A 44,851-nucleotide genomic window follows, 5' to 3' on the forward strand; every position below is an offset into this window, starting at 1 on the left:
ACGCATCTCTGCCGAATGTACGATTTTTCGCGAATGAATTCGCTCCCACAGAGGTTGTGGCGTACTGGGGCTTTGCGAATGCTATAAACCCTGTTGCAGTCCGGCTTGCTGGCGGTGGCGGCTTTGAAATCGCCACCGCCGGCAAGCCGGACGCTGTGCAACCTATGGGAGCCAATTCATTCGCGAGGCATTCGTACATCCGACGCATTTCTGCCGAATGTACGATTTTTCGCGAATGAATTCGCTCCCACAGGGAGTGTGGCGTGCCGTCATTTTGCGGATGGCACTCTCTCGTTTACGCACTCATCGTCGGCGGTAACTCCATCAGCTTGTCCAGGCTGATCGGCAGATCGCGAATGCGCTTGCCGGTCGCATGGGCCACGGCATTGGCCACTGCTGCAGCCAGCCCGGTGATGCCAATCTCGCCAATGCCCCGCGCACCGAACTCATTGAGTTCATAGTCCGGGTAATCCAGCAGGATCACGTCGATGTCCGGCTGATCCGCGTGCACCGGTACCACATATTCGGCGTAGTTGTTGTTCACCGGCATGCCGTTGCGCTCGTCGAAATCGGTGGCCTCGAACAGCGCCATGCCGACCCCCATGACAATCGCGCCCTCGACCTGATTGAGTGCGGTTTTGTGGTTGATCACCTTGCCCACGTCGATCGCACTGACCACCCGCGCCACCCGCAGCCGCGAAATGCCCGGGTCCCAGCGCACCTCGACGAAATGCACGCCGAACGAGCGGAAGGAGTGCTTGCTGGTGTCGTTCATGCCGGTCTTGGCTTCACCAAAGGCGCTGGCCTGCTTCTGCGCCTTGAGCACATCGGCGATGGCAACGCTCTTGTCGCCGCTCTTCAATTGTCCCTGCTCGAAGCTGACCTCATCGGCCTTGCCCCCGGCAAACACGCCCTTGGGCGCTGTGGAGAAGGCCTTTAGTTGCTCGATGGCCTGACGTGTGGCCTCGGCAATCGCCGGCAACACACTGGCCGTAGCCCAGGAACCACCGGACACCGGCGCGGGCGGGAACGATGAATTGCCCAGCTCGACTTCGACCTTGTCCAGCGGGATGCCGGTGATGCTGCTGACCACTTGGGCAACGATGGTGTACGTGCCGGTGCCGATGTCCTGCACGCCGCAGATCGCGTAGGCCGTGCCGTCAGCGCGCAGCGACACTTGCGCCTCGGCAGGGGTGCGATAGGCGTCCCAGTTACAGGCGGCCATGCCGTAACCGATGATCTCGGCGCCGTCTTTCATCGAGCCCGGCTTGGGGTTGCGCTTGCTCCAGCCGAAACGCTCGGCAGCCTGATCAATGCACTCCTGCAAGTGATTGCTCGACCACGGCAGGTTCTGGCTTTCGTCGCGATCGGAGACGTTCAGCTTGCGAAACGCCAGGGGGTCCATGCCGATCTTGTCGGCCATTTCGTCCATCGCCGACTCCAGCGCGAACAGCCCCGGTGCGGCACCCGGCGCACGCATGGAGGTTGGCGTGCCCCGGTTGACCTCGATGATCTTGTGGCTGGTCAGCACATTGGCGCAGCTGTACAGGCTCTTGGTCGAGGTGCCGCAGTTTTCCTTGTAGGGGTCGGTGAACGAGGTGGTGTTGATCGATTCGTGCCGCACCGACACCAGCTTGCCCTTGTCATCGGTGGCCAGACGCATGCGCTGGCGGGTTTCCGGGCGGTGGCCGGTGGTGGTGAACATCTGCTCGCGGGGCACGACCAGTTGCACCGGGCGATTGAGCACTTTGGCCGCGCCGCAGGCGGCCACCGAATGGGGCCAGATCCACAGCTTGCTGCCAAAGCCCGAGCCAATGAACGGCGCGCGCACTTCGACCTTTTCCGGGATCAGGCCGAAGATTTTCGCCAGGGAGTTGCGATGCGCAACGACGCCCTGACTGGCTTCGTAAACGATCAGTCGGCCGTCTTCCCCACTGGCCACGGTGGCGTGCATTTCCATCGGGTTGTGGGTTTCAACCGGCGTGGTGTAGGTCGCATCGATGCTGTGGGCAGCGCTGTCGAACGCGGCCCCCGCGTCACCTCGGCTATGACCGGGGCTGCCGTCCTGCAACTGGCCGGCCTTCATGCCCTGGTCGAGGTTGGCCACGGCGCTGCTCTGGCTGTAGCTGACCTTGACCTTGTAGGCTGCAGCCCGCGCGTGTTCGAAAGTGTCGGCCACCACCAGGGCGACGAATTGCCCGGCGTAGTAAACGGTGTCGTCCTCAAAGGGCAGGCGACTTTCGTCGGATTTGGCGGCCTTGAGAATCTGCGCAAAGGACATCGGCAGCGCCGAGTTGTGATACAGCGCGGGAAAGTTGCCGTGGTGGAAAACCTCCAGCACGCCAGGGGATTTGCGCGCCGCTTCAAGGTCCAACGCGGTGATTTTGCCGCTGGCGATGGTGCTGAACACGCCGTAGCCGTAGGCCATGTTGGGCAGATGGTGGTCCGAGGCGTACATCGCGGAGCCTGTGACTTTGCGCCGGCCGTCGATGCGCCGAGGGGCTGAACCGATCATGCTTGAATCCGTCATTTCATTGTCTCCCGGTCAAGCCGTCAGGGTGCTCAGATTGCGCACGATCGCCTGCTGCCCGAGGGCAATTTTGTAGGCGTTGTGGCGATAGGGCTTGGCGCCTTGCAGGGCAAGGGTAGCGGCTTTTTCCATGTTTTGTGGGGTCAGCGTTGCACCCTTGAGCGCGCGTTCGGCGTCCAGCGCGCGCCAGGGCTTGGTGCCCACGCCGCCCAAGGCGATGCGCGCCTCCCGCACGGTGTCGCCGTCCATTACCAGAATCACCGCACTGGAAGCCAGCGCGAACTGGTACGAGGCGCGATCACGCAGCTTCAGGTAACCCGATTGGCAGTTTGCCAGCGGCGCATCGAGCACCACGTAGGTGATCAGTTCGTCGTCTTGTAGAGCGTGTTCCTTCCAGGGCGTCGAGCCGGGCAGCAGGTGAAAGTCGAGAAAGTCGATGCTGCGTTTGCCTTTAGGGCCTTGCACCTCGACCCTCGCGCCGATCGCCGCCATGGCCACGCACATGTCCGAAGGGTGAGTGGCGATGCATTGCTCGCTGGTGCCGAGCACCGCGTGAACGCTGCGGTTATGACCGTCAATGGCCGCGCAACCCGAGCCCGGATCGCGCTTGTTGCACGCCGAATGACCGTCGCGGAAGTAGTTGCACCGCACCCGCTGCATGACGTTGCCAGCGGTGGTCGCCTTGTTGCGCAGCTGCGTCGTGGCGCCGGACAGCAATGCCTGGGACAGCACCGGGTAATGCTCGACGATGTGAGGGTGGTGAGCGAGGGCAGAGTTGGTCACCAGCGCACCGATGCGCACGCTGCCATCCTTTTGCACCTCGATTTGGTTGAGGGACAGATGATTGACATCGATCACCTGATCGGCAGGCATCACGTCGAGTTTCACCAGGTCCAGCAGGGTCGTACCACCGGCAAGGAAAAACGCCGTCTGGCTTTTCGAATGGGTGGCGACGGCCTGCTCGACGCTGGCGGCGCGCACGTAATCCAGGGCTCTCATCAGGTCACCTCCTGCAACTTGATCCTCGCGCTCTGAATGGCCGCGAGGATGTTTTTGTAGGCGCCGCAGCGGCAGATGTTGCCGCTCATGGCTTCGCGCACGCTGTGGTCGTCGCTGCCGATGTTCTTGTCCTGCAACATGGCCACGGCGCTCATGATCTGGCCGCTGGTGCAGTAACCGCACTGGTAGGCGTCGTGTTCCCAGAAAGCTTCCTGCACCGGGTGCAGCTTGCCGTTTTTCGCCAAGCCCTCGACGGTAGTGATCTCGTCGCCTTCATGCATCGCCGCAAGTGACAGGCACGAGTTGATCGCCGTGCCGTTGACATGAACCGTGCAGGCGCCGCACTGGCCGTGGTCGCAGCCTTTCTTGGTGCCGGTCAGTTGCAGGCGATCGCGCAGCACATCCAGCAATGCAGCGTTGGCGGGAAGGTTCAGGGTGTGGGTCTGCCCGTTGACCTTGAGGGTCATGCGCCGTTCGTCTTTAGCGGGTGGGTCAGTGTCGTCCGGCACGGCGGCCTGGGCTTGCAGCGCTTGGGTCCACATTGGTGCCGTGGCCGCGGCGAGGCCGGACACGCCGATGGATTTGAGGAAGTTTCGTCGCGAGGGCACGGTAAAGGCCCTGAGGTCTGATGCAGATTCGTTGTTATCAGGCTGATCGGTCATGAGCGGGTTCCTCGTCAGCAGGGAATCAAGCCAGGCCCCGACGGTGGGCGGTGCGCAGGCATTTGCGGCAGTGGATGCGTCAAGCGGTCAACGATAATCAAAGCCCGCGGCGAGCATTGAGTTGAAAAAGTACATGCACTGTTGAGCTGCTCTCTCTAATCCCTGATGCACTGTTGGCGCACTGGATTGGCGTCTGATGCAGAGCGAGGGAATACGCGGGGTGCATAGCGGCAGCCCCTCAGTGAGTGACCTGCCATGCAGCGATTGGTTGCGGATATTTTTGCGGGGTTGAAACACACCCTGTGACGAAAACCCCAAGCTTTCGGGGGACTTCGTCCCGAACGGCCCGGTGGTCGGAAGCATCAAGCGGCCCAGGCCTGTGCCTTCAGCGTCGCCGCAAGGTCAATGCGCGACGATCAGCCAAGGCGCCTTGAGCATTGTCCAGCAGGCTGCAAGAAACCTTCATTTCCAGCGCCCCCAGCCGATAACAAAGCAGATGTCACGTGAAATGTCGTGAAATGCCGATTTTTCGTCGTTTATAGGCAGCAATAGCGAATATGGCGCTTGCAACCAGCCGTCCGACCCCATGAAGATAGCCCAGTCCCGTGCTGGCAATGGAGCGCCTATGAATTCCCACGTGTCGAACCCTTCACAGCGCTCGCCAGTTGCCGACGGACAGGCATCTTTGCTCAGTGGTGAAGGCTTGGAAAACGCGTCATTGATGATCGACGAAACCTCACTCGAAGCACTGCTCAAAGCGGCAAGCCAGGGCGCTGCGCACCTGAGTTGGGCCGCCTACCGCGCCAACCGCCATCTGCACCTGCTGGGACAAGGCAGTGCTTCGACTGAGTGGCCTGCACACATTCCCCGTGAGGATTTCGACGCGTTCTGCCGCGATCATGGCCTGCAACGCTGGGCCACCGGCCATGGCGAGGCGCCGCTGGGCTGGTTGTTGACGCCGGAGCGTGAATCCGCGAACCCCATGCTGCCGGCGCTGGCCAATAAGCTGGGGCTGCGCCTGCAGACCGATGCGCTGGCTCGGGCCCAAGCCACCCAGCGCGTGCTGTACGAAATCACGTATCTGGCCAGTTCGACCCGGGACCGCTCGGCGTTCCTGCAGGGCGTGCACCAACAGCTCTCGACCCTGATCGACGCGGAAAACTTCTACCTGGCGTTGTACGAAAGCCACAGCGGCAAGATCACCTATCCCTATTACATCGACATCACTGACGTCGATGCACTGGAGGCCGAAACCCAGGAGTTTCTCGACCCCGAACGCTTGTCCATGACGGGGTACGTGCTGACGACCGAGCAGCCGTTGTTCGTCGACGCCGCCGGTATCGAGCGCGCCCAGGCGATGGATCGCTTTCATTGCGTGGGCCATCGTCCGGAATTCTGGATGGGCGCGCCATTGAAAAACGCTTCCGACGACGTGTTCGGCATGCTGGCGATGCAGGTCTATGACACTTCAAGGGTGTACAGCGTTGAGGACCAGGAGTTGTTTCTGGTGGTCGCACGCCACGTGGCCATGGCGCTGGACCGCATTCTGCACCGCGCGCACCTGGAAGAAACCGTGGCGCGTCGCACCCTTGAGCTGTCGCGCCTGAACGACGCCCTGCGCAACGAAGTCGCCGACCGCGAGCGCGCCGAGCACCTGCAAAGCGCGCTGTTCCAGATCACCGAGCTGTCCAGTCAGCCCGGCGACATGGTCGACCTGTTCAAGAGCCTGCACGGCATCGTCGGCGAGCTGCTGTTTGCCCTGAACTTCTACATCGCGCTGTACGACGATGCGACGGACGAAGTGACCTTCCCGTACTACGTTGACGAACGCCTTACCCGTCGCCCCGATCCGCGTCGCGGCGAGCGCGGCTTTACCGAATACGTGATTCGCCAGCGCCGCGCCTGCCTGATCGACAGCGCCGAAGCGCAGCGTCTGGAAGGCAGTCGCGAAATCACCATTCAGAACGAGATCAACCGGTCCTGCTCGTGGCTGGGCGTGCCACTGTTCGATGGCGATACCGTACGCGGCGTGCTGGCGGTGCAGAGCTACTCGCCCCATGTCAGCTATTCGTTGCGCGATCAGGACCTGCTCACTTTCGTTTCCCGACACATCGACACCGCGCTGTCGCGCCGTAGCGCCGCCGAGGCCATCCATACCGCTAACCTGCGCCTTGAAGCGCGGGTTCAGGACCGCACCCGCGAGCTGGACTACGCCAACGCCAAGCTGCAGCACGAGAATGCTCACGATTCGCTCACGGGGCTGCCCAATCGCAGCCATCTGCAGCAGTGTTTGCACGTTGCCTGGAAGGATTTCTGCGATAACGGTCGTGAACTGGTGGTGATGTTCATTGACCTTGACCGTTTCAAGATGGTCAACGACAGCCTGGGCCACCACTCCGGGGACCTGTTGCTGATTCAGGCCGCGGACCGTTTGCGCAGTTGCATGCGCGAAAGCGACCTGCTGGCGCGGTTGGGGGGCGATGAGTTCGCGGTGCTGGCTTATGCGGCGCCGCCGGATGTCACGGTGGCCATCGCCGAGCGCATTCTGCTGGCCTTCGATGTGCCGTTTTATATCGACGGCCATGCGGTGTTTTCGTCGTGCAGCATTGGCGTGGTGGCGGCGGACCTGCAGTTCCACAAAGAGCCGGCGGACCTGTTGCGCGATGCCGACACGGCGATGTATCGGGTCAAGAACGCCGGGCGTGACAGCTACGCGGTGTTCAACCAGGAAGTGCGCCGCGAGGTGTCCGACCAGATGGAGCAAGAGGGTGCGTTGCGTAACGCGCTCAAACGCACCGACGAACTGCTGCCTTACTTCCAGCCGATCATCGACGTTGCCACCGGCAAGATCCTCGCTCTGGAGGCGCTGATTCGCTGGCGTCAGGCAGACGGTCGGGTGATCGCCCCAGGGCATTTTCTACCGGCGCTGGAGGGCCTGCGCCTGATCGGCCGGCTGGATTTGTACATGTTGCAGCAGGTGGTGGCGATGCTTGCGCAACCGAGTCACGCCCATTGGCCCACCGTGCACGTGAACTGTTCGAGCTACAGCATCAGCCGGCCGGAGTTTGCCAGCGAAGTCCTTGGCCTGCTGGCCCAGCACGGCGTCGCGCCTTCACGCATCTGCCTGGAGCTGACCGAAGGCGCGCTGGTGGCCGAACCGGAACTGGCCCGTCAGGCCATGAAAGAGCTGGCGGACAATGGCGTGTCCACTGTGCTCGATGACTTCGGCGCCGGGTTTTCGTCGCTCAGCTATGTGCACCAGTACCACTTCAGCGGCTTGAAGATCGACAAGTCCTTCACCCTCGAACTGACCACCAGCTCGCGTAGCCGCGCCATCGTTCGCGCCATTGTGCGCATGGCCGAGTCGCTGGGGCTGAGTGTGGTGGCCGAAGGCGTCGAAGACGCCGACACCCTGCGATTGCTGCGCGAGATGGGGGCAGGGCAGGCCCAAGGGTATTACTTCTCGATGCCTGTGCCGCAGCACAAGCTGGATTTGAGTGCGTTGGTTTGATGAACTCGTAAGGCGGTAACGGCGGCGGGCCGGCTGCAGGCCAGGTGTCTGACCCAACGCCTTCGCGGCCGTCGTGACCTCCGACTGCTCCTACAGATATTGTGGTGTGCCGAACATTTGAGTATGAACGCGGACCTTGTCGGAGCTTCTGGAGGTTACGACAGTGGCGAAAGCGGTGTGACAGTCGCAAATGGGTTACCTGACACTCAGCCCTCCATCAGCCTCTGCTGCAGCCGCTCAATGAACACCGTCTCGGCCCGGCTCATCTTCTGCTCCCGGTTCCACAACAGGTGAATGTCCACGTCAGCCACCCCTTCATGGGGTGGCAATCGCCACAGCAGCCCTTTGCGTTCATCCTCCGCCACCACATGCTCGGGCAGGCAACCCAGACCGTACCCGGCGATCACCAGCCTGCGCACTTCTTCCAGGCTCGGCGATGAGGCAACGATCCGCCCGCTGAACCCCTGCTGATCGCGAAAAATCGTCAGGGGCGAGAGCATCCCGCCAATCTGGTCACTGGTGAAACTGACGAAGTTCTCCGACTGCAGATCGCTCTCACTCAGGCGCTCGCGCCCGAACAACGCGTGATTGCAGCCGCAGTAGAACGCATAGCGCTGGCGCAAAAACAGCCGTTGCTCGAGTCTGGGCTGAGGACGGCGATTCAGGCTCAAGCCCAGGGACGCGGTTTTTTCCACAAGCGCGGCGACGATGTCCGAGCTGCGCATCACGTCGATTTCCAGATCCACCCGCGGATGGTCGCGATGAAAGTCGGCGAGGAAGCCATCAAAGCGTTCCGAGACGATGCGGCTGATCATCAGCAGGCGCACCTTGCCGATCACCTCATCCCCCGGCTGCTGCAGGGCGCTGCTCAGTTGCGACACCTGCCCGTACATTTCTCCCGCGATGGCAAAGATCTGCTCCCCGGCGTCGGTCAAGGCGAAGCGGGGGCCCCGTCTGGCGATGAGCTGACACCCCAATTGCTCTTCGAGTCGCTTGAGGGCCTGGCTGATGGCCGGTTGCGTCAGGTGCAGGCGCGCGGCGGCGCGGCTGATGCTCAACTCCTGGCCGATGACGCGAAAGGTGCGCAGCAGGTTCCAGTCCAGGCGGTCGTTGAGCAGGGGGTGGACGTCGCGGCGAGGTTCGGACACAGGCAAGTCTCGATCATAAGCTGGATTTATAGTTTGAATAATAAATAGAAAATTGACTAATCATAGGCCCGCCGCGAAAAATCACTCCATCCAAAGCGCCCTCAGAGCGCAACCGCGACAGCTTTTCTCCTGCCAAAAAAACAAACCCAAAGGAGCCTGACCCATGAAGCCTTCCGCTTCGCCCCAGCCACGCCGTGCTGCGGCCGCCGCCTTTATCGGCACCATGATCGAGTGGTACGACTTTTACATCTACGCCACGGCAGCGGCGCTGGTGTTCGGTCAGCTGTTCTTCCCCTCCGATGACAAACTGTTCAGCACCATGGCCGCCTTCGGCACCTTCGCCGTGGGCTTTTTCGCGCGGCCGCTGGGTGGCGTGGTGTTCGGTCATATCGGCGACCGGATCGGTCGCAAGAAATCGCTGGTCATCACCTTGGTGATGATGGGCGTGGTCACCGTTTGCATCGGCCTGCTGCCCACCTATGCGCAGATCGGCACCGCCGCGCCGGTGCTGTTGATTCTGCTGCGCGTGGTGCAGGGCATTGCGGTGGGCGGCGAGTGGGGCGGGGCAGTGCTGATGGCGGGCGAACATGCGCCCAAAGGTCGTCGCAATTTCTTCGCCTCGTTCGCCCAACTCGGCAGCCCGGCGGGGCTGATTCTGTCGCTGCTGGCGTTCAGCGCCGTGACACGTTTACCCGAAGCCGACCTGATGAGCTGGGGCTGGCGCCTGCCGTTTCTGGCCAGCGCATTGTTGCTGGTGGTGGGGTTGGTGATTCGCCTGGGGGTGTGCGAATCGCCGGAATTTCTCGCCGAAAAAGAACAACGAGACAAGGCCGTGCGCAAGGAGCAGGCACCGGTACTGGAAGTGCTGAAAACCTCCTGGCGCCCGCTGCTGCTGTGCATCGGCGCCAACACCCTGGGCATCGCCGGGGTGTATTTCACCAACACCTTCATGATCGCCTACAGCACCCAACAGCTGGGCCTGCCGCGTTCGCCGATTCTCGAATGCCTGTTCTTCGTCGCGATCATCCAGTTCTGCATCCAGCCGGTGGCCGCCTGGGTGGCCGAGAAGATCGGCGCCACGCGCTTTCTCTGCATCATGACCGTGCTGGCCATGGCCTCGCCGTACCCGATGTTCGTGCTGGTCAGCACCGCTCAGGCGCCATTGATCATTGCCGGTATCGCGTTGGCGGTGGTGTGCATGGCCTCGTTCTACGCAGTGATCGCCGGTTACGTCAGTGGCATGTTCGAAACCCGCGTGCGCTACACCGCGATTTCCCTGGCCTATCAAGTGTGCGGCGCGATCGCCGGCGGCCTGACGCCGCTGATCGGTACCTGGCTGGCCCATCAATACACCGGGCAGTGGTGGCCGATGGCAGTGTTCTACAGCCTGATCGCGGCGCTTTCGCTGGTCTGCGTGCTGGCCCTGTCGCGCCGTCATGCCACGGCCCATCGCCTGGAAATGGCGTGATCCGCTCTACGATTCAAGGAGTTTTGACATGTTGAAAATCAATGGCGAGCGCCTGTGGGCCAGCCTCATGGCCATGGCCGAAATCGGCGCCACGGCCCGCGGCGGCAGCTGTCGCCTGGCCCTGAGCGAAGAAGACAAGGCCGGCCGCGAGTTGTTCGCCCACTGGTGCCGCGAAGCGGGTCTGACCCTGAGCGTTGACCGCATCGGTAATCTGTTCGCGCGTCGTCCAGGCGCCGACCCTGAAGCTGCCCCGGTGATGATGGGCAGCCATCTGGACACGCAACCCGAGGGCGGTCGTTTCGACGGGGTGTACGGTGTGCTGGCCGGGCTTGAGGTGATCCGCCGCCTCAACGACCTGAATATCCAGACCCGCAAACCGCTGGAAGTCGCAGTCTGGACCAACGAGGAGGGCGCGCGTTTCACCCCGGCCATGCTCGGTTCCGCGGTGTTCACCGGCAGTCTCTCGCTGGAAAAAGGCCTGGCGTCGAAGGATGTCGACGGCATCAGCGTCGCTCAGGCGCTGGCCAGCGCCGGTTATGACGGCGAGCGTCCGTTGGGTGGCGTAGTGGATGGCTACTTCGAGGCGCACATCGAGCAGGGCCCGATTCTCGAAGACAACGGCAAGAGCATCGGCGTGGTCACGGGCGGGCAGGCGATCCGCTGGCTCGACGTGCGCGTCGACGGCACCGCCGCTCATGCCGGCACCACGCCGATGAAACTGCGCAAGGACGCCCTGTACGGCGCTGCGCATATGATTCAGGCGCTCGAAGGGCTGGCCCGTGATTTCGCGCCGGAAGGCCTGACCACCGTGGGCGAGCTGAGCATCGCCAAGTCCTCGCGCAATACCATTCCGGGTCTGGTGAATTTCACGGTCGACCTGCGCCACCATCGCGATGAGGCCATCGAGGCAATGGAGCAGCAGGTGCGTCTACGTTTGCAGGACATCGCCGCCCAGCGTGGCCTGACGGTCAGCGTCGAGCCGCACTGGATCAGCCCCGCGACGCCGTTCGATGCCGAATGCGTGGCGGCTGTGCAGCAGGCGGTTGATGCCTTGGGGTACGCCCAACAACGTATCGTCAGTGGCGCCGGGCACGATGCGATTCACCTCGCGCGCTTCTGCCCGACTGCGATGATCTTCATTCCCTGCGTCGGCGGCCTGAGCCATAACGAAGCCGAAGACGCCTTGCCCGACGACGTTCGTCAGGGCACCGATGTATTGCTCAACGCCGTGCTGGCCCGCGCCGGACGTGTCGATCAAGGAGACCTGTGATGCGCAGCTTTTTTCACCCCGAACAACTGTTGCACCACCCACGCAGCTACTATTCCCGGGGCCAGATGCGCACGCCGCAGGAAGTCCCCGAGCGCGCGCAGAATCTGCTGAAGGCGGCCAAGGCGCTGGGTTTCGAGATACAGCAACCGGCGGATTTCGGCCTCGACCCGTTGCTGGCGGTCCACGGCGCGCCATACTTGGCGTTTCTCGAAGAGGCCTGGTTGCGCTGGAAGGAGGTCCCGGAAGACTGGGGCGATGAGGTCATGTCGAACATTTTCGTTCGCGAACCCAACGCCTTGCGCGGGATTCTCGCTCAGGCCGGGCGTTATCTGGCCGACGGCAGTTGCCCGGTGGGCGAGCTGACCTGGCGTTCGGCGTACTGGTCGGCACAAAGCGCCGTGGCGGCGGCCAAGGCCATCGTCGATGGCGAACCTGCGGCCTACGCGCTGTGCAGGCCGCCCGGGCATCACGCCCGCGCTGAAGCCGCCGGCGGATTCTGCTACGTGAACAACGCCGCCGTCGCCGCACAAGTGCTGCGCGAGCGATTCCAGCGCGTGGCCGTGCTCGACACCGACATGCACCACGGCCAGGGCATGCAGGAAATCTTCTACGCACGCAACGACGTGCTATATGTGTCGATCCATGGCGATCCGACCAACTTCTACCCCGGTGTCGCCGGGTTCGACGATGAGCGGGGCGAAGGTGAGGGGGAGGGCTTCAACCTCAACCTGCCGATGCCCCATGGCGCCAGCGAAGACCTGTTCATGGAAAAACTGGAGCAGTCACTGGACGCCGTGAAGGATTTTCAGGCCGACGTGCTGGTGCTGTCGCTGGGTTTCGACATCTACGAGCTGGACCCGCAGAGCAAGGTCGCCGTAACCCGCGAAGGTTTTGCCCGGCTGGGCGAGCGCATTCGCAGCCTGGGCTTGCCTTGCGTGATCGTGCAGGAAGGCGGCTATCACCTGGAAACCCTGGAGAGCAACGCTCAGGCGTTCTTCGACAGCCCGCAGGTGTGGCAACTGGCGCAGTGATGAAGTGAAGGAGGTGCAGGACCGGAGGCGTTTGCGCCCGCTTTCCAGTCCTGTGGCCCCTTGCTAGACTCGCGCCCATGTCAGACTCCAGACCCGAACGACCTGAACCCTTTCCCGTTTACGCCTTCTGCCCCGTGATCACGGCGCTCGAGGTGATCGGCGAGCGCTGGGTGATCCTTATCCTGCGCGATTTGCTGCGCAATCCCACCCGCCGTTTTCAGGACTTGCAGGATTCCCTCAAGGGCTGCGCGCCGAGTACGTTGTCGACGCGGCTCAAAGCGCTGGAAGCCAATGGCCTGATCGAACGGCGTCTGTACGAGCAGCATCCGCCCCGTCTGGAATACCTGCTCACGGCCAAGGGGCGTGAAGTCGGGCCGGTGGTTGCCTCATTGCGCGACTGGGGTTTGCGTCTGCAGGAACAGGAACCCCCGCACTAAGCGGTTGTGCTGGCTGGTACACCTCTTCATCTGTGGGAGGGAATTCATTCGCGAGACGTCAGTACAGCCGACAGAAATGCGTCGGATGTACCAACCAATCGCGAATGAATTCGCTCCCACAGAAATCCGCAGTCGCTGCGAAGTGCAGGGCCGGACCGAAATCCAACTGTGGGAGCGAATTTATTCGCGAAAAATCGGACAGGCGATGCACATGTGTCATCTGCACGCCCAATCGCGAATGACTTGCCTCCCACAGGTCATCATTCTCACTGCAACACTTATTTCATCTCCTCATTCGATGCCGCTCGGGCAACCCGCTACGCTCAGCAATGCAGCGCGACGGCATGTTCCGTGAGTACATGGTTTTCCTCGGCCGCAGAACTTATGTCTGATCTTCTGGGGGAAGACCATGAAGCTGTTTCGAGGCTCGGGCCAGGCGCTGTGCGCGCTGCTGGCGATGATGAGTGTGTGCGTGGCCACGGCGGCCGAACAACAACTGGTCAGCATTGGCTCACTGAACATGGTGGGCGGCAAGATCAAACAATGCTCTTTGGGCTACCGAACCTACGGCACTCTGGCGGCCGATCAGGGCAACGTGATCCTGGTGCCCACCTGGCTGACCGGACGCACCGCCGATCAGGCCGATCTGATCGGTCCCGGTAAACTGATCGATACCGACCGCTGGTACGTCATTTCGCTGGATGCCGTCGGCAATGGCGTGTCGTGTTCGCCCTCCAACAGCAAGACCCACGCGCGCCTCAAATTCCCTGAGTTCGGCATTCGCGACATGGTCAAGGCTCAGCATCGCTTGCTGGCGCTGACCCTGGGTATCGATCATGCGTATGCCATCGTCGGTATTTCCATGGGTGGCATGCAGGCCCTGCAATGGGCGGTCATGTACCCCGACTATGCGAGCCACATCGTGACCATCGTCGGCACACCGCAAGCCACAGCACGCGACCTCAAGGTGTGGAAGGCCGAGCTGAACGCCATCGAGCGTACGCCCGGCTGGAACGGCGGCAATTACCTGCCGGGTACGCCTTTTAAAAACCTCACCGCGCTGCATACCGAGTCCCTGTGGACCCCGGAGCATCAGGCCGCGAAAACCGTCGCCGGTAAGCGCGCGACCGAAGACCGTCTGCACGGCACCCAGACCAGCCAGAGTTTCAATGCCGTGGATTGGTACCGGCAATTGCAGGCGATGACCACCTTCGATCTGGTCCGCGACGGCGGCATGCCCACGCTGGCGAAAAAAATCAAGGCGCGCATGCTGATCATCGCCTCCGAGCAGGACCGGCTGGTCGACCCCGAGCCTTCCAAGGCGTTGGCCAGGGCCAAGGGCGCGAAATTGTTGTTGCTCGATAATGACTGCGGGCACATGGCGCCGGTGTGTGAAATGGGCAAGGTCGATGCAGCGGTGAAGACCTTTCTCAAATGAGCGAGCCGACGCTTCAAGGCGGCGAGTGCCTGCCGCTGTCGGCAAGGCGGGGCCGGTCTTGCCGCTTCCTATGACGCCGTGGTGATGGTCGGAGCCCTTGTAGGACGGTGCTTACAGACGATGTAACAACTTGTGGCACCACTTTTGCTCTGGTCACGGATGCATCGATAACCTGATAAGGAGGTGAAAGATGATCATTGGTAACAGTGCCATCCAGCACTTTGTGTCCAAAGCCGTGGCCCACACGCAATACGACACGACGGACAAGGATGCGTACACCACTGCAGCTGTGGCCAGCTCGTCTGCGCCTGTCGCGGCAATCTCGGGCAGCACTGACAGCGCCACCGACAGCAGTGCCGGTAAAGGCTACGATGAGTCTTTCGCCAAAATGATGGTGAACCTCAAAGCGGCCATGGCCAACACCACCTCGTCGGTATCGGATGATGACAAGGCGGCTGCCGCTGCTGCGTTTTCCTCCAGCACCGACAAACAGGTCGCAGCGTCGGACAGCGTGACCAAAACCGTCGATGACCAACTCGCTGCCGTTGAGGGCGCCGACTCCAGTGCTTCGGTCAGCGCGTCGGCCAAGGACCAGTTCCTGGCGTACATGAACCAGAGCGATGCCGAGAAGGTGCGTCAGCAACTGACCGGCGTTTCGAAGGACGAGTACGACAACATGACGCCTGAACAGCAGGCCGCTGTGGACAAGAAAGTGGCCGAGTTGCAGAAACAGAAGACTGACCAGCAAATCGCCGAGCAAGAGGTCAAGACCAGGATCGCCATGGCGAAGGCGGAAATGGCCTGAGGTTCGGGCTTGCAGCGTTTTGCGGGTGCTTGATGAGAAAGGGGCAGCGGTGATGACCGGTTGCCCCTTTTTTATGGCGGGACTTTTTCGCTGACGTTTAAAGGCGGGTCAATTTTTCCAGCGCCGCATCGGCCAGGAAAGATGACCGGCTCTTGATGTTGTGGTCCCGCACGTAGCGATCAATGCGCTGAATGACAAAACCGGGGAGGGTGACATTGACCTTTTCCGTCTTGCCCAGATACGGCGCGATGTCGATTTCCAGCATCCCCCAGCCCATCCCTGCGAAGTCGGGATGGGCGTGATGATTCCTGGCAGACGTCGGCATCGGCACCGATTGCCCGCTGGTCACGAGCTCTTCTAGCATGATGTGGGCAATTTCGATAGCGGCGTTGTAAGCGTCCTCGAACGTATCGCCTGCCGTCACCGCACCTGGAATGTCCGGAATCTGGATGCCGATCGCGGTGGAATCGTCACCCCATTCGATGGCGATGGGATATTGCATAGTGTGCTCCTGCGAAAGAATCAGGCCTGCTCGGGTGGGGTTGGCCATGCGCGCCTTCTGATGCTTTTTACGGTTCCCAGTGGTAGGTCCTTCTTGGGATGCGGTACAGGGATCGAGTAAGGGCTCAGCGGGTGCGTGAAGATGTGATGACTTCCTCGAATCCGCTGCAGCGTCCATCGCGCCGCTTCCAGTTCTGCTATCAGTTCTCTGCTCTTCACCACCAACATCCCTTTGATGTGCAAGGGCGCTGATGGTGGGCTGAGCGTGATGGTAGATCAAGCTGGAAGATGTATCTAGAGGTATAAACGGCCTGTCAAACCAGCTGATCCCGATACGGCAAATCCGGCCCCACGCGGGTGCAGGTCACTGCCGCCGCAGCCACCGCGAAATTCAGCATGTCGGTCAGCGTTTCGCGGTTCAGCGTTGGCAGACTCCGCGGGGTGTCGAGTTCGCGTTCGGTGAGAAAGGTGATCAGCGCGGCCTGGAAGGTATCGCCAGCGCCCACGGTATCCGCGGTTTTGACGTCGCGGGCGGGGACGGACCAGTGACCCAGTTCCCGGGTGAAAACGGTCGCGCCCTCGCGGCCACGGGTCATGATCACCAGCTGGCAATTGTGCTGCAGCCAGCTTTTGGCGACGGTTTCGGCGTCGCTGTCGGGGTAGAGCAGGTGCAGGTCTTCGTCGCTGACCTTGATGATGTGGGCGTGTTCGGCGAATTTGCTCACCTGGCTACGCCACAGCTCGATGCTCGGTGCCGGGTTGAGGCGCACGTTGGGGTCGAAGGTGATCAGGCGCTTGCCGCTTTCCCGTCGCACCAGTGCCAGCAGCGCGTCTGCAACGGGCTGCACCACCAGCGAGAACGAGCCCACATGCAGGCCACGTACGCTGGCATCCAGGGTTGGCAGGCGATCGGCGGACAGCAAGCGGTCGGCGCAGCCTTCACCACGAAAGCTGTACTGCGGCGAGCCATCGGCGCCTACCGCCACCATCGACAGGGTGGTGGGGGCGTCAAATTGAGTCAAAAAATCGGCCCGCACGCCTTCTGCCTCCAGCACCGCCGCCAGGCGTTTACCCAGGTAGTCGGTGGAAATCCCGGCGAAGAAACCGGCGTCAACGCCCAGCCTGCGCAGGCCCACGGCGACGTTGAACGGCGAGCCACCGGCTATGGCCTGATAGCCGATTTTGTTGAGTTGTGCGCTGTCCGGCTGACTGAAAAAGTCGAACAGTGCTTCGCCACAGACCAAGTACATAAATGCTCCGTAAGGGCAGTCGTCAGATGCCCTGCAATTGATTGCGATAATGCTGGTAAACCGTGTGATACGCGGCCACATGCTCAGGCACCGGGCGGGTTTCGCTCTGCGCATCCAGGCTCACGCAACGTTCGCTCAGAGCCTGCAAGGTTTCTTTGCCGCCGCTGGCGTGGGCGTAGCACCAGGCCGCCTGAATGGCCGCGCCCAGGGCCGCCGCTTCGGTGCCGGTGGTGCAGATGACGGGCGTGTCCATGATATCGGCGACGATCTGCCGCCAGATCGCGCTTTTCGCGCCACCGCCGATCAGGCGGATGTTGGCGCTCTTGATCCCGCTGTCGCGCAGCAGGTCCAACCCGTAACGCAAGCCGAAGGTGGTGCCCTCGACAACCGCGCGGCACAGGTTGGCCTGATTGAGGTTGGTGCTGTCCAGCCCCAGAATGCTGCCCGTGGCGTGGGGCAGGGCGGGCACCCGTTCGCCATTGAGGAACGGCAACATCAACACGCCTTGTGCACCGATGGGGGACGACGCGATGGCTGCGTTGAACGCGCCGATGTCGAGCGCAAACAGCTCACGAATGGCGCTGGTGGCGTTGGTCAGGTTCATGGTGCAGATCAGCGGCAGCCAGCCGCCGGACGACGAACAGAAGGTCGCCACCGAGGGCTGCGCGCTGACGTTAGCCGCGTCGGCAAAGGCGTAGACCGTGCCCGACGAGCCCAGGCTCATGGTGATAGAGCCCGGCGCGATGTTGCCGGTGCCGATGGCGCCCATCATGTTGTCGCCGCCGCCGCTGGAAACGATGGCGTCAGGGTTGATGCCCAGGCGTTCGGCAATGGCGGGGAGAATCCTGCCCACCGGCTCATGGGCTTCCAGCAGCTCCGGCAATGCCTTGACCAATCGGCCCGTGGGGTCGATGTGGTTGAGAATGTCGACGTCCCATTCACGGGTGCGCACATTGAAATAGCCGGTGCCGGACGAGTCGCCGAATTCACTGCAGCACCGCCCGGTCAGCCAGTAATTGAGGTAGTCATGGGGCAGCAGGACCTTGTCGATCCGCGCGAACAGGTCGGGGAACTGTTCTTTGCTCCACAGCAGCTTGGAAACCGTGTAACCCGGCGCGATGGCGATGCCCAGCCGCTCCAGCGAGCCCGCTTCGCCGCCCAGGTAGTCCAGCAGGCGATCGTTCTCGGGCGCTGATTCGGTGTCGCACCAGAGCTTGGCCGGGCGCAGTACATGGCCCAGCTCGTCGATCATCACCAGCCCGTGTTGCTGGCCGGACACGCCGATGCCCTGTATCTCGGCACCCGATATGCCAGCCTGCGCCAGTGCTGCTGCGGTCGCCTGCTCGAATGCCGTCAGCCAGTCCTGCACATCCTGCTCGCGACGCCCGTTGGCGCCGCTGATCATGTGATGCGCGCCTGAGCCTTCGCCCAGAACCTTGCCGCTGACGGCGTCCAGGACAATCGCCTTGGTGCCCTGGGTGCCGCAATCGATGCCGAGAAACATGTTCACCTCTTTACCTATGAGCTCAGACGGTTTTCGCCAACAGGTTTTCCAGGGTCTTGCTGACGCCCAGTTGCTTGAGGCTGTTGAGGTTGTGTTCGAACGAGGCGACAAATTCAGCGGATTTCGGAATCGCCGCGCCGAAGATTTCCTCGACCTCCAGCAGACGTTGCGTCACCAGCACGTCCTCGGCCACCAGCGCCTTGCAGAAGTCGGCGCGTGGGTCCACGACCTTGTACTCGACGCCGTTCTCGCCTTTGAAGTCGCCGTTTCTATTGCCTTGCAGGTACAGCGCCCAGGCTGCCACCACCAAAGAGGCGCGGTCCATATTGCCTTGATCGACGATCAAACGGTTGATGGTCGGCACGGTGAATTTCGGAAATTTCGACGAGCCGTCCGAGCACACGCGCTCCAGTTGGTCGGCGATGGCCTGGTTGGAGAAACGGTCGATCAACGTCTGCTTGTAGTCAGTCAGATCGATGCCTGGCACCGGCGCCAGTTGCGGAGTCACATCCAGGTCCATGTAAGTGCGGATGTAGTCAACGAACAGCGGGTCGTTCATGGTTTCGTGAACGAAGCGATAGCCCTTCAACGCGCCCAGGTAAGTCAGGGCCAAGTGGCTGCCGTTGAGCAGCTTGATCTTCATTTCTTCGTAAGGGGTCACGTCGTCGGTGAACTGCACACCGACCTTTTCCCACGCCGGGCGGCCGTTGACGAACTTGTCTTCCAGCACCCACTGCACGAAGGGTTCGCAGACCACAGGCCAGGCGTCATCAATCCCTTTTGCGTCGTGCAATTGCAGGCGGTGGGCGGTGCTGGTCATGGGTGTTATGCGGTCGACCATGGCATTGGGGAAGCTGACATGTGCGGCGATCCAGTCATGCAGTTCGGCGTCGCGCAGTTTGGCGAAGGCCAGCAGGGCCTTGCGGGTCACGGCGCCGTTGTGCGGCAGGTTATCGCAGGACATCAGGGTGAACGCTGGCGTGCCCTCGGCGCGGCGTTTGGCCAGCGCGGCGCACAGGTAGCCGAACACGGTTTTCGGCGTGGCCGGGTGCTGCAGGTCGTGCTGGATCTGCGGCAGGTGACTCATGAATTCGCCGGTGCTGTCGTCGATGCAGTAACCGCCTTCGGTGATGGTCAGCGAAACGATCTTGATCTCAGGGCTGGCGAGTTTGTCGATCAGTGCCAAGTCGTTGTCGGTGGACATCAGCATCTGGCTCATGGCGCCGATGATGCGGGTTTCGGTGTCCGGGGTGTCGCCCAGCTCGAACAGGGTGTAAAGGAAATCCTGGCCTTTGAGCGCTTCGAAGTTGTTGCGGTCTTCTTCACGCAGGCTGACGCCGCAGATGGCCCAGTCCAGACCCTCGCCTTTGTTCATGAGTGCGTCGGTGTAAAACGCCTGGTGCGCGCGGTGAAAGCCGCCGACGCCGATGTGGGCGATGCCCTGACGGCGATCTTCGAGGGCGTAGGCGGGCAGCGCGATGCCATCACCCAGGTTCGACAGGTTCTGTTTGTTCAGCTTCATGACTGCATTCCCGATTCTGTGAGGGCCGACTGCTCAGGCAGCGGCCTGCAAGGCTTTACGAATGACCTGGCCCTGTGCGTCGAACAGGTGGCAATGGGTGGCGTCCAGGTGCAGGTTCAGGGTTTCGCCGTACTGGCTGGCCAGGTCGCCGCGAATACGCATGGTCAGCGCTTCGCCGGATTGCGTGCGCACGTGGCAATAGGTGTCGCTGCCCAGACGCTCGCTGACGTCGGCCACCACCTGCAGCTGGCATTCGCCGGGCTTGGCCAGCTCCAGATGCTCAGGGCGAATGCCCAGGGTCACGGCGTCGCCGACACTCTGTTGGCCGTTGCTGAAGGGCAGGCGGATTTGGGTGCCGGCCTCCAGCGATACTTCGCAACCGCTGGCATCGACGCGGCTGACCTTGCCCTTGAGGAAGCCCATTTTCGGCGTGCCGAGGAAGCCTGCGACGAACAGGTTGGCGGGGTGGTGATACAGCTCAAGCGGCGAGCCCACCTGCTCGACGCGCCCGCCGTTCAGCACCACGACCTTGTCGGCCAGGGTCATGGCTTCGACCTGGTCGTGTGTCACGTAGATCATTGTGGCTTGCAACTCTTTGTGCAGGCGCGACAGCTCCAGACGGGTCTGCACTCGCAGCGCTGCGTCGAGGTTGGACAGGGGTTCGTCGAACAGGAAGATTTTCGGGTTGCGCACGATGGCACGACCGATGGCCACGCGCTGACGCTGACCACCCGAAAGCTGCTTGGGTTTGCGCTCCAGCAGCGGCCCGAGCTGCAGAATGCGTGCCGCTTCGGCGACCTTTTTCTCGACCTCGGCTTTTGGCGTGCCAGCCAGGTCCAGCGCGAAGGAGAGGTTCTTGCCCACGGTCATGTGCGGGTAGAGGGCGTAGGTCTGGAACACCATCGCCAGGTCGCGCTTGGCCGGGGTGACTTGGGTGATCTCGCGGCCATCGAGTTCGATGCTGCCGCTGGTGACGTCTTCAAGGCCTGCGATCAGGCGCAGCAGGGTGGATTTGCCGCAGCCGGACGGGCCTACGAAGACCACGAATTCACGGTCTTTGACGTCCAGGTCGATGCCTTTGATGATCTGGTGGCCGTCGAAGCCTTTTTGCAGATTTCTGATTGTCAGGTTAGCCATGTGGGGCTCCAGTTTTATTCTTCAAAAAACATCAGTTGTAGGAGCGCGCTTGCCCGCGATTGCGGTTTTCCAATCACTCTATGCGTTGCTGGACCAACGCAATCGCGGGCAAGCGCGCTTCTACACGGTAGAGTCGCTTCACTCTGCTTATTTCACCGCACCAAACGACAAACCGCGGACCAGCTGTTTCTGGCTGATCCAGCCAAAGATCAGGATCGGCGCACAAGCCAGGGTCGATACCGCCGACAACTTGGCCCAGAACAGTCCTTCGGGGCTTGAGTACGAGGCGATCAAAGCCGTCAGCGGCGCGGCGTTGGACGAGGTCAGGTTCAGCGACCAGAACGCTTCGTTCCAGCACAGGATCAGCGACAGCAACGCCGTTGAGGCCAGGCCGCCTTTGCAGATCGGAATCAGCACCTTGAAGATTTCCTGGCCGGTCGTCGCGCCGTCCAGCCGCGAGGCTTCGAGGATCTCGCCAGGGATGTCCTTGAAGTAGGTGTAAATCATCCAGACCACGATCGGCAGGTTGATCAGCGTGTAGATCACGATCAGCGCGATGCGCGAGTCCAACAGGCCAAAGGTCTTGGCCAGCAGGTAGATCGGCATCAGTACGCCCACCGGCGGCAGCATCTTGGTGGAGAGCATCCACAGCAGCGTGCTCTTGGTGCGTTTGGTCTCGAAGAAGGCCATGGAGTACGCCGCCGGCACCGCGATCAGCAGGCACAGAATCGTCGCGCTGAAGGAAATCAGTACCGAGTTCCAGGCGAAGTGGAAGTAATCACTGCGCTCCTGAATGTGCAGATAGTTTTCCAGGGTCGGCGTGAAGATGAACTGCGGCGGCGTGGCGAACGCGTCGATCTCGGTCTTGAAGCTGGTCAGCACCATCCAGAAGATCGGGAAGAAGATCAGCGCCGCGATCACCCACGACAGGGCGCCGAGCAGCACGCTTTGCAGGCGACGGGATTGTTTGAGCGTCATCATGATCGGGCCCTCAGGACTTGTCGGTGAGGTTTTTGCCGATCATCCGGATCAGGATGATGGCGGCAATGTTGGCAATGACCACGGCAATCAAGCCGCCCGCCGATGCCATGCCCACGTCGAATTGCAGCAGCGCCTGGTTGTAGATCAGGTACGCCAGGTTGGTGGAGGCGAAACCCGGTCCGCCGTTGGTGGTGGTGAAGATTTCCGCGAACACCGACAGCAGGAAGATCGTCTCGATCATCACCACGACCGCGATCGGGCGGGCCAGGTGAGGCAGGGTCAGGTGCCAGAAAATCGCGATGGGGCCCGCGCCGTCCAGACGCGCGGCCTCTTTCTGTTCCTGGTCCAGCGACTGCATGGCGGTCATCAGGATGAGGATCGCGAACGGCAGCCACTGCCAGGACACGATGATGATGATCGACAGCATTGGATAGTTGGCCAGCCAGTCGATGGGCTGGGCGCCAAACAACTTCCAGACCGAGGCCAGAATCCCCGAGACCGGGTGGAATATCAGGTTTTTCCAGATCAGCGCACTGACCGTGGGCATGATGAAAAATGGCGAGATCAGCAGCACACGGACGATGCCGCGACCGAGAAACTCGCTGGCTTCCAGCAGCGCGGAAATCAACACGCCGAGGATGACACTGATGGCCAGCACGCTACCGACCAGCAGCAGGGTGTTCATGGCGCCGGGGAAGAAACCCGAATCGGTGACGAAGAACTCGAAGTTCTCAAGGCCGACGAACTCGTTCTCGCCCGGATTGAGCAGGTTGTAGCGAATCAGCGAGAAGTAGATGGTCATGCCCAGCGGGACGATCATCCAGACCAGCAGCAACAGCACCGAAGGGCTGACCAGAAACCAGCCCGGTTTGGTGACGCTGCCTTTGTGTTGGTCTTTATCGCCAGCCGTGGCTGTGCGAGGGGGAAGGGTTGAGGTGTTCATGATGACTCCGAACCGGGGCAGTAGCGTAAGCGGGGCAGTGGCCGCCATGAGGCGACCACTGCCTGAAGACGAGCGGGATCAACCCTTTTTCGGGTAGCCCGCGCGCTTCATTTCACGCTCGGACACGCTTTGTGCGTTGGTCAGTGCCTGATCGACCGAGGAGGTGCCGACCAGTGCCGCAGAGAACTGCTGGCCCACGGAGGTACCGATCGACTGGAACTCAGGGATGGTCACCAGCTGGATGCCCACGTACGGCACGGGCTTCAAGGTCGGTGCTTTCGGCGTTACGGCCTTGAGCGATTCCAGGGTGATGTTGGCGAACGGCGCGGCTTTCTTGTACGCGTCGGTGTAGGTCGATGCGCGGGTGCCTGGCGGTACGTTGGACACGCCGTCTTTCTCGGCGACGAGGGCTGCGTACTCTTTGGAGGTCGCCCATTCGGTGAACGCGCGAGCGTCCTTGTCGTTCTTGGCGCTGGTCGGGATCGCCAGGGCCCAGGAGTACAGCCACGCCGAGCCTTTGTCGGTGACCTCGTGGGGCGCATAGGTAAAGCCCACGTTGTCCGCGACCTTGCTCTGGGATTTGTCGGTCACGAAGGACCCGGCGACGCTGGCGTCGACCCAGATGGCGCACTTGCCGCTGTTGAACAGCGCGAGGTTTTCGTTGAAGCCGTTGCTCGACGCGCCGGGAGGGCCGTCTTTCTTCATGACGTTGGTGTAGAAGGTCAGCGCGTTTTTCCATTCCGGCTGGTCGAACTGCGGCTTCCACTGCTCGTCGAACCAGCGCGCGCCAAAGGCGTTGGCGACGGTGGTGATCAACGCCATGTTCTCACCCCAGCCAGCCTTGCCGCGCAGGCAGATGCCGTACTGTTCTTTGGACTTGTCGGTGAGTTTGTCGGCGAATTCGGAAATCTGCGTCCAGGTCGGACGTTCCGGCATGGTCAGGCCTGCTGCCTGGAACAGGTCTTTGCGGTAGTAGGTGATCGAGCTTTCGGCGTAGAACGGCAAGGCGAACAGCTTGCCGTCGACTGACAGACCGTCACGTACCGATGGGAAAACGTCGTCCAGCGCGTAGGACGCCGGCAAATCGTTCATTTCCTTTAACCAACCTTTGGCGCCCCACAGTGACGCTTCGTACATGCCGATGGTCAGCACGTCGAACTGGCCGCCTTTGGTAGCGATGTCGGTGGTCAGGCGCTGGCGCAGCACGTTCTCTTCGAGCACGACCCACTTGAGCTTGATGTCCGGATGCTGTTCTTCGAAGGTTTTCGACAGCCGCTGCATGCGGATCATGTCGCTGTTGTTGACGGTGGCGATGGTCACGTCGCCCGCAGAAGCGCTGTTGCAGAGGGTGAAACCGAGAGTCAGACAGGTGCCAGCAAGCAAAACTTTTGCAGAGGTCTTCATGTATCTCTCCTCTTCTGCGCCCAGTGAACGGCAGAAGCCTGGTTATTGTTTTTGTTCCTTCCGGAGTCTGGAGGAAGTCGGTTGATTACAACGGTCCGCACAGACGATGACAAATCCTGCGACACACTCGAACTGATACTTTCTTGCACTCAGAGTTCAGCGGGCGACGCACCGAAACTGCGTTCCGGCAGGGCGCGGCGCAGTTTCAGCGTAGTAGATGAGGGCGGGGAGGGGGCGAATCAGTACAGGTTTTGTTCGGTCAGGCGCTGCACGGCCAGGCGCCGGTAATGCGAGGGCGTCATGCCTTTGAGTTGCTGAAAGCGGCGGTTGAAGTTGGAAATGTTGTTGAAACCGGATTCGAAACACACGTCAGTCACCGGTTTTTCGCCATCGGCCAGCAGTTCGCAGGATTTGCTGATACGCAGGCGATTGACGAATTCAACGAAGGTCCGCCCCGTGGCCTGCTTGAAGACGCGGGAGAAATAGGTGGGTTTCATGCCCAGATGGTCAGCGACTTCTTCGAGGGTCAGTTCTCGGGCGTAGTGGGTGAAGATGTAGTCCACCGCCTTGTTGGTGCGCTCTACTGCATGATCGTCTGACAACTGCGAAGCGGTCGTGCCTGACAGCAGCTGAAAATCATCGCTGGCCGCCAGCAGCTCCAACAGGATGAAAAAGTGCCCCAAGCGGGTCATGCCGTTGGAGTCGGCAATCTTTTGCATCAGCTTCATCGCCTGGCGGATCGTGCGCTTGCAGCGGAATTCGATGCCGTACTGCGCCCGCTCCAACAGTGGTGCCAGGGTCTTTAGCTCGGCGAACACCTGATTGCCGCTTTCCAGCAGTTCCTCGGTGAAGTTCACCAGCATGTCACGCTTGGGCACGACCTCGTCTTCCTCCACCTGGCTGATCCAGTTATGCGGCAGATTGGGCCCGGTGAGAAACAGCGTACCCGGATAGAAATTGCCGATGTAATCGCCCACGAACACCTTGCCGGAGCTGGCCACGATCAGATGCAGCTCGTATTCCTTGTGAAAGTGCCAGCGCACCAGCGGACAAGGAAAGCCATGCTCGCGGTAGATGATCGACAGGCCGTTGTGGTCGTCCATCAGCTCGTACGAAGGATCGGTGACTTTTGTTGTTTTGGTCATGCGCGTGTCGGGGGTTCGGGGGAGGCGTGGGGGTTAATGTGCACTATTTGTGGCGGGGAATACAGCGACCGATGCAGTGCGATCTTTGCAACGCCCGTCCCGGCCAGTCACTATCCTGAGCATTCACAGCGTGCGCCATTTCGGAACTGTAACCCCATGAAAAAAATCCTCGTCATCGGTATCGGCGCCGGAAATCCCGAGTACCTCACCGTTCAGGCGATCAAGGCGTTGAATCGGGCCAAGGTGTTTTTCATCCTCGACAAGGGCTATGCCAATGACGACTTGCTGCGTCTGCGTCGGGACATCTGCGAGCGTTACATCGAGGGTGACGACTACCGTCTGGTGCAAGTGCGCGACCCGCGGCGCGAGGATGATCTGCAGTCGTATGCGCAGGGCATCGAGCATTGGCATGAGCAGCGTGCGGCGTTGTTCGAGCAGTTGATCGCCGATGAGGTGAGTGACGAGCAGCCCGGCGGGTTTCTGGTGTGGGGTGATCCGGCGCTGTATGACAGCACGCTGCGCATTCTGGATCGGGTGTTGGCGCGGGGACGTGAGGTGTTCGAGTACGAGGTCATACCGGGAATCACCAGCGTGCAGGCACTGGCGGCGCAGCATCGGGTGACGTTGAACCGCATTGGCGAACCGATCCATATCACCACCGGGCGAAAACTGGCGCAAGAGGCAGTGGCGGCCATCGACAACGTGCTGGTGATGCTCGACGCTCACTGCACCTTCGAGCGCTTCGTCGATCAGGATCTGTACATCTATTGGGGCGCTTATATAGGCACGACCGATGAAATCCTGATTGCCGGCCCCTTGCGCGAGGTCAGTGAACGCATCAGGCAGACCCGCGAAACAGCGAGGGCCGAGAAGGGCTGGATCATGGACACCTACCTGCTGCGTCGGCCTTTGAGCTGAGCAACAATACGAAAAAAGGCCCCGGTCTCTTGCGAAACCGGGGCCTTCGTTTTTACAGCTTCAGCGTTGAATCAAGCGACATCCACCAGGACGATTTCACTGTCTTCGATGGCAGTGACTCGCAACACGCGTTCCTCGGCCACCGCGACACCGTCGCGGGCTTCGGCACGCAGGCCGTTGACTTCAATGATCCCGGTCGCTGGCACCAGGTACGCCCGGCGGCCTTCATCCAGCGCGTACTCGGCGGTTTCGCCAGCCTTGAGGTTGGCCGCTACCAGGCGAGCGTTGGCCCGAATGCGCAACTCGATGTCGTCATCGGCCTTGCCGCTGGCCAGCGTCACAAAGCCCTCGCGATTGCCTTTCGGGAACGGTTTGGCGCCCCAGGAAGGCGGAGCACCGACTTCGTCCGGGATGATCCAGATCTGGAAAATGCGCGTCTCTTTCGACTCCAGGTTGTACTCGCTGTGGGCCACACCGGTCCCGGCGCTCATGACTTGCACGTCACCGGCTTCAGTACGGCCACGGTTGCCCAGGCTGTCCTCGTGGGTGATCGCACCTTCACGCACATAGGTGATGATTTCCATATCGCGATGGGGGTGGCGCGGGAAGCCGGTGCCGGCTTCGATCACGTCATCGTTCCAGACCCGCAGCTGACCCCAGCTCATGCGGCTTGGGTCGTAGTAGTTGGCGAACGAGAAGTGGTGATGCGCGTTCAGCCAGCCGTGGTCTGCGCCGCCAAGGGATTTGAAAGGGCGAAGTTGCAGCATGATCAGTTCCTCCGTTAGCAGTGCCGAGCCATTCAGGTGGGGCGCCGCTGTTAGTTGCTGGAGCAATGATCCATCAATCTAATATCGACAAAAAGCGTAAGTTTTGCGTCATTATGATCGAAATATTAAATGTGATAGACGACCGGTATTTGGCTCGGCACACGCACTTGATCGGCTAACGCCATGACCGTAAAGCATTTCGCTGGAGCTTGGCGGCGAATGGGGTGACCATAGGCGCCTCTCGTTCTACGCTGATATCCGGAGCCCGCGTGTTGCACGATTTTCCCGCCGAGCCACCCCACGAGCTGCCCCCCGACCTGAACACCCCTGATCGCCTGCCGTTCTTCAAGCGCCTGCTGGCGCGGATGATTGGCCGCAGCCTGTCGCGCATGCAGGCCCAGCACGTGCCGTCGTGGCAGCAGGGCCATGCCGACGGTTTCCTCAACGGTCACGCCGAAGGCCTGAACGAGGGCTACGCCGAGGGGCATCTGGATGGCATCGAAGAGGGCCGTCGCGTACTGGTGATTCGCGACACCCGGCCGCTCGAGCATCGCGGGCCGGAAGTCGACGACCATCTGTTCGACGACTGGCGTCTGCCGCTGAGCAACGAGCTGAAAAAACGCATCAAGGCAGACGTTGCCGAAAAGTTGCCAGCCCACGCCCAGCCCACCGTCGCGCAATGGAAGATGATCTTCAGCGACACGCCCTCCACCTATGTGATCGCAGGCGCGGGTGCGGGCAAGTCGACGTCGCTGGTGCTGCGGGTGTTGCTGCTCAACCACTACCTGGGGTTCGAGCTGGACACCATGACCGTGGTGACCTTTACCCGCGAGTCGCGCAAGGACTTCATCAACAAACTCATCGAGATCATGGGCCTGTGGGGCCATGACCTGTCGCTGCGCCAAGCCCGCGAGGTGGTGCGCACCTTCCACTCGCGCATCCTGCCGCTGGTGCGCAGCCTGCCGGGCTTCGAGCAATTACAGGCTTTCGAAAACCTGAGCAGCCAGAGTGCCGATCTGTTCGGCAACAACTTGCTCGACGACGGCGCCGACAGCAACCCGTTCGATCTGCGGATCAATGAAGCCCAGCGTCAGCAGATGAACCTGTGCTATCGCGACCTGTACGCCGCCAACCTGCGTTTTCGCGAGGTCATGGCGCCGCTCTACCGGCATTCGTTGCAGCTCAAGGAACTGGACCGCGATCACCCCGACGTGCAGAAGCGCATCACCGTGATGGGCCTGTCGTCCAAGCGCGATGAAGAGCTGTGCGACGTCATCGAGGACCTGTGGATTCGCAAGGGCGCCTGGCCGATTCAGGGCGTCGAGCCGATGCGCCAGACCGTCGAAGTCAGCGGCCTGACCTTTCATGTGCATGGCTACGCAGCGGAGCTGGACGCCTGGATCGTGCTGGGTTTCGACCCCAGCGAAGACCAGCACCTGCGCCGCCCGGACGCCAAACTGCCGGTGTGGGCCGAATGGGTCATCAAACGCACGCTGTTCCAGGCGTTCTGTCGCAAACCGGTGATTTGGCTGGAAAACTACGAAGCCTCGCGGGGCATGATGCAGTCGCTGTCGGGGGCTGCCGTCGCCGGGCCGGGCTTCGATTACAAGGTCAAAGGCGAGCTGAGCGCGGCGCCGTTGCTCGATTGCTTTGTGGCTGCTGCCGGTTTTATCGAAAACCTGGGACTGGACGTGCCGGACGCCGTGGCCCGGATGAGTTTCTCCAGCGAGGACCCAGACCGGTTCTTCTTCGAGGCCCTGAGCCTATTCTGGAAGGCGTTCGAGGACCATCTGCTGGAGCAGACTCCACCGGTGATGACCTACAACCGCATGTTCTCGCTGTTCGGCGAGAAGTCTCCGGAGAACCTCAAGCTGGTCAGCGATGAAGGCTTACGCCCGTTGTCGCAACTGATGATCGACGAATTTCAGGACGTATCGCCGCAGATCGTCTCGTGGATTCGCGCCAGCCTGCGCGAGGTGCGCAGCCGCGGGCCGGCGCTGCATGTGGGGCGAGGTGCTCAGCGTTCATCGCTGCTGTGCGTGGGTGATGACTGGCAGTCGATCTATGGCTGGCGGGGCAGTTCGCCGAAGTTTTTCATGGAATTCCCCAAGGAGTTCCCGTCGCCGTCGACCACCAAGGTCATGCTCAGCGATAACTTCCGCAGCCATCAGCACATCATCGACGCCGCCGAGCACATCGTCCGTGCAGCGCCTGCCATCAGCGGCAAGAAGGCCCGGGCCAGCGGGCCGGTGCAGGAATTGCTGCCGGTCACTGTGCTGGATCGTAACGACGACCAGTTGGTGGCGAGCCTGATCGAGCATTACAACGCGGGCGATTCGGTGTTGCTGCTCTACCGCAAGGGCAGCGAGCGCAGCAAATTGCCTGAGGCGTTGCAGCATCTGATTAACGCCGACTACGCGCTGCCGCCTCAGCAGCGGCGCCTCAAGCAGCTGACCTATCACAGCGCCAAGGGCCTGCAGGCGGACGCCGTGTTCCTGCTTGGCGATTGCCAGCACCTGACCCAGTCGCCCTTCAAGAATCAGGTGTACCAGCTGGCGGGGTTGGGTAAGGAGGGCGATCTGGAGGCGTTCGACAACGCGCAGAAAGATGAAGTGCTGCGCCTGGCTTATGTGGCCATCACCCGAGCGGTGCGACATTGCTACTGGTTTATCGACGCGTCGGGCAATGACGAGGCCAATATCCCCAAGGCGTCAGCGCGGATCGCGGGGGACAAGGCGTTTTTTGAGGATCGGCGAGGGGCTGTGGTGACGGAACCGTAGCGTGAATTTATCTCTGTGGGAGCGAATTCATTCGCGAAGGGATGGGACATCCGCCAGATATGTTTCGAATGTACCGGCCTCTCGCGAATGAATTCGCTCCCACAGGTCATGCATCCATCTGGAAACCGTGCATCAAGCCTGGTGCAAATAAAGCGTCTGATGGGGCACGAAGGTCTCCAGCTCCAGCTCGATCGCCTCGATGATGCGTTCCACGTCCATCGCATTCATCACCGTCGCGCAGGGGATGCCGGCAATGGCGATCACCGTTTCACCACTGGCACGGTCGAACAGGCGCGCGACCATACTGCCGGGTGCATCCATGTTGGCTTCGAAGCCCACAGGATGAAAATGCCAGCGCATCAGCTGGCAGGCGTTGGGGAATGTGACCTTATTCATGGTACCCACCTCGTTCAATCGAGCAATTCCAGAGCTCCGCAGGGCAGGAAAAACGGTGTCTGCTGCCTCGTGTCGAGAACGGCGCAACGCGTGTGCAAGAGCGCAGCGTGGCTTTGTATTCGTCCTTCGTTGGTCGACGCGAGGTCTCGCAGCTCACGAGTCAGGTAAAAGTAGCACTGACTTCTTACAGGGAAGGGAAAAATTTCCTACGAAGAGAAGAACTTTACGCTTCTTTGATGTACGTCATGACTTGATATACGTAATGGCTATTTGTACAACCGCTAAATAGATATTTTGAATATAAGGCATCAAGCCACTGCTGAAGATATGTCACCTGTTTTTGTGTGAAAAAGTATAAAAACTTAACATGCACGAACATCCTTGTAAGCTTGGTTTAGCACGCAAACGTTTTCCGATTTTCTATTCGGTCCGTAAAAACATCCGTTTTAAAAAAATAATTAAAGCGCCCTGAATTAATAGCGGGGAGCGGCCGATAGAAGATCAGGCGCAAGAGAAATCCCAACTTGCCTTCATCGCTTGCCGCCGACTTGCCTTTTAGACGAATTGAAGTTTCTGGTGCACGAACATCGCATGGACGCGCTCCGCCGGATCTTTTAAGAGAGACATTCCATGTCGATTAGAAACATGAACATTGCGCCTCGCGCCTTCCTGGGGTTCGCCTTCATTGCCGTTCTGGTGATCGGGCTGGGCTTTTTCTCTCTTAACCGCATGGCCGAGATTCGACAGGCCGCCACCGACATGGAAACCAATCAGCTGCCCAGTGTGGGTTATCTGGGCAACATGCTGGAAAATACGTTGCGCCTGCGCATCACCTCGTTCCGCACCCTGGTCAACCGCGAGCCTGCGGCCCTGCGTGAGACCGACACCCGTATCGCTGAGCTGATTGGCAAGTTGCAGGAGGCCAGGAAAAACTACGCCGCCTTGCCTGCCGTGGGTGAAGAACTGGCGGTTTATCGTCAGTTTGATGCGACGCTGTCGAGCTTTCTTGATGTACAGGCCCAGGTGCTGGACTTGTCGCGGCAGGAAAAAACCGAAGAGATGCGCAACTTGATCAACACCCGCATGAAAGAGGCGACAGACCTCATGGGTACTCAGATCAACCAGCTTATTAGTATTAATAAAGCCGGTGCCAAAGACGCGGCGGTGATTTCCAAAGAACAATACGATGGTGCGATTGTCGGCATCATCGCGGTGTCGGTCATCGCTACGTTAATGACCCTTCTGCTGGCCTGGTTATTGACCAGAAGTATCGTTAACCCGCTGTCTAGAGCCGTGCGTGCAGCAGAAGAAATTGCTGGCGGTGATCTGACCCGTCCGATCGAAATCGACGGTAACGACGAAGCGGCGCAGTTGTTGAAGTCGCTGTCGACCATGCAGCAGAACTTGCGCAAGACCATCGAACTGATTTCCGGCTCGGCCACGCAACTGGCGTCGGCGGCGGAAGAACTCAGCGCCGTGACTGAAGAGTCCTCCCGTGGCCTGCAGCAGCAGAACAATGAAATCGAACAGGCGGCCACGGCTGTCAACGAGATGACCGCAGCGGTCGAAGAAGTGGCGCGTAACGCGGTGTCGACTTCCGAAGCCTCGCAGCAGTCCAACCAGACCGCGCGTCAGGGCCGTGATCGGGTGGTCGAGACCGTCCGCTCGATTCAGGACATGACCCAGCAGATTCAGGCGACCACCGGATTGGTGGAAGGGCTGGCCGAACAGGGCCGTGACATCGGCAAGGTGCTGGACGTGATTCGTTCGATCGCCGAGCAGACCAACTTGCTGGCGCTCAACGCTGCCATCGAGGCCGCGCGGGCCGGTGAGGCTGGGCGCGGGTTTGCCGTGGTGGCGGATGAGGTGCGCGCATTGGCCCATCGCACGGCGCAATCGACCACCGAAATCGAGCAGATGGTGGCTGGGATTCAGACCCGTACCGGCGACGCCGTGCAGTCGATGTCGCGCAACACCGACAGCACGCGCAGCACGCTGAGCCTGGCCAGTTCGGCAGGGGACGCGCTGGAACTCATTACCGAAGCCATCTCGCAGATCAACGAGCGCAATCTGGTCATTGCCAGTGCGTCGGAAGAGCAGGCGCAGGTGTCGAGGGAAGTGGACCGCAATCTGGTGAACATCCGCGATCTGGCGGCGCAGACGGCGGCCGGGGCGAACCAGACCAGCGCGGCGAGTCATGAGCTGTCGCGCCTGGCGGTGGATTTGAAGGCGATGGTGACGCGGTTTAAGGTGTGATGCGGTTGACGGGTTGAACACCGTTAAAACTGAGGGAGCGAATTCATTCGCGAGAGGGCGGTACATCCAAAACATCTTTGGCGGATGTACCACCGTATCGCCAACGAATTCGCTCCCACAGGTACGGGGCAGGGCTTGATTCCAAGGCGCTGCCTATCGGCGCCAGGCTTCGGTATTGACCAAATCCTTCGGTCGCTCTCCAGCGAGCGCACTGATCATATTCTCCACCGCACAGCGGGCCATGGCCTCGCGGGTCTCGTGGGTCGCCGAGCCCATGTGCGGGGTCGCCACCACATTGTCGAACCCGAGCAACGGCGAATCCGCGGCCACAGGCTCGTGCTCGAAGACATCCAGCCCCGCCGCACGAATCTGCCCCTTGCGCAGGGCCTCGATCAGCGCCTGTTCATCCACCACCTTGCCTCGGGCGATGTTGATGAAGATCGTCTCCGGGCGCATCTGCGCGAATTGCGCGGCGCCGATGAGCCCTTCGGTTTCAGCGGTCAGCGGCAAGGTCAGGCAGACAAAGTCGGCTTCGCGCAACAGCGCCTCAAGGCTGCGGTACTGTGCGCCAAAGCGGGCCTCGACCTCAGGCTTGGGCGAGTGGCTGTGGTAGAGCACCGGCATGCCGAAACCCATGTGACCCCGTTGCGCCAAGGCCTCGCCGATGCGGCCCATGCCGATGATGCCCAGGGTCTTGCCATGCACATCGGTGCCGAAATGAGCGGGGCCGATGTTCTGTGTCCACTGCCCGTCGCGTACCATGCTGGCCAGTTCCACCACGCGCCGGGCCGTGGTCATGATTAGGGCAAAACCGGTGTCGGCGGTGGTTTCGGTCAGCACGTCCGGGGTGTTGGTCAGCAGGATGCCGCGCCGGGTGAGGGCGTCGATATCGTAATTGTCGATGCCCACCGAGACGCTGGACACCACCTTGAGCCTGGGCGCCAGGTCCAGCAGGCGCGCGTCCAGCTTGAGGCTGGCGCCCAGCAGGCCATCGGCCTGGGGCAGGGCGTCGCGCAGGCGGGCCATGCCGTCAGGGCTTTTCGGGTCTTCGATCAGTGTGACTTCAGCGACCGCCTGCAGACGCGCCATCAGGGGCGCCGACAGCTTTTTGTAGAGAACGACGTGCTTGTTCATCAGAGGACCTTCCAGATCAGGGGTGCGCAGGCGTGCGACGAACGTTCGGCTCATCGCGCACGGGCTTTGCGGGGGTATCCGGTTTGAGCAGCACCGTGAGCACGACCGACACCAGCAGGGCGCCGCTCATGAACAGGTACGATGCGCTCAGGGTACCGGTGACGCCGTTGAGGTAACCGACCAGATAGGAACCGGCGAACGAGCCGAGCGCGCCGAGGCTGTTGATCAGCGCCATGGCGCCGCCTGCGACGTTGGACGGCAGAATCTCCGGGACGATGGCGAAGAACGGGCCGTAGGGCGCGTACATGCAGGCTCCGGCGATCACCAGCAGCGAGTAGGACCACCAGAAGTGCTCGGTGCCCAGGGCGTAGGAGCCGTAGAAGGCGATGGCGGCGAGGAGCAATGGCGGCCAGACGAACAGCTTGCGTTTCTGGGTCTTGTCCGACGCCCAGGACACCACGACCATGCCGATCACAGCCGCCAGATAAGGCAGAGCCGACAGCCAGCCGGCTTCGACCATGTCCATCTGCATGCCTTTCTTGATGATGGTCGGCAGCCACAGCACGAAGCCGTACACGCCGATGCTCCAGCAGAAGTATTGCGCGGCCAGCAGCATGACCTTGGGCGAGCGGAAGGCTTCGGCGTAGTTTTTCACCGGTTTGATGCCGACCTGCTCTGCGTCCAGGCGCGCTTGCAGTTCGGTCTTCTCTTCAGCGCTCAGCCACTTGGCCTGGGCCGGACGCTCATCCACCAGGCGCCACCAGATAAACGCCCAGATCACCGCCGGCAAACCTTCGACGATGAACATCCAGCGCCAGCTGAAATGCGCCACCAGGTAGCCTGACACCACCGACATCCACAGCATGGTCACCGGGTTGCCGAGGATCAGCACGGTGTTGGCCCGTGAGCGTTCGGCTTTGGTGAACCAATAGCACAGGTACACCAGCATGGCGGGCATGACCGCCGCTTCGACCACGCCGAGCATGAAGCGGATGCCGATCAGCATGTAGGCGTTGGAAACGATCCCGGTCAGGGTGGCCAGGCCGCCCCAGAGGATCAGGCTGACGAAAATCAGTTTTTTCACGCTCTTCTTCTGCGCGTAGATCGCGCCCGGCACTTGAAAGAAGAAGTAACCGAGGAAGAACAGCGCACCCAGTAACGACGACATGCCGGGTGTGATGTGCAGGTCTTCGGCCATGCCGGAGGCGGCGGCGAAACCATAGTTGGCGCGGTCCAGGTAGGCCAGGCTGTAGGTGATGAAGACGATTGGCATGATCAACAGCCAGCGCCGTTTCAGGCCTGCGTGTTTCACGGTGTCGAGTAGCTTTTCCATGTCGGGCTCCCTGAGGGTGTTGTTTTTGTCGCAGCAGGTGATGGGAACGATGTGTGCACGCTAATCAGGTATTCAGGCCGTCTGTCGTCGCGGTGTGCCCTTTGTTTCTGCCGCTTGCAGGGCGGCGCGGGTGGGCAGGCCTTCCATGTCGCCACGGCTTTGCACGGCCTGGCTGCCGACCCAGTTGCCACGGGCGGTGGCTTGGGCGAAGTCGAGGTTTTCCAGCAAGGCACTGATCACCCCGACCGCAAAGCCATCGCCCGCGCCGACGGTGTCGATGACCTTGGCGACCGGTACGCCGGGCACGAAAGCTTCATTGAGTTGGGTGCGGTAATACGCGCCCTTCGCGCCGAGCTTGATCACCACCGCCTCCACGCCCAGGTCCAGGTAGAACTGGGCGATATCGGCGGGCGTGTCGCGGCCGGTCAACAATTCACCTTCGGCCATGCCCGGCATCACCCAGTGGGCGAGGCTGGCGAGGTGGTTGACCTCACGGATCATCGTCGCCTGGCTCGACCACAGCGAAGGCCGCAGATTGGGGTCGAACGACACGCTGCGCCCGGCATCGCGCATCCGCGTCATCAGCACATGGGACAGCTCGCGGCAGGTGTCCGACAGCGCTGCCGGAATGCCCGTGGCGTGCAGATGGCGGGCCTTGAGCAGCTCGGGGACGATATCGTTGACCGACAGGTGACTGGCAGCCGAGCCACGTCGGAAATACTCGACCACCGGGTCTGCGCCCTCCAGCTCCAGCGACTTGAACTGAAAACCGGTAGGGTGCGCCGCGTCGACGCTCACATGGCGGCAATTGACGCCCTCGGCTTGAAGGCTGTCGGTGACAAAACGGCCCATGGAATCGTTGCCCACCCGGCTCAGCCAGGCGACGTTGAAACCCAGCCGCGACAGGCCGATGGCGACGTTGCTGTCAGCACCGGCGATGCGTTTTTCATAGTGACGGACGGCGGCCAGATCGCCGCTCTGTTCGGCGACCAGCATGGTCATGGTCTCGCCGAAGGAAAGGATATCGATCTCAGACATGGCTCAGGGCCTCCGACGGGTGTTGCGCCTGGCGTTGACCGAGGCGGGCGAGGGCGTCCACCTGAACGCGGGTAACCTGCAGCAGGTCATCGCCTTGCAGCGGGTATTCAACCGCGCGGGGCAGGCCGACGGGCATGTGCTTGAGCAGTTGCTCCCACAGGTGCAGGTCGGCCTGGCGTGGCGGCGTGGCGATCAGCTTGCCAGCGGCGTTGCGCGATACAGCCTTGCAGTGCACGTATTCGACAAAGCGGCCCAACTGTTGCGCCGCAGCGCTGGCCGATTGTTCCTGCCACATCCAGTTGCCAATATCGAAGGTCATGCCGATTGGCATCTGCAGCGCGTCGATCCGGGCGAAGAAACGGGTGAAAGGCTCGATGCGACCGCCCTGGGGTGTCTGGTCGTTTTCCACCAGCAGGTGCACGTCGTAGCGGGCCAGGCGATCGGCCAGCGCTGTGACATCGCTGTCCTCACCCAAATGCCCCAGCGACACTTTCAGCCAGGCAGCGCCACAAGCCGAAGCCCGTTGCAGTGTCGGTTCGAGTTCAGGGTTGGGCAAATTCCGGCCTTCGAGCCACAGCTCAAGCGGCGCGGAATACAGGCATTCCAGGCCCTGGGCACGAATGGCCTCGCCCAGAGCAGGCAGGTCTTCGCGACCATTGAACAGCTCTTCGCGCAGCTCGATGCGGGCCACGCCAGCGTCCGCCAGCAGCGGGATGAAATGGGCCTGGCCGCGCTCGCGTACGAGGTCGGCACCGTAGGCGCCCAGGCTGATGGCAACGGGGGATCGGTTCATTATTGTTGTCCTCTGAAACCGGTTTCATTTCTGTTCGAGCCAAAGGGCTCGAAGAAAGTTCTTCAAATAAGCAGGGCAAAAGACCTGCGGTCGAAAAGCGGGATAGTCAGGATCGCTGTCGCGTCGAGCCGCGCACGATCAATTGCGCCGGGAAGTCGTAAAGTCGCACCGGGTCCTGGTCCCCACGCAGACGATTGAGCAGACACTCGAACGCCCTCACGCCGATGTCATGGGTGGGTTGCGCCAACGACGTGATGCCGCCGCCCACCAGCGGGTACCAGTCCAGTTCATCGAGAGCGATCAAGCCGACGTCGTCGAACAGGTGGCAGCCCAGCGCGTGCAACTGGCGAGTGGTGTCCAGCGTGGCGACGCCATTGCCGGTGAACAACGCCTTGGGCCCATGGCCGCTGTCGTCGAGAAAACGGCGCAGATGCTCGCGCAGGCTCTCACCGGTTTCGCGCACCTGACCGCGCATGCCTGCGCGCCGGGCAATGTCGGCCTTGAAGGCTTCGACGCGCTCGATGCGTGAGCTGGTGCCGTCCTGAGGCTCGGTGACCATGAGGATGTCGCGATAGCCCGCGCCGTTCAGGTGATCAAGGGCCTGGGTCACGGCGTCGAGGTTGTTCAGCCCGACCAGATCGCTGTCCAGTTGATCGACCTTGCGGTCCACCAGCACCATCGGCAATTCGCGGTGCAGATCGCGCAGCTCATCCAGGTGATGGCCCAGGGTGTTCACGATCAGGCCTTCGATGTTGTAGGAGCGCAACGCCGCCAGATGCAGGCGCTCCTGCTCGTCGTCGCGGTCGGTGTTGCACACCACCAGGCTGTAGCCGTGCTTGCGGCAGGCGGTTTCGACGCCGTGCATGACGGCAATGGAATAGGGGTTGCGGATGTCGGCCACCAGCATGCCGATCAGGCGGGTACGGCCGCGTTTCAGGCCGCGGGCCATCTGGTTGGGGCGATAGCCAAGGGTGTCGATGGCGTGCTCGATGCGCCGGGCAATAGCCTCGGACAGCAGCTGCCGGTCTTCGCCGATGAAACGCGAGACACTGGCTTTGGAGACGCCCGCCATGTCGGCGACGTCGTTCATGGTGACGCGGGCACGCGTCGGGGGCTGAAGACTGTTCATGGCCTGACCCTTATTGGATTTGTCAGCAGGCTTTTCGCGCAGAGCGTATATGGCTCTGAAACCGGTTTCAGGAAACACTAAACGGAGGGGTGTCGTCAACTCGGGATCGGATGAAAGGTGGTGTGGGGTGTTCTGGATTTGGCTTTTGATTCTGGCCGAAGGCCGTAAGAGCAAGCTTGCTCGCGATCTGGTGCGCAGCGGCAGCGAAACCCGTCGACCTGATCGTGTCAAAGTGATCGCACATGCAGGTTTGGCTGCCAGTGCCTGGCAGATCGCGAGCAAGCTGCGCTCTTACGCCCTTCGGGCAGAAGCGATACCGCGCTCAGCTGTTGCCTTTGAACGTATCCCGCCACGCCAGAAAGCGCTTTTCCAGCATCGCCAGGACGCCGTCGCTGATCTTGCCCAACAGCGCCAGCACGATGATCGCCGCCAGGACGATGTCCGGCCGCGAGGTTTCACGCCCGTCGCTGAGCAGATAACCCAACCCTTTGGTCGCCGCGATCAGCTCGGCCGCCACCAGGAACATCCACGCCAGGCTCAGTCCAGAGCGCAATCCTGTGAACAGGCCGGGCAGGGCGGCAGGCAGGAACAGGTGCACGATCATTTGCCGCTGGCTGAAGCGATACATCTTGCCCACTTCCACCAATTTGCGATCGATTCCGCGAATCGCCGCCACACCATTGAGGTACACCGGAAAGAACGCGCCAATGGCGATCAGCACGATTTTCGAGGTCTCGCCGATACCCAGCCACAGTAGCAACAGCGGCACCCAGGCCAGGCTCGGGATCGCGCGCAGGCCTGCGAAGGTGGGCTCCAGATAGGCTTCGGCCTCGCGGCTCAGCCCCACCCAAGCGGCAAACAGCAAGGCCAGGCCTGCGCCAATGCCGAACCCACTCAATACTCGCAGCAGACTGGCGCTGATGTGCTTCCACAAGGCGCCATCGGCGAGATCGGTCAAGGTCGAGAAGATCTCGCTGGGGGCGGGCATCTGATAGGACTGCACCCAACCGATGCGCACGACGATTTCCAGCACAACCAGGATCGCAACCGGCACCACCAGCCCCTTGAGCCTCAACCTCCAGCGAGTGGGCAACGCCGCAGGTTGACCGGCGGGCGCGGCGTCTTCGGCGTTCAGCGTCTCGACTCGGGAGCTGCTCATGGTTTGGCGACGACGGCTTTGGCGAAGGACGGGTCGATCAACTGGTCGATCACCTGATCGACGCTGGTGCCTTTGCGCACCAGCTCTTCGGACACCAGGATCGGCGCTGCGGCCTTGGAGGCGGTCACGTCCTTGTCGCTCAGCTGTGGGCTGCTGATGTCGGTGCGGGTCAGTTGCAGCTTGGCCACGTCCAACGGCAGGCCGGATTCGGTGGCCAGCAGCTTGGCGAGTTCTTCGGGATTTTTCAGCGACCATTCGCGGGCTTTTTCGTAGGCGCCCAGCACGGTTTTGATCGCTTCCGGGTGCTCTTTCGCATAGCGCTCGGTCACGCTGACCACGCCGTAGCTGTTGAAATCCTTGTTGCGATAGAGCAGGCGCGAACCTGCCTGAATTTCGCTGGCGGCCATGTGCGGGTCGAGACCGGCCCAGGCGTCGACGTCGCCTTTTTCCAGGGCGATGCGGCCATCCGGGTGTTGCAGGTGCAGCAACTCGACGTCGTCCTTGCCCAGCTTGGCCTGTTGCAGAGCGCGAAGGGTGAACAGGTACGGGTCGGTGCCTTTGGTGGCGGCGATTTTTTTGCCTTTGAGGTCGGCGACAGTTTTCAGCGTCGAGTCCTTGCGCACCACCAACGCCGTCCATTCGGCGCGGCTGTAGACATAAACCGATTTGATCGGGCTGCCATTGGCGCGGGCCAGCACGGCGGACAGGCTGGCCGAGGAGGCGAAATCGACGCCGCCGCTGTTCAGGTATTCCAGCGAGCGGTTGCTGCCCTGGCTAAAAACCCAGCTCACTTTGGTGTCTGGCAGGGCTTTTTCCAGCCAACCGAAATGCTTGAGCACAAGGCTCACCGGCGAGTAATAGGCGTAATCCAGGTGCACTTCAGCGGGGGGCGCTTCGGCAGCCTGGGCGAAGGGTTGCAGGCTCAGCGCCAAGGCGCCGGCCAGGAGTTTCAGGGACGTTGGCAAACGAGGGAACGCGGTCATGATCAGGTCCAGTCGAGAGGCGAAAGCTGCGCGAGGCTGCTTATGTCGAAATCAGCAGTCAGCGCGAGTCAGTCTGCATAAAGGGGAATATTGCAGGCTCTGTGCCATGACCGGCCTATTGAGGCTGGTGAGGTAATTCGCAGGTTTTTAGCGGGTGCTGAAGTTGCGTAAGCAGCAGTCTGTTGAATGGCTGTTGCTGGATGAACACCTGGTTGCCGACGTTGAGGCTGTTGCAGGCTGGCTAATCCCGGTCATGCAAATCAAAACAGTTGTCAGCGGCACTCCGGGTTCTGCATGCTGCATTTTTCAATTGTGTTACAGGACTTTTCCGCGCATGTCTGCCACTGCCCGAGATGCCGATGCTGCCTCACGCCGTTCGGCGACCGTTCTCAGCCTGTGTTTGCCCAGTGACGTCCTGCTGTACCTGATATTGCCGATGAACGCCGACGCCTTTGGCATCAGCCTCGCCGAGGCCGGGGTGCTGCTGGCGGCCAACCGTCTGGTGCGTATCTTCGGCTACAGCTACGTAGTGCGCTTCTACGCCAACCGGGGTGACCGGGCGGCGTTGACCCTTGCGGCAATCGTCTCGATGCTCTGCGCCTTGGGCAACTCGTTCATTTCCGGATTCTGGTGGCTGCTCATCCTGCGCCTGGGCTGGGGTCTGAGCTACGCGGCGCTGAACCTGTCGACCCAGGCGCTGGCAACCTCGGAGCCTGGTGGGGCGGCGCGCCGATCCGGCACATCGCGAGCGATCATCGCCATTGGCCCGATGCTGGCCTTGCCGCTGGGCGGGTTGATCAGTCTGTATTTCGGTCCTCGGGTGATTTTCCTGATTCTGGCCTTCTTCTCCCTCGCCGGGCTGTGGATCGCCCGAGGTCTGCCTGCGGTTCCCCATGCGATGCCGGCGGCGAGCGGACGTCGATTCAAGGCACCGGACAGCGTCGCCATGTGGTCGTTTATCGAAGGCGTGGCGCTGGACGGGCTGTTCATTTTCGGCCTGTCGTTGCAGGCGCAATCGGCGCTGGGTGGCAATGCGGTGGTCATCGCGGGCGTGCTGCTGGCCCTGCGGTATGTCTCGGAAATGCTGCTCAGCCCCCTCGGCGGGCGAGCGGCGGCCAGCTTCGGCGCGGTGCGCATGTTGGTGGTGTTTTCGGGGTTGACGACCCTGGCGCTGACCGCGTTTGGTTTTCACTGGCTGATCATCGGCGCGGGCGGTGTGCTGATCCTGCGTGCCCTGCAATTGCCTCTGGTGACCACGCTGGTGGCCGAGCGTAACCCGGGTGCCGGTCGTGTTCAGGCGCTGGCTGGCAATGCCGTGTGGCGTGACGTCGGTGCAGGGGTCGGGCCCTTGCTCGCCGGGGTCTTGCTGCCCATCGCATCGCCGTCCTGGGTGTACAGCCTGGCGGGGCTGGCGGTGGTCATCAGCGCGGTCGTGTGCAGTCGCTACAAGGCACGCGAAGTAGTGGCCTGAACGGCGGCATCAAGCAGTGAGTGATACATTCGCTTACATACCACTCGGCGATTAATCCGGTAAATCAGAGGTTTGCATGCAACCTCTGAGGCTGTTTCCCATCTGATGGACATTCTTCATACGGACATAAAGCCTCGCTAGGCTGCAGCTGCCAGCGAAATGCCAGTTCACAGGGACGTTGCACAGGGCACACAGCCCCTCACGCATCATCAGAACCCGGGCCATCATGACCTTTTTCAAATCCCCCAACTCGTCTCACGCGCTACAGCGACTTGCCTATTTTCTGCTGCCCATCCTGCTGATCTGCTCGGCGGTGTTCTGGTTTACCGTGGGCAAGGGCGTGCGTGCCGAGCCCAAGAACGGCACCCAGACTCTGGTGTTCCTGCGCCACGCAGAAAAACCCGACATGGGCCTCGGCCAGCTCAATTGCCAGGGCCTGAACCGCGCCATCGACCTCTCCACGGTCTTGCCGGCCACCTTCGGCAAGGCCGATTTCATCTTTGCCGCCAACCCCAGCCGCCATGTGGAAGAGGGCAAGGGCGACCTGTCCTATAGCTACCTGCGCCCGCTCATGACCGTCGGCCCCAGCGCGATCAAACTCGGCCTGCCGGTCAACATCGACTTCGCCGCCAACGACACCAGCGACCTGGCCGACGAACTGATGCGCGACAAATACCACGACGCCACCATCTACACCGCCTGGTCCCACGGCTACCTGCCCGAGCTGATCAACAAGGTCGCCGCAGAGGCCTCCGGCAAAGACCTCGAACTGGTCAAGGACTGGACGGGCGACGATTTCGATTCCGTGCTGGTGCTGACTCTCAAGTGGAACAACGGCAAGGCAACGCTGCAGTACGAAAACTACAAGCAGAACCTGAATGATGGGGCAGTGGGGTGCCCGACGTAATTTAATCGTAGCGGTTTTCCGCTGTCGTTCCGAACACTCGTTTTGTGGGGGATAATGCCTCGGTGCGATACCCCCGGAATTTGAACGCAAGAATGGGATGGTTCCATTTCCCCGCGCGGCTACTATGGGCGCATCGCGAAGACCCAGGAGCCTTCCCATGACGTTCACGTATCGCTTCATCGATTCCCCGGTCGGGCAGCTCAAGCTGATCGCCAACGGTCCGGCATTGGCGGCCATCCTTTGGGAAAACGACCGTCCCAACCGCGTGCTGCTCGGCGCCATGGGCGAAGATCAGGGCAGTGACATCCTCAATCGGGTTGAACGGCAACTGGCGGAATATTTCGCTGGCACTCGCGACTGTTTCGACTTGCCGCTGGATTTCCATGGCACCGAATTTCAGAAAAAGGTCTGGCAGGCCTTGCTGACCATTCCTTTCGGTGAGACCCGAAGCTATTTCGATATCGCCGTGCAGATCGGCAACCCCGCCGCTGTGCGTGCCGTGGGCGCAGCCAATGGCAAGAACCCGATTTCCATCGTCACGCCGTGCCATCGGGTGATTGGCAGTTCCGGTTCGCTCACCGGGTTTGCCGGCGGGCTTGCGGCCAAGGAGTTGCTGCTGACACTCGAAGGAGCAATGCCCACCTTGTCGAACAGACGCCGCCGCGAAGAGGCGTTGGGGCAGGCCTCGTTGTTTTGAAAATTTTCCCATGCTTGAAAAGCGCTGGCTGCTTCAACCGCGATAGCCCAATTCGCGGCTGATCCTCGCGCTGCACTCCAGTAGCAACGCCAGAAACCTCTCCCGCGCGCCGTCCGGGTCCATCACTGCATCGGGCCCGGACAGGTTGATGGCCGCGGTCACTTTGCCGGTGTGGTCCTTCACCGAAGTGGCGATGGCTGTGGAGTAATCCGAGCGGTGCAGCACCCAGCCGCGTTCACGGTCCTCTGCAATCACCCCCTGCAATTCTGGCAGCGTGCGCGGTGCGGGCGTGGGGTAGTCGTCCAGGCGGATGTGCTGACACAACGCCCCCAGTTGCCCATCGCTCAGCGCGGTCAGCAGCATGCGGCCCATGGCCGTACAGTGGCAGGCGATGCGGGTGCCCACCGGAATATTCACCGACAGCCGTTGCGCCGCGAATGCGCGATACAGGTAGAGACTGTCGGTTTGCTCGCGGATGCTCAGGTGACAGGACAGCGAGGTGCGGTCGCGCAGGTCGTTGAGGTGCGGCATCGCGACTTCGACGATGTCGCGACTGGCCAGGTAACTGAAACCGTCGCTGATCACCCGCGCACCCAGTTCGTACTGGGTGTTGTGTTTGTTCAGGTAGCCCATGTCGGTCAGGGTGAACAGGATGCGATAAACCGCCGAGGGCGTGATCCCCAGATGCCCGGCGATCTCCTGCATGCTCAGGCTGCGGGTGCGGGCATCGAACATCGCCAGCACGCTGAGGCCACGGGCGAGGGCGGGGACGTTGTAGTCGGTGTCTTTGTCGGGTGATTCGATGATGTTCATGGCACGTTCCCTCTCAAATATTCGCTACTGCGCTGCTCGTGGCCTTCCTTGTAACCTTGCTTGTGATCTCGCTTGTGATCTCGCTTTTTGCTCTTCGTACATCGCACGTCCAGACACCGCAGAACGCGACTTGGGTGCAGGCCGAACGCAGGCGGTGCGTAGTGGGCCGAGCGGCAGGGATGCCGCGAGAGCGCCGCAAGGACATGGATGTCCGTTCGGCGCGGGCCCACGGAGCGTCGCCGGAGTGAGGGTATTCCGACGAAGGAGGAACCTAACCAGGAGCAGGGCCTTTTTGGTTAATTTTTCGGCTCTTGGAAAAAGTGACCCGCTGTAAGAGCGGAACCGATATATGTACCGCCACTGGAACGGATATGCCCCCAATTTCAACGTCTCCAATAGCTCAGTAAATCGGTCCGAATTTTTAGAGTGGATCCGTTTACGTGAGGGACGCTGGTTCACCTTTCCGCCCTTACGGCGGGTCACTTTTGTCAAGAGCCACAAAAGTAACCAAAAAGTGAACTGACCCCCAAAAGTTGGACACCCTGTCCAACCAAAGGGATGCCCACCATGAAATACACTCCAGCCTTCAAG

The 44,851-nt window shown here is 61.3% G+C and carries 38 protein-coding genes and 1 pseudogene; 15 read left to right on the forward strand and 24 right to left on the reverse strand.

Annotated features, from left to right (window positions below; all coding sequences use genetic code 11):
- Positions 1–239, forward strand: a 239-nt coding sequence (locus AC07V9_RS27630) for a hypothetical protein (RefSeq protein WP_495018792.1), incomplete at its 5' end; no start/stop codon positions are given.
- Positions 240–295: 56 nt separating this feature from the next.
- Here AC07V9_RS27630 and AC07V9_RS27635 read toward each other — a convergent pair.
- The 3 genes from AC07V9_RS27635 to AC07V9_RS27645 are packed head-to-tail and all read right to left on the reverse strand — an operon-like array spanning position 296 to position 4,191.
- Positions 296–2,530, reverse strand: coding sequence for a xanthine dehydrogenase family protein molybdopterin-binding subunit (locus AC07V9_RS27635; RefSeq protein ID WP_495018793.1), 2,235 nt, complete (start codon positions 2,528–2,530; stop codon positions 296–298).
- Positions 2,531–2,545: 15 nt separating this feature from the next.
- Positions 2,546–3,529 (reverse strand): FAD binding domain-containing protein, encoded by a 984-nt coding sequence (locus tag AC07V9_RS27640; RefSeq protein WP_495018794.1) that lies wholly within the window; start codon positions 3,527–3,529, stop codon positions 2,546–2,548.
- Positions 3,529–4,191 (reverse strand): (2Fe-2S)-binding protein, encoded by a 663-nt coding sequence (locus tag AC07V9_RS27645; protein WP_495018795.1) that lies wholly within the window; start codon positions 4,189–4,191, stop codon positions 3,529–3,531. The genes AC07V9_RS27640 and AC07V9_RS27645 overlap by 1 nt, the downstream gene beginning before the upstream one ends.
- 625 nt (positions 4,192–4,816) lie before the next feature.
- On the opposite strand from AC07V9_RS27645, the gene AC07V9_RS27650 reads away from it, so the two are divergent.
- Positions 4,817–7,702 carry a sensor domain-containing phosphodiesterase gene (locus tag AC07V9_RS27650; protein ID WP_495018796.1) on the forward strand — a complete coding sequence of 962 codons (2,886 nt, stop codon included), beginning with the start codon at positions 4,817–4,819 and terminating at the stop codon, positions 7,700–7,702.
- A 206-nt stretch (positions 7,703–7,908) separates the two neighbouring features.
- Here the strand turns inward: AC07V9_RS27650 and AC07V9_RS27655 are convergent, their stop codons facing one another.
- Positions 7,909–8,850 carry a LysR family transcriptional regulator gene (locus AC07V9_RS27655; RefSeq protein WP_495018797.1) on the reverse strand — a complete coding sequence of 314 codons (942 nt, stop codon included), beginning with the start codon at positions 8,848–8,850 and terminating at the stop codon, positions 7,909–7,911.
- 163 nt (positions 8,851–9,013) lie between these two features.
- Here AC07V9_RS27655 and AC07V9_RS27660 point away from each other — a divergent pair, with 163 nt between their 5' ends.
- From AC07V9_RS27660 to AC07V9_RS27685, 6 genes are all read left to right on the forward strand, one after another.
- The gene (locus AC07V9_RS27660) at positions 9,014–10,318 is read left to right on the forward strand and encodes an MFS transporter (protein ID WP_495018798.1); all 1,305 of its coding nucleotides are present in this window, start codon (positions 9,014–9,016) and stop codon (positions 10,316–10,318) included.
- A gap of 28 nt (positions 10,319–10,346) precedes the next feature.
- Positions 10,347–11,588 (forward strand): Zn-dependent hydrolase, encoded by a 1,242-nt coding sequence (locus AC07V9_RS27665; RefSeq protein WP_495018799.1) that lies wholly within the window; start codon positions 10,347–10,349, stop codon positions 11,586–11,588.
- Positions 11,588–12,619 (forward strand): histone deacetylase family protein, encoded by a 1,032-nt coding sequence (locus tag AC07V9_RS27670; protein WP_495018800.1) that lies wholly within the window; start codon positions 11,588–11,590, stop codon positions 12,617–12,619. The genes AC07V9_RS27665 and AC07V9_RS27670 overlap by 1 nt, the downstream gene beginning before the upstream one ends.
- A 77-nt stretch (positions 12,620–12,696) precedes the next feature.
- Positions 12,697–13,056 carry a winged helix-turn-helix transcriptional regulator gene (locus AC07V9_RS27675; RefSeq protein WP_495018801.1) on the forward strand — a complete coding sequence of 120 codons (360 nt, stop codon included), beginning with the start codon at positions 12,697–12,699 and terminating at the stop codon, positions 13,054–13,056.
- Positions 13,057–13,465: 409 nt separating this feature from the next.
- Entirely contained in the window at positions 13,466–14,494 is a 1,029-nt protein-coding gene (locus AC07V9_RS27680) for an alpha/beta fold hydrolase (protein ID WP_495018802.1), read from the forward strand.
- Between the two features lie 190 nt (positions 14,495–14,684).
- Complete coding sequence (locus tag AC07V9_RS27685; RefSeq protein WP_495018803.1) at positions 14,685–15,299, forward strand: hypothetical protein; 615 nt, start codon at positions 14,685–14,687, stop codon at positions 15,297–15,299.
- Between the two features lie 97 nt (positions 15,300–15,396).
- Here AC07V9_RS27685 and AC07V9_RS27690 read toward each other — a convergent pair whose 3' ends face one another.
- The 10 genes from AC07V9_RS27690 to AC07V9_RS27735 all read right to left on the reverse strand — a co-directional run bounded on the left by AC07V9_RS27690 (position 15,397) and on the right by AC07V9_RS27735 (position 25,686).
- Positions 15,397–15,801, reverse strand: coding sequence for a type II toxin-antitoxin system HicB family antitoxin (locus AC07V9_RS27690; protein ID WP_495018826.1), 405 nt, complete (start codon positions 15,799–15,801; stop codon positions 15,397–15,399).
- Between the two features lie 20 nt (positions 15,802–15,821).
- Entirely contained in the window at positions 15,822–16,019 is a 198-nt protein-coding gene (locus AC07V9_RS27695) for a type II toxin-antitoxin system HicA family toxin (protein WP_495018804.1), read from the reverse strand.
- Positions 16,020–16,114: 95 nt separating this feature from the next.
- Complete coding sequence (locus tag AC07V9_RS27700; protein ID WP_495018805.1) at positions 16,115–17,050, reverse strand: carbohydrate kinase family protein; 936 nt, start codon at positions 17,048–17,050, stop codon at positions 16,115–16,117.
- 22 nt (positions 17,051–17,072) lie between these two features.
- Positions 17,073–18,554, reverse strand: a complete 1,482-nt coding sequence (gene xylB / locus AC07V9_RS27705) for a xylulokinase (RefSeq protein WP_495018806.1) — start codon at positions 18,552–18,554, stop codon at positions 17,073–17,075.
- Between the two features lie 22 nt (positions 18,555–18,576).
- Positions 18,577–20,076: a mannitol dehydrogenase family protein gene (locus AC07V9_RS27710; protein ID WP_495018807.1), complete on the reverse strand. Its 1,500-nt coding sequence runs from the start codon at positions 20,074–20,076 to the stop codon at positions 18,577–18,579.
- Between the two features lie 33 nt (positions 20,077–20,109).
- A complete protein-coding gene (locus AC07V9_RS27715) occupies positions 20,110–21,213 on the reverse strand; it encodes an ABC transporter ATP-binding protein (RefSeq protein ID WP_495018808.1) in 1,104 nt (367 codons plus the stop codon).
- Between the two features lie 147 nt (positions 21,214–21,360).
- Positions 21,361–22,194 carry a carbohydrate ABC transporter permease gene (locus AC07V9_RS27720; protein ID WP_495018809.1) on the reverse strand — a complete coding sequence of 278 codons (834 nt, stop codon included), beginning with the start codon at positions 22,192–22,194 and terminating at the stop codon, positions 21,361–21,363.
- A 10-nt stretch (positions 22,195–22,204) separates the two neighbouring features.
- Complete coding sequence (locus tag AC07V9_RS27725) at positions 22,205–23,137, reverse strand: carbohydrate ABC transporter permease (RefSeq protein WP_495018810.1); 933 nt, start codon at positions 23,135–23,137, stop codon at positions 22,205–22,207.
- 78 nt (positions 23,138–23,215) lie between these two features.
- Positions 23,216–24,541, reverse strand: a complete 1,326-nt coding sequence (locus AC07V9_RS27730; RefSeq protein WP_495018811.1) for an ABC transporter substrate-binding protein — start codon at positions 24,539–24,541, stop codon at positions 23,216–23,218.
- A 239-nt stretch (positions 24,542–24,780) separates the two neighbouring features.
- The gene (locus AC07V9_RS27735) at positions 24,781–25,686 is read right to left on the reverse strand and encodes a helix-turn-helix domain-containing protein (RefSeq protein ID WP_495018812.1); all 906 of its coding nucleotides are present in this window, start codon (positions 25,684–25,686) and stop codon (positions 24,781–24,783) included.
- Positions 25,687–25,842: 156 nt separating this feature from the next.
- Between AC07V9_RS27735 and cobF the strand changes: the two genes are divergently transcribed.
- Positions 25,843–26,604: a precorrin-6A synthase (deacetylating) gene (gene cobF / locus AC07V9_RS27740; RefSeq protein ID WP_495018813.1), complete on the forward strand. Its 762-nt coding sequence runs from the start codon at positions 25,843–25,845 to the stop codon at positions 26,602–26,604.
- A gap of 71 nt (positions 26,605–26,675) precedes the next feature.
- Here cobF and AC07V9_RS27745 read toward each other — a convergent pair whose 3' ends face one another.
- Positions 26,676–27,371 (reverse strand): pirin family protein, encoded by a 696-nt coding sequence (locus tag AC07V9_RS27745; RefSeq protein ID WP_495018814.1) that lies wholly within the window; start codon positions 27,369–27,371, stop codon positions 26,676–26,678.
- A gap of 365 nt (positions 27,372–27,736) precedes the next feature.
- Between AC07V9_RS27745 and AC07V9_RS27750 the strand changes: the two genes are divergently transcribed.
- Positions 27,737–30,151 (forward strand): UvrD-helicase domain-containing protein, encoded by a 2,415-nt coding sequence (locus AC07V9_RS27750; RefSeq protein WP_495018827.1) that lies wholly within the window; start codon positions 27,737–27,739, stop codon positions 30,149–30,151.
- A gap of 132 nt (positions 30,152–30,283) precedes the next feature.
- On the opposite strand, the gene AC07V9_RS27755 is transcribed toward AC07V9_RS27750, so the two are convergent.
- The gene (locus AC07V9_RS27755; RefSeq protein WP_495018815.1) at positions 30,284–30,565 is read right to left on the reverse strand and encodes a DUF1652 domain-containing protein; all 282 of its coding nucleotides are present in this window, start codon (positions 30,563–30,565) and stop codon (positions 30,284–30,286) included.
- A 627-nt stretch (positions 30,566–31,192) separates the two neighbouring features.
- On the opposite strand from AC07V9_RS27755, the pseudogene AC07V9_RS27760 reads away from it, so the two are divergent.
- Both AC07V9_RS27760 and AC07V9_RS27765 read left to right on the forward strand, forming a co-directional pair.
- Positions 31,193–31,945 (forward strand): annotated as a pseudogene (locus AC07V9_RS27760) (MCP four helix bundle domain-containing protein); the annotation flags it as partial.
- A complete protein-coding gene (locus tag AC07V9_RS27765) occupies positions 31,940–32,803 on the forward strand; it encodes a methyl-accepting chemotaxis protein (protein WP_495018828.1) in 864 nt (287 codons plus the stop codon). The pseudogene AC07V9_RS27760 and the gene AC07V9_RS27765, both read left to right, overlap by 6 nt.
- 153 nt (positions 32,804–32,956) lie before the next feature.
- Here AC07V9_RS27765 and AC07V9_RS27770 read toward each other — a convergent pair whose 3' ends face one another.
- From AC07V9_RS27770 to AC07V9_RS27800, 7 genes are all read right to left on the reverse strand, one after another.
- Positions 32,957–33,937, reverse strand: coding sequence for a 2-hydroxyacid dehydrogenase (locus AC07V9_RS27770; protein ID WP_495018829.1), 981 nt, complete (start codon positions 33,935–33,937; stop codon positions 32,957–32,959).
- A gap of 16 nt (positions 33,938–33,953) precedes the next feature.
- Complete coding sequence (locus AC07V9_RS27775; RefSeq protein ID WP_495018816.1) at positions 33,954–35,270, reverse strand: MFS transporter; 1,317 nt, start codon at positions 35,268–35,270, stop codon at positions 33,954–33,956.
- Between the two features lie 72 nt (positions 35,271–35,342).
- The gene (locus AC07V9_RS27780) at positions 35,343–36,308 is read right to left on the reverse strand and encodes a sugar kinase (RefSeq protein ID WP_495018817.1); all 966 of its coding nucleotides are present in this window, start codon (positions 36,306–36,308) and stop codon (positions 35,343–35,345) included.
- On the reverse strand, positions 36,301–37,101 hold the full coding sequence (locus tag AC07V9_RS27785; RefSeq protein ID WP_495018818.1) for a sugar phosphate isomerase/epimerase family protein: 801 nt from the start codon (positions 37,099–37,101) through the stop codon (positions 36,301–36,303). Before AC07V9_RS27785 ends, AC07V9_RS27780 begins: the two co-directional genes overlap by 8 nt.
- A 106-nt stretch (positions 37,102–37,207) precedes the next feature.
- The gene (locus AC07V9_RS27790) at positions 37,208–38,230 is read right to left on the reverse strand and encodes a LacI family DNA-binding transcriptional regulator (protein WP_495018819.1); all 1,023 of its coding nucleotides are present in this window, start codon (positions 38,228–38,230) and stop codon (positions 37,208–37,210) included.
- A 322-nt stretch (positions 38,231–38,552) separates the two neighbouring features.
- Complete coding sequence (locus AC07V9_RS27795) at positions 38,553–39,389, reverse strand: ABC transporter permease (protein ID WP_495018820.1); 837 nt, start codon at positions 39,387–39,389, stop codon at positions 38,553–38,555.
- Positions 39,386–40,372 carry an aliphatic sulfonate ABC transporter substrate-binding protein gene (locus AC07V9_RS27800; protein ID WP_495018821.1) on the reverse strand — a complete coding sequence of 329 codons (987 nt, stop codon included), beginning with the start codon at positions 40,370–40,372 and terminating at the stop codon, positions 39,386–39,388. The genes AC07V9_RS27795 and AC07V9_RS27800 overlap by 4 nt, the downstream gene beginning before the upstream one ends.
- Positions 40,373–40,706: 334 nt before the next feature.
- Between AC07V9_RS27800 and AC07V9_RS27805 the strand changes: the two genes are divergently transcribed.
- From AC07V9_RS27805 to AC07V9_RS27815, 3 genes are all read left to right on the forward strand, one after another.
- Entirely contained in the window at positions 40,707–41,843 is a 1,137-nt protein-coding gene (locus tag AC07V9_RS27805) for an MFS transporter (protein ID WP_495018822.1), read from the forward strand.
- A 226-nt stretch (positions 41,844–42,069) separates the two neighbouring features.
- Positions 42,070–42,750 carry a hypothetical protein gene (locus AC07V9_RS27810; protein ID WP_495018823.1) on the forward strand — a complete coding sequence of 227 codons (681 nt, stop codon included), beginning with the start codon at positions 42,070–42,072 and terminating at the stop codon, positions 42,748–42,750.
- 157 nt (positions 42,751–42,907) lie between these two features.
- Positions 42,908–43,447: a methylated-DNA--[protein]-cysteine S-methyltransferase gene (locus tag AC07V9_RS27815; RefSeq protein ID WP_495018824.1), complete on the forward strand. Its 540-nt coding sequence runs from the start codon at positions 42,908–42,910 to the stop codon at positions 43,445–43,447.
- A 33-nt stretch (positions 43,448–43,480) separates the two neighbouring features.
- Here the strand turns inward: AC07V9_RS27815 and AC07V9_RS27820 are convergent, their stop codons facing one another.
- A complete protein-coding gene (locus tag AC07V9_RS27820; RefSeq protein ID WP_495018825.1) occupies positions 43,481–44,260 on the reverse strand; it encodes an IclR family transcriptional regulator in 780 nt (259 codons plus the stop codon).
- Between the last annotated feature and the right edge of the window lie 591 nt (positions 44,261–44,851).

This window comes from Pseudomonas sp. GW821-FHT02A11 (genome assembly GCF_059421985.1).

What these genes read in the sequence shown, in the direction of transcription:
- AC07V9_RS27635 (WP_495018793.1), bottom strand. Translation starts at nt 2,530, where the DNA reads ATGACGGATTCAAGCATGATCGGTTCAGCCCCTCGGCGCATCGACGGC.
- AC07V9_RS27640 (WP_495018794.1), bottom strand. Translation starts at nt 3,529, where the DNA reads ATGAGAGCCCTGGATTACGTGCGCGCCGCCAGCGTCGAGCAGGCCGTC.
- AC07V9_RS27645 (WP_495018795.1), bottom strand. Translation starts at nt 4,191, where the DNA reads ATGACCGATCAGCCTGATAACAACGAATCTGCATCAGACCTCAGGGCC.
- AC07V9_RS27650 (WP_495018796.1), top strand. Translation starts at nt 4,817, where the DNA reads ATGAATTCCCACGTGTCGAACCCTTCACAGCGCTCGCCAGTTGCCGAC.
- AC07V9_RS27660 (WP_495018798.1), top strand. Translation starts at nt 9,014, where the DNA reads ATGAAGCCTTCCGCTTCGCCCCAGCCACGCCGTGCTGCGGCCGCCGCC.
- AC07V9_RS27665 (WP_495018799.1), top strand. Translation starts at nt 10,347, where the DNA reads ATGTTGAAAATCAATGGCGAGCGCCTGTGGGCCAGCCTCATGGCCATG.
- AC07V9_RS27670 (WP_495018800.1), top strand. Translation starts at nt 11,588, where the DNA reads ATGCGCAGCTTTTTTCACCCCGAACAACTGTTGCACCACCCACGCAGC.
- AC07V9_RS27675 (WP_495018801.1), top strand. Translation starts at nt 12,697, where the DNA reads ATGTCAGACTCCAGACCCGAACGACCTGAACCCTTTCCCGTTTACGCC.
- AC07V9_RS27680 (WP_495018802.1), top strand. Translation starts at nt 13,466, where the DNA reads ATGAAGCTGTTTCGAGGCTCGGGCCAGGCGCTGTGCGCGCTGCTGGCG.
- AC07V9_RS27685 (WP_495018803.1), top strand. Translation starts at nt 14,685, where the DNA reads ATGATCATTGGTAACAGTGCCATCCAGCACTTTGTGTCCAAAGCCGTG.
- AC07V9_RS27690 (WP_495018826.1), bottom strand. Translation starts at nt 15,801, where the DNA reads ATGCAATATCCCATCGCCATCGAATGGGGTGACGATTCCACCGCGATC.
- AC07V9_RS27700 (WP_495018805.1), bottom strand. Translation starts at nt 17,050, where the DNA reads ATGTACTTGGTCTGTGGCGAAGCACTGTTCGACTTTTTCAGTCAGCCG.
- xylB (WP_495018806.1), bottom strand. Translation starts at nt 18,554, where the DNA reads ATGTTTCTCGGCATCGATTGCGGCACCCAGGGCACCAAGGCGATTGTC.
- AC07V9_RS27710 (WP_495018807.1), bottom strand. Translation starts at nt 20,076, where the DNA reads ATGAAGCTGAACAAACAGAACCTGTCGAACCTGGGTGATGGCATCGCG.
- AC07V9_RS27715 (WP_495018808.1), bottom strand. Translation starts at nt 21,213, where the DNA reads ATGGCTAACCTGACAATCAGAAATCTGCAAAAAGGCTTCGACGGCCAC.
- AC07V9_RS27720 (WP_495018809.1), bottom strand. Translation starts at nt 22,194, where the DNA reads ATGATGACGCTCAAACAATCCCGTCGCCTGCAAAGCGTGCTGCTCGGC.
- AC07V9_RS27725 (WP_495018810.1), bottom strand. Translation starts at nt 23,137, where the DNA reads ATGAACACCTCAACCCTTCCCCCTCGCACAGCCACGGCTGGCGATAAA.
- AC07V9_RS27730 (WP_495018811.1), bottom strand. Translation starts at nt 24,541, where the DNA reads ATGAAGACCTCTGCAAAAGTTTTGCTTGCTGGCACCTGTCTGACTCTC.
- AC07V9_RS27735 (WP_495018812.1), bottom strand. Translation starts at nt 25,686, where the DNA reads ATGACCAAAACAACAAAAGTCACCGATCCTTCGTACGAGCTGATGGAC.
- cobF (WP_495018813.1), top strand. Translation starts at nt 25,843, where the DNA reads ATGAAAAAAATCCTCGTCATCGGTATCGGCGCCGGAAATCCCGAGTAC.
- AC07V9_RS27745 (WP_495018814.1), bottom strand. Translation starts at nt 27,371, where the DNA reads ATGCTGCAACTTCGCCCTTTCAAATCCCTTGGCGGCGCAGACCACGGC.
- AC07V9_RS27750 (WP_495018827.1), top strand. Translation starts at nt 27,737, where the DNA reads ATGATTGGCCGCAGCCTGTCGCGCATGCAGGCCCAGCACGTGCCGTCG.
- AC07V9_RS27765 (WP_495018828.1), top strand. Translation starts at nt 31,940, where the DNA reads ATGCAGCAGAACTTGCGCAAGACCATCGAACTGATTTCCGGCTCGGCC.
- AC07V9_RS27770 (WP_495018829.1), bottom strand. Translation starts at nt 33,937, where the DNA reads ATGAACAAGCACGTCGTTCTCTACAAAAAGCTGTCGGCGCCCCTGATG.
- AC07V9_RS27775 (WP_495018816.1), bottom strand. Translation starts at nt 35,270, where the DNA reads ATGGAAAAGCTACTCGACACCGTGAAACACGCAGGCCTGAAACGGCGC.
- AC07V9_RS27780 (WP_495018817.1), bottom strand. Translation starts at nt 36,308, where the DNA reads ATGTCTGAGATCGATATCCTTTCCTTCGGCGAGACCATGACCATGCTG.
- AC07V9_RS27785 (WP_495018818.1), bottom strand. Translation starts at nt 37,101, where the DNA reads ATGAACCGATCCCCCGTTGCCATCAGCCTGGGCGCCTACGGTGCCGAC.
- AC07V9_RS27790 (WP_495018819.1), bottom strand. Translation starts at nt 38,230, where the DNA reads ATGAACAGTCTTCAGCCCCCGACGCGTGCCCGCGTCACCATGAACGAC.
- AC07V9_RS27795 (WP_495018820.1), bottom strand. Translation starts at nt 39,389, where the DNA reads ATGAGCAGCTCCCGAGTCGAGACGCTGAACGCCGAAGACGCCGCGCCC.
- AC07V9_RS27800 (WP_495018821.1), bottom strand. Translation starts at nt 40,372, where the DNA reads ATGACCGCGTTCCCTCGTTTGCCAACGTCCCTGAAACTCCTGGCCGGC.
- AC07V9_RS27805 (WP_495018822.1), top strand. Translation starts at nt 40,707, where the DNA reads ATGTCTGCCACTGCCCGAGATGCCGATGCTGCCTCACGCCGTTCGGCG.
- AC07V9_RS27810 (WP_495018823.1), top strand. Translation starts at nt 42,070, where the DNA reads ATGACCTTTTTCAAATCCCCCAACTCGTCTCACGCGCTACAGCGACTT.
- AC07V9_RS27815 (WP_495018824.1), top strand. Translation starts at nt 42,908, where the DNA reads ATGACGTTCACGTATCGCTTCATCGATTCCCCGGTCGGGCAGCTCAAG.
- AC07V9_RS27820 (WP_495018825.1), bottom strand. Translation starts at nt 44,260, where the DNA reads ATGAACATCATCGAATCACCCGACAAAGACACCGACTACAACGTCCCC.